The organism is Hyphomicrobium sp., from assembly GCF_009026145.1.
In the GTDB taxonomy this organism is placed as follows: Bacteria; Pseudomonadota; Alphaproteobacteria; order Rhizobiales; family Hyphomicrobiaceae; genus Hyphomicrobium_A.
In genome coordinates, this window is record NZ_WBUE01000005.1 from 57006 (window position 1) to 111786 (window position 54781).

The following is a 54781-nucleotide window of genomic DNA, read 5'->3' on the forward strand; positions in this document are numbered from 1 at the left end:
CATAGCGACCGGAACCCTCAACGCGTGTTAAATGTCCCACGCCCGCCGCGAATCGGCCTAGCCCCTGAAGGCCGTAGCAACCGCTTGAGGGGTTCGAAGATGAAATTTATCGCATCTGGTCGCGTCCACCCCGAGCGAGCTGACATTCGCTTCGACAAAGTGGGCGGATCGTTCGGCGATGGCGGCTTGTTGTCAATTGGATGTGAGTCCTCCCAACTTTCTGTTGTGCTGGACTTGCCTGACATGGGGAGCGAAGGCGCCCGCCTTGTCGCTCAGCATTATGCAACGATGTTTGTAAGCGCGCTCGGGTTCTCGAATGGCTGCGGCTACAGCGCTGAGATTGTTCAGCTCTTCGATGAGCACGGAACGGCGTACGTATTCGGTGTGCAACCGACAGACGACGAACGGAACGGTCTTGGCTTCGGGGCCCAGACAGAAGTTTTTACCCGCGCGGTTCTACTCGCCGCTGACAACATCTTCTTTCGCCTAGCGCTTAGAGATTACTCGCGCGCGCTCGCGGAAGCGGAAGATTGCGCAAGCTACTGTTACAGGGCGGTCGAGGCGATAAAGTCGGCATTCGGGAGTTGGGAAGAGATGCACACGGCCCTGCATACGGATCGCAAAGCCATTGATGAGCGCATCACAACGTATGCAGCTCCGGTCCGCCACGGAAATTGGGCAAGTACAAAGCCCGCAGAGGGACGAGTGCGGTGGGAAATGCTCAGCCTCACGCGGGGCATTCTTTCTGCCTTCTTAGAGTACGCCAAACCGAGTGTTGCGAGCGTCCGATAAAGCCCGCCCGGGGACAAACGTCGCCCGGAGGCCCGGAGGTATGGCAGGGTGGAGCTCGAAGCGATGGCTAGAGAGCTGGCGAAGTTTCCGCAGTTTCAAGTCCGCGTCCCGGTCCAGGCATAAACGGGCACATGCTGATCCTGAGTGCTCATGACTGTCTGTTGGAAGAGATGTGTTGCAGCACGGGGTGCTCCGCTTCTAAGAGGTGTCGCACTCCCAACTCCTGCACCCTGAGGCCGTCAAATGTCCCCAGACTGGCTAACTGCAATCTCTACAGGAGTGATTGCTGCGTTCACCATTGTCTTGGCCGTAGCAACGATCTCCCAGGGATGGCTTACCCGCGCGTCACTTCGATTAACCCGACAGCAGTTCATCGCAACGCACCGCCCCCGCGTCATCGTGAGGTTCGTCCAGGGGCCGTTTCTGGAAGATAAGCATCAGCACGCGTTCATCACGTTTGCTAACGTCGGCTCCAGCCCGGCGACAATAGTAGAACTCGGTGCTGATCTAGCACGCCGCCGACCAAACGGTGATTGGCTGCCCGGCATTTCCGCTGCCCCGAAACCCATCGAGCCTATAGTGCTGAAGAGCGGCGAGCGTTATGTCCACGCGGTGCGAGCACAGCTTCCATACGGTGAGGCTGAGATGTTCGCAGATGCCGCCGAAGACATTGAAACATGCGTCGTGGGGGCGATACGGTACAGGGATGACAACCACATAGTGCGCGAGACCGGATTCTGCCGTGTTCGCACCACAACCACCAAGCGGTTCACAGTGTCCAGCGATGCGGAGCAAGAGTACCAAGACTAGACGCCCGCAGTTTCACCCACGTGACCGCCGATAGAGTCGTCACATGACGATCTATCAAACGGACGCGGATTTGTTCGAACTACCCTCCGTCGACGATGAACCGACGTGGTTGGCACGAGTGGCGGTCGCGGAAGCCGATTGCGACGACGTTCCCCTAACGGAGGACGCAAAAAGGGTGATCGTCAGGCACAATCCAGCGGCGCTCGATGGGCCAATCGCCCGCCAGCTCTTCATCCAGCCTAGCGGCGGCAAGGTAGCGGGTTCGGGCGAAAAACCGCTCCGTGATCCGATGGGCATCGGCCGAGAGGCGCGCTGCCTCGGTCCCAGTCAACGGCGCTACAGAAGCATTGCCGAGGTCTGCGACTACCCTGGTTTGCAAATCGAAGAGCCATTGTTCAGGAGACGTATCAGACGCACGTCTGAGAAGCGCAAGCTCCGCGAGGATGTGCCCGAGTAGCACCTTCATCGCTAAGCTCTCTGCGGGGGACGCTGGTTCCATGGATCGGCTCCATTCTAAGCTGCATCGCCCTTCGGGCTTGTCTGTTTTGCGAGCGCCACGCGAAGCTCCCCCACTTCCTGAAGGAAGTCGGACACTGCCATCATGGGATGAGAAGGAAGCTCGTTCTTCGGCAGGATCTTTTGGGCGCTCGCTATCACCTCGGCCCACATCTGGTGGACGATGGCGGTCTGCTGGTGAATGCACTGGAGCTGCGCCTGCAATATGCGAATGTCGTCGGACATGGATGCTCCATCTGGCCTGTTGGCTAGCCACCAACGTGGTCGTGATTCGGCGGGCCGAGAAGGGCGCAATAATGACAATCCTCAGTAAGCGCGCCAACCTCACTCTGTGCTGACAAAACAAGATAGATGGCTGAGAGACGGACATGCGGACACGCGCGGCCTCCCCATGAAAGACGAAAGGCGGCCACAAGGACCGCCCTCTGTATCTCGTCTCTTGTCGAGTTGCGTTACCTCACCTCGGTCTTGGCCTTAGGTGCTGGCCCCTCGACCATCCTCTTGATTGCCATTGCCGTGAACGGCTTTCCCCCCTTGGTAACGGTGCCCTCGGCGGCGAGCTTGGCGGCAATAGAGCGATAGCTCATCCGCTCGCCCGTCTTTGGGCTTGCGCGCCTCAAGGCCTTCGCGGCGGTGACGGCTAGCGGATAGGTCTCGTGGGCCGGCTTACGGCCTTCAACGCGTTCACCGCGAGCCCGCTTCCGATCGCGCGCACCCTTTAGCTTGGCCACGAGGGCCGCCTTCTCGAATTGGGCGACCGCGCCCAGGATCTGACGCACCATCACAGCCGTTGGCGTGTCGTGGACGAAGGCGTCTGGGCTGTCCGCTGCGACAAGTTCAATGCCAAGCTTGCGCAACATCGCGTGGCCGGTCTCCTGCACCATGAGGTCGCGAGCGAAGCGATTGGCGGTCTCGACGATGATGACACGGACGCCATTAGAGGCGATCCGCTTGAGCATGGCGGCGAAGCCTTCACGGTCGTTGATGTCATCCGCGCCGCTGACCGCCGCGTCATAGAACCACTCTTCGATCGAATATCCCGCGGCCTTGGCGAAGCTCTCGATGGCCTGCCGCTGCCGCCGCTCGCTGTCCCGACCTAGCCCCGCGTTGGTCGCTGAACTGGTCCGCATGTACGCCAGTGCCTTGGTCTTCTCCCCGTGCTTTGCCATGTGTTTACGGCCCCCGCAGCAGAATAACGTATCCTATTCCTGAGAAAAAGATACACTGGATCGCCCGGCTTTGCAAGTGCGGCATCGCTTTCGGCAGTGGAGAGGGGCCTTACCGGGCGCACGCCATGCCGAATGCCGGATAGACTCGCCGGCATTCATCGAAGCGAGGTTTGAGAATGGACGCATTAGATCGGGAACTGGCGGATGCGTATTTCCGCGCCGCCGAACGGGAATTTAGGGGCACCCAATCGACCCTGGACGAGATCGGAAGGGTTCTCTCTCGTCTCCCGTACTCCAGCGCCGATGTGAGGACGGCCAGAGAGATCGTTGAGCATTGGCGGCGGCAAGGACGTAACGTCGCCATGGGGCCGCTCGATGCGCACCATGCCTCCGCCGATAGAGGCACACGCATGGCGCAGATGACAGGGCTTGTTTCGAGTGGCTTCCTGCCCGTGTGTTCAGGCGATCTCGGGGTGGAGTTGCTGATCGTGAAATCGGCCGCAGGGCGAGGGATCTTCGGCCGCAACAAGGTGCGCTACGCCTGCTACTATTCCAATGGCGACGGGATGTATTCGCCAGTCGGTACGACGACAGCCCTAACACTCGCTTGTGCGAAGCTGGGCGCCCTTTACCGCGTCTAGGAAAGCCATTCGCGTCTCCCCCTAGCGTCCCGCCCTCTGCCGCCAACGGGTTATCCGCAGCGGCCGACGCGGGGCCGCGAACGGGCACGGGGGGTTCGCGCGCGCGAGCTGCTTCATTAAAGGCGCTCGGACTTGTGACCCCAACTATCCGAACGCCCTTGTCATAGACCTGCCGAGCGGCTTTACTCCGCTATCTGCATATTGAACCCGTTGGGTCCGACAGTGTTGCGTTCGGGGGGAGCCAATGGACTTGGTCAAAGAATATTTGCTGTGGGTTCGAGTGTGGCCGTGGGCCGAGATTCGTTCCCTCTTCGAACTTCTCCTCTACTTCCTCGCGATAGTTGCCGTCCTCGGCTGCCTGATGCGGCTCGGTATGATCCGAAAGATTATTCGCGAGTTCCAAGATGCGAGAAGCCCGATATGGGATATGCGGGGCGTCGTCCGAGACCTTCGCGAGCTTGAACCTGTGATGCGGGCTCTCTCCGAGCGGGTTTCACTGATGGACGAGAAAGTTGAGGCGGTAAGGATGCAGGCCGCCGAGTTACAGGTCGAGTCCATAAGCACGAGGACCGACGGTCTGGACGGGGTGGCCGCCTTGGGCTTGACCCCGGAGATCGCACAAGGCTTCGTACCGCCTCGCCCGGCCGATGAAGACCCCAACTGGCTTGCCCTGCGCGACCTCTGGCGGCGCAACACCCAACGGCTCGAATACGTCATTGAGCACCGGATCACGGATGGCCGGACTAGGATCGCCTATGATCGCCTGCCGCGTACAAATTACGAGCGGATAATCAATAAGCTCCAGGGGCAAAAATTTGTCTCCGCTGCCTCAGCCGATGCGTCGCGCTTCCTGAACGACACTTTCAACAAGTACAGGCCCCGAAATCGGAAAGTGCCTGATGAGGTGATTGGCGGTCTGAGAACCCTCGACCAGCAACTCGATGCCGAGCTTGTGCCATTTGCGAAGCTGGAAGAAGCGGACGTTGAGGATCGCCCTCCCGAGATTGCAGTGCCGGCACAGCCGAACCAAGCGAATGGCAGTGGAGAAAAGCTCATTGTGACCCCGCAGGTGTAAGGGCTGGGCCTTTTGCCGACTCAGCAAATCAGATAGGCGCTCTTCTTATTCGGATAGGAGGCGCGCGATGGCCGCACGGACTATCTCTGATCATGCCCAAATTACTGCCGTCTGCGTGAACTTCGCCCTCGAATCAGTGGCAGCCGACATTCGTGAGGAACTGTCGCGCGCAACCGCGGATAGCGCGGAAGTTCTCCGGCGAGTGCTGTCTCGGGTTGAGCAGCGGAAGCTATGCGGCGCCGGTCTCGAAGCGCCGACCACCGCCCAATAATCTTTACGAGCGCCTCGGTCGCTCCGCCTCCCAGCGATGCGACTCGTGATGCGTTGGTTGTCGAAGGTGGAGGCGTTGCCGGATGAGACTGTGACCGGCCCAAGGCCGAGCGGCTTGCAGCTCATCACGTCAACGTTGCCGGGTATGGTCGAAAGCATTTTCCCCTGGTCCACAGAGGAGTCCTGCCAATATCGTCCGCTGTCGAAGATCGAAGCTGGGCGCCGTCCTCGTCGAAGGCGGTCAGGACCGACCTTGCACTGAGAACCTCTCAAGCACTTTCTCAATGTGATACCCAGGCTCATGAGTCCGCTCATTCGTTATCATCCGCAATATTTCGGCCTGTTTTACGCTTCGGGCTCTAGCTCCCGGCAGCCAATTGCGTTGGCGATCGAGAGAAGCGAGCGCACCGCTACCCTCTACGAAGCCACCAACGCCCTCCTGGTTGTGCTTACAGGCGACACGCATACGGAAAGCGTGACGCGGCTGCTGGATGACCTTCACTTCCTCACGCCCGGTGTATCCCTGATCGCACCTTCAGTTGCCAAGCTTCCAACGCCGCCGCGCTCGAACATCTTTCTTGACCGCATGGACGTCTCGGCATTGTCGCCGGGGCTGCTACAAGCAGTCCTGGATCAGAATGATGTATTTGCGCTGCTGGACCTCAACAGGAACTTCCTGTGGACCCTGTCGGCCAGCCCCACGGGCTTATTCCACGATCCTGCGGTCGGTGGAGCCGGCAACGCGGTCGCAAGGCTCGCCTGCACGGCATCATACGACGCGGCGCCGCCGCCGCAGCGGGTATCGCAGCCATACGACCCGATCGCAAGCCGGGTATCGGAGCTGTCCAATCAGACGGCGCCAGCGGTGGATCGAATCCTGATCGACCTTGCTTCTAAGTGGGAAGCAGTGCTCAACGAGCCTCCGCCGCAGGAGATTGCGGAAGCGCGGGTTGAACTAGCCGATAATGTCCAACGGATAAGGGAAATTACGGAGGAGGGTCTGTCGCAGGACGTTCTCCTGGCGGCATTGGCTCACGGTGAGACTGTCAGCACGCAATATGCCGAGCAAAGTGCCCAATTGCTGGTTGCGCTTGACGACTACGATCCCAGACGGGGGGATTACCGCGATCACGGATCATCGCTCATACTTAAGTGCATCAAGGCCTTCGTGGGCGAAATGGCCGGAAGAATCGGCTTATCCAACCCGCGGCTGTTCCCGTTCTTTGAAAATGGATACGCGATGTATTTGGGAGCATTTGGATGGCTCCGTCGCGATCAAACGGCCAAAGGCAGGCTGATTCCGTTGAGTATCTCTCGTGTTCACCGGATGCGACTTGGCGCCGCGCCTGTCACCGCACATCTGGTGAGCCATATCAAGAATCTCGAGATGACAGAGAAAGAGTTGATGGTTCTGATCGAGACGCCAGACACCGACTTCTTCAGGAACGCGATCAAGCGCATTGACCCTCAATGGGAAAGGCCCGACTTTGACAGTCTCGCGATGCGTAAATCGCTAGGGGTCTTTTGCCGGGCATTGTCGGTTATCCGCTCTGATCTGCTTTCGTGCGCGATTGCGGGTCCGGCTTACCTCTACGCCCTCGCGCGCTTTATGTCCCCGGGTGGATACGACGATGTGTCTGGCGGGTCCCGCGAAGGATGGCGGCGCGGGTATCCACCACTCAGCGAGCGAATGCTGTTGTCACTTAGCTTCTTGAAGTGGCGGGGGCTCCATCCACACTTCACGTCTGTCTATTTCCATGATCGTGAGACGATACAGGCGCCTGATTTTTTTCAGTGGGTACTTGGCAACGCCGCTTCGCCTTACACCGCGGAAGAGCACCAGCAGGCGCTCGGGGATCTCAAACGCTCTCTCATGCATGGCAATCCTGTTTCGTCTGCCCCTTCTCTTGTCCTGAATGCACTCTGGGATGGCGTTGTACGCAAGAGTGGCTATGTCGACGAAATGGCGGCCGTTGCTTCAATCAGCGCAGGGCTGTCTTTGGGCCAGCGGTGACTCGGGGAAGCGCGGTGCGCCGCCTGAGACACGATATGCAGCGCCCCTGGGCCAGCATGTCATGGAAGACGCCTGCGCCAGCGAACCACTTGTGTAGCTCACTGGCGCAAGCCGCTCATTCGGCCTTATCAGTTGGGGCGACTGGGAGGTCGTCGGCGAGCTTGAAGGCAAATCGCAGCAAGGCCTCGTACTCCTGCGGCGTGAGCCCGAAGTCGTCCGTCGATTTCTCGAAATTGGTCACTGCTGTTTGGACGGCCAACTCGCGGCCCTTGTGGCTCCAGTTTTGGGTTGGCCCCACGGGGGCGCCGACGAGGCGTAAGTTGGAACGTCGGAGGTCGCGATGATCGCCGACCGTCTCAACCAATTGCCCCGGCTGCGCAGCGGCAATGATGCGGCGAACCTTGATGTGGTCGCCGAATGTAAGGTCGTGAAGCTCGGGTCGCGGTGGCGTGTCAGTGCGAGAGAACAACACGTGCGCCTTAGCGAGGAGCAAGGGGCGCAACGCCGCGAAGGCCGCCAAGTCGAAGCGCCTTGGGGACCGCTCGCGCTTTGGCTCGGCCTGATCTCGAAACCAGACCAATACTGAGCCATCGTCCTGCACTTCGGCACGGAGGATGGGCTCCTGCGGAAGCCCAATGAGGAGGAGTGAAGGATCGGCTGGGCGGCCGAGATAGTGCGTCTCCAGAATCCACTGGACGATGCCGTTCCTCGCTTCTCGTGAAGCGGGGTCGTAATTGGTCATTACTGCTCCAGCGCACGCACGCGGCGCGCAATTGAGCGACGGTCATGCGAACCGCGATGCGGTGAGGCCGCAGGCAGTCGCACGCTGTCGCGTGTTGATGGAAGCGTAGTGCGCTGGGCGGAATCGGCAGCGGCCAGCGCGATCCGGTTGCGAACCCGGTACAGCAGCCCTCAACGAGAGGGCGAGTAGTCTAGGGGGCGGCAGTAGAGCCGCAGGCGCCTCTTATTGACGCCTCAGAGGCAGCCAGGATGGACGAGAAGTCGGCGGAGTTCAACTCAGGATCGAGTTAAGGCTAAGGATGGCCTAAAGCTTTCCTGTGAGTGAAGCTAGTTGAAAAGACTACTATGTGGTACACACGCGAGTGCGTCACTTAAGGGATGACTATAGGAGGGGGAGGACGTACGTACGTCCAACGTCCCTCCCCACACCTGAGCGAGGGACACTTAAGGGTCTCCCGTAAGAAGGACCCTTGAGTCTCCCTTAAGAGTCCCTCCTTCGCTTGGTGGGCTTTTTCATCGCGCGGGCTTGCGCTTTAGCGCCCCGCGTCGAGGACGCTTTTGAGGGGCGGGTGGCGGAACGGCGGCAGGCCTCCTCCTTTGCGTCATCGTCACCCAGGAGGCAGTCCACGGGATAGCTGCGCGAGACGATCAGTTCCCATCGGCCCCACGTCGCCGTCGTGTTGTGGCAGCGAAGCGGTGGGCCCCAGTACCACTGAGGGCCTAAATCCTGCGGCTCGTCTGTTTCCCACGAGAACGGCATGGGGGTGCGCCAGTGGCCGGGCCGGTGGAGTACGACATCCCATCCACCGAGCACGAAGGAGAAGCCGCTGCCGATCCCCAGCTCGAACACGGGGCGCTCGCCAAGTTCAACTTTGAGAAGCATCGAGGCACCTAACAGTTTCGCGGTGCGCCACATCAGCAGTCATTCATTAGCAAAATGCTTCCGCCGAGTGTCGCTTGACCCGCTCGCCGAGGCTGCCGCTTGAGGTTGCTTACGCTAGCGGAACGAATGCCTCACCCACGCCGCTGCAAAACTTCGAAATGCCAGAGCGTGCTTACGTTAGCGGAACGATTGGAGACGCCGGAAAATATTTTCGGTTTCATCGGGCGATCCTCCAAACAGAGCGCTTCGGCGCGGCGAGCGACACGATCTTGTCCCGGCCCGAAACCGTTCGAACGATAATCTCGTCACGTTCCCACGCGTCGCACCATCGCGAAACGGTGCTCTTCGAGACCGTCCCGAACAAATCCACAAGTTCCGACTGGAAAACCGTTTCATGCACAGCTAAGTGCTGACGCAACAGTACGAGCGCCCCGTCCATGGCCGCCGGGACGGTCGTGAGCACCCGTGGAACGGTTGCGCCGCGGGACACCACGAGCACGGGATGGTTGCGGGACGGTTCCATAGGACGGTTGCGGGACGGTTCCACGGGCGGTGCAACGGTTGCAGGTGTTTCCGATTGCGGAACTGTTCCGCGGCGATGCCCGAAAGCACCGGCCGCAAAGAGCAGCGTCGCGAACTCGCAGAAGACAGACTTGATGAACGGTACGATGTCCGCGAGCATGTCGTCCGTGACTGTCACGCCGATGTACCCCAGGACCTTCGCGGCGTACTTGAGGTCGACGTTCGTGTCCTTCTTGGTGGCCACGCTCAACCGGGCTTCCGCCATGATGGAGGCGCCCTTCTTGTCGTCGCGCGTCTGCTCCGCCTTGGCCTTGCGGCCCTCAGCGGCGTCCGCGTTGGTCCGCTCCGTCCGGCATTTCCACGACTTGGAGCCGTTCTCGCGGCACACGTCGTCCGCCTTGGTGGCGGCGGCCTTGGCCCCGTTCTCGGCGGCGGTGAGCTTGCCCTGCGCTTCCGTCAAGTCGGACTTGGCGCCTTGAGCCTTCCGCTCCAGTTCGGCGTACGGGCCGTTCGCTTCCGTGACCTTGGCGGCCTTGTTGGCGAGGGCCTCTGCGTTGCGACCGGCGGACGTGAGCACGCAATAGACGGTGCCCGCGGCGAACAGCAATGCAAGCCCGGCAGCAGTGCCGAACTCCTTGCTGGCCAGCGTGGGCCAGAACCAGTGCCCGGCGGCGAACGTGCCGACCAGGACGGCGAAGCTGAGAAGGTGGTCGGTGGTGATGACGGCCCCGTGGCGGAGCACGTCTTCGAAGATGACGTAGTTGGTGAGAGTGAAGAAGCCTGCGGCGAGGATCGCCTTCGGCCAAGAGTTGATGAAGCCAAAGAGGTGGCGAGTTGAGGCGTTGCGTGAGGATAGGAGTGCTAAGCCGTTGGTCGGACTCGCGCTGGAAAAACGGCCTTTACAACCAGCCGCAGAGAGGCCAGCGTGGGGCATGGGTTTGATCCTTCCCAGAGAAGGCTTGAACCAAGAGCCCCGTTAGGATTGCCGTCCTTTCGGGGCTCGCCTTTTTTGCGACGCGCGACGATCAGCGAAGCGCAGACTATCACGCACGTCGCAGATGGTGCGCTCACGGCTTTGATAAGCCGCTAACGATGCGCGCTGCGATGCAGATTTAGCGCTATGCCCTTTGCTGACTCACAGTGAGTCATACACGGCCGTTTCGCGTTCTGGCTATCACCCCAGCGGCGACACCTTCGATCGTCTTATATGGGCGGCCTTGAGTCAGCAGGAGCCCTTACGGCGGGTCAGCGCGCTGCGGGCTCTGCCTTGCTTTCCTCCCATCGCAAAAGAGCAGAGTACGCCCACGCCATTACCGGCACGGCAAATATTAGGAATGCGAGAGGGTATACGGCAACGACGGCCTCCCAAAATTGAGGGCTCCAACGTGTCCGGGCGGCCAGCGCCAGCGCGAGCATCGTGCCGTTTGGTGCGATGAGTGCAAAGACTCGCAATCTTTTAGACGGAAGCCAGGCCGCCATTGAGTAGACCACCAGGAGCGCAAACGCGGTCACGAAGTCTACAAAGCGATTATCAATCGTTGTCGACGCGTACCCCAATACGATGAGGCCAGCCACCACAAGAATGTTCAGCGTCAGTACAATGCTCAGGGGCTTCCCGACGGAAATACGCGGCAGCCACGTCGTAACGAAGTTCGCGACGACACTAACGATCAGCCCGGTGAAGACAGCGACAAACCAATACTCTGGTGATTGAAGGATCTTGCCGATCTCTATCATCCGCGCCCCCCGCGTTCAGGTTCCAACACTCAGAACGCAAATGTGGACCACATTGCGGTGGAAACGAAATGTAGTTGAGTGCCGTCTACTGTGCAGCTTTGATAGGGCAGTGAGGCAGCTTGCATATCTCCCGATAGAGCCCCTCAACGTCGCCATAGTCCTCCTCGTCGACGCCATCGCCCGCGTGGCCGGTAATCTTCCGACGTAGTTCAAGGTCCATGCCGTGGCGACGCGCGAGCGTGATGAACCGATGACGCCACCCGTGGAGAGCAGTGACGCGATCTTCACGGACGATGCTGCGAGCGAACTCTCCGAGCCGATTGACAATCGACTGCAGCCGCCCGGCGCAATCCGTCTTATCGCGCGCCGAAAGGAACAGGTATCCGCTCGGGATCGAGCGTACATACTCAATAAAGCCCAGTTCGATGAGTTGCGGGTGCAGAGGTATGTCGCGCTCTTCCCGGTCCTTCACACGCCCCGCCTCGGGCGTAATACGGATCGTCCATACGCCATCGACCTCCCTCACGTCACTTCGCCGAAGTTGCGCGATCTCGCCGACGCGCGCTCCTGTGAACGCGCATAGCCACAGACACCACCGCTTTGCTGCCGCTGTCTTTGGTGCCTCACGCGCCGCCTGCTTATAGGCCAGAGCGGCCTTCAGGATCTTTAGGGCTGCGCCGTCCGAGTATCCGACACGCTTGAGCTTCTTCGGCAACTTCAGGGTGACCCCAGCCGCGGGGTTTGACTTTAGCGCGTTGGGCCGATTGACGACGCCCCACCCGAACACAGTCTTGAGCGCAACCAAATCCGCGTCGCGAACGGTCTTCGGACTTCGTTTGTCCTCTATGAGGCGCTTATCCTTGTAGCGCACCACATCCTCGCGCGTGACGCGGCCGGCATCGTCGTGCCCGAGGAACGCAATGAACTGCCGTATGACGCGCCCGAAGTTATCAATAGTGCTCTTCGATTTATCCAGACGTTCGGCCTCAGCCTTCCATTGAGCGAACAGGTCGCTGATGGTCAAGATTCCGCGTTGCTCGGGCGCGCGCCACTCCGGCAGCTTCGGGCCGAGCGAATCGGCGCTGTAATCGCCTTTCGAACGTTTCGCCAAGACCGCGTAAGATTCGTGGAGCGTGTCGCGGAGAGCGATGAGCAACCGACCTCTCGTGTCTCGGTCAATAGACAAGTTGCGCTGGGTGAGCAGATCGTCAGCAAACGAGCCGAGATGGGTTTCGAGCGCTTCGCCGTCGTCGTCCAAGATACTGCCGAAACCATCGCTCAGATACTCCCAGACGCTCGCTGGTCCGGGATCATCCCCCCAACGGGTCATCGCGTAGCGGTGCCACTCGCCTGCAAGTGCCATAACTTCGCGATGAGTGAGACGCTGCGCACCTTTGGGCGCATCAGATGCGAGCCGCTCTAGTTGAGCGTTGATGGCGGCGCATCGCAACCTTGCGAGCTGAGGCTCACGCGTCCGTAGCGAGACCTTGATCACCTCGCCGACTCGCGTCGAGACAATCAGCTCGCGGCCTGCATCACCCGGCAAACGCAACGCGATGCGCTCGCCCTTCTTCGCGGAGAGAAGCGCGGTGGGTGTGCGTCGTTTGAACTGGAATGCGGAGCTATCGCTACGCCGAGTCGGGCGCGTCATGTTGAGGGCCATGTGTACCACTCCTGAGTACCGGTCGGAGCGGCCAAAAGCCCTTTAGGCTTAACAAATTAAGCCAGATCAACGCGCTGGAGAGAAGCTTGGTGCCCAGGAGAGGACTCGAACCTCCACGCCTCGCGGCGCTAGTACCTGAAACTAGTGCGTCTACCAATTCCGCCACCTGGGCACGAGGCCGATGAGTTAGAGAGCCCCGCGCCCCTTGTCAATTCTACCTCGTGCGGCCGCGCGCAACCTTCACAGGGTGGTGCCCGGTCGTATAATCCCTGATCGATCAGGGACGCGCGGCGACGACCAAGGGGAGGAGGATCCGGCCATGGCGGATCGACTCGACGACCAAGGATTGGCCACGGTTTTTGGCGGCTCCGGCTTTGTCGGCCGCTACGCCGTTGCGGCGCTGGCCAAGCAGGGCTGGCGCGTGCGCGCCGCCGTGCGCCGGCCGGATCTCGCCGGCTTCCTGCAGACCGCCGGTTTTGTCGGGCAAGTGGCCCCGGTACAGGCCAACGTCCGCTTCCCCCAGTCGGTCGAGCGCGCCCTGGCCGGTGCGAAGGTCGTCGTCAATACCGTCGGTGTGTTGACGAGCGGTGGCAAGCAGACCTTCCGCGCCATCCACGTCGATGCGCCGCGCACCATCGCCAGAGCCGCGCGCCAGGCGGGCGTGCGGCACCTCGTCCACATCTCGGCTATCGGCGCCGACGCCAAGTCGTCATCGCGCTATGCCCGCTCCAAGGCCGAGGGCGAGGCGGCGGTGCTGGAGGAGTTTCCGGGCGCCGTCATCATCCGTCCGTCCATCGTGTTTGGCCCCGAGGACGACTTCTTCAATCGGTTCGCTGCCATGGCGCGCATTTCGCCGCTGCTGCCGCTCATCGGGGGCGGGCGCACGCGCTTTCAGCCGGTGTTCGTCGGCGATCTCGCCGCCGCCATCGCCGCCTGCGCCTCAGGCGCCGGCAAGCCGGGCACCATCTACGAGGCGGGTGGCCCCGAGGTGCTGTCGTTCCGGGAGCTGCTCGACCTGACGCAGGAATGGGCGGGCCGCAAGCGCGGGTACCTGCCGCTGCCCTTCTGGCTCGCCAAGCTGCAGGCGCTCCTGACTTGGCCGCTGCCCAACGCGCTGCGGCCCATCACTTTCGATCAGGTGCGCCTGCTGCAGCACGACAACGTCGTCAGTGCCGCCGCCAAGAGCGAAGGGCGCACGCTGGCGGCGCTCGGCGTCACCGCGCCCCACGGTGTTGCCGCCATCGTGCCGACGTACCTGGAGCGCTTTCGACCGCGTGGGCAATTCGCCCACTACCGCACATAGCCGAAGAGAGAAGAGGAAACGATAAAGGCTCCGGCGTGCGTGCCGGAGCCTTCGACTGGGTTGACACTGATGGGCGCCAGAAGTGCGGCGCCATGCACTCAGTGGACGCTGGCGATCTCCAGGTCATCGTCGATCGCATGCCCGATCGCCGCCTGGCGGGTGTCAGTCAGCGCCAAGGGCGTGCCATCGGCAGCATGCAGCGAGAACAGGTTGATGCCCTTGGGCAGCCCTTCTATGGCCGGAAACATGCGGCTCGCTTCGTCTGCGGTAAGCGTCTTGATGTAGGCGACAACGCCCCCGCCGAGTGTGGCGAGCTCATGCTCGGTCATCACATGCCGCGCATGCAAGGTCTTGTCGGCTTCGGTCATGACGCAACTCCTTCTGCAAGCCGGGCCTGGCGCACCGCCAACCGAATCTGGCGATGAGCGTGTCGGCATCCCGGATCTGCGCCCACCGCAGAAACGCGCGATGTGGCTGTCTCGATGCAACGCTGACGCATGTTATTTTCTGCCGCTGATCTCGATCGTCCGCACCAGGCGCTCAGGCTCCAGACGCTTCAGGTCGATAGCGAGCAGTCCATCGGACAAGTCAGCAGACCTTACCTCGATTCCCTCCGCCAGCACGAATGTGCGGGTAAATTGTCGCGCTGCAATGCCGCGATAGAGGTAGTTGCGCGACTTCTCCTCGGTCTGCTTGCCGCGCACGATCAGCTGGCTGTCAGCAAGTGTGATCTCGAGTTGATCGCGCGTGAACCCGGCTACCGCCAGCGTGATGCGCAGCGTCTCGCCCTCGCCGTTGACCGCCTCGAGACGCTCGATGTTGTAGGGGGGATACCCGTCGCTCGAGCCCTTGTTCGCTCGCTCGATAAGGCGCTCGATCTCCTCAAATCCCAACAACAGGGGGTTCGAGAGCAGGGAAATCCGCGACATCGTCCGAAAGTCCTTCCTAAGCGACCTTCAACCAGATACGCCGTCAGAGCCTCTTAACCTTGGCCTCCGCGGTCCAGCCTCGCCAGTCGAGCGCTGGAATTTGCGCAAGAACATATGGGCGACGAATGCAACCCGTTCAAGCGCTCCTAGTCCAACCCAGAGCCGTCCGGAGCGCCCCGGAAAGGGTGTCGGCAGATGAACACGATGTCATTTGACAAGGGGGTGGCGAACCCGAAGATGACGGGAAACGCGACTGTTTCGCCGAGCCGACTGCGAGTGCGGTTCTCCTCCGTTCACGCCTCCGGGATCCAATCGGGGTTTATTCGATGCTCAAGCTCGGCGTCAGCCGTCCGGCAATCCTAGCAATGGCCTTGTTCATGCTCGCTTTCGCACAGAAGACCGCCTCCGCCGAGCCGCGCGCCACCGAGTTCAAGCTGTCGAACGGGATGGACGTCGTGGTGATCCCGGATCACCGTGCTCCCGTCGTCACGCATATGGTGTGGTACAAGGTGGGGGCGGCCGACGAGCCGAAAGGCGTCTCCGGCATCGCCCACTTCCTCGAGCACTTGATGTTCAAGTCGACGGACAAGATCGCCGTCGGCGACTTTTCCAAAATCATCTCCAAGCTCGGCGGTCAGGACAACGCGTTCACCGGACAGGACGTCACGGCCTACCATCAGCGCATCGCCAAGGACCAACTGCGCACCTTGATGGAGATGGAAGCCGACCGCATGACGCACCTGCGCCTCACCAACGAGGAGGTCGCCACGGAGCGGCAGGTCATCATCGAGGAGCGCCGCTCGCGCATCGACAACAATCCCGGCGCTCGGCTCGACGAGCAGATGAACGCTGCCCTTTATCTTTCGCACCCCTATGGCGTGCCGGTCATCGGCTGGGCGCACGAGATGGCCCGACTGTCGCGCGAGGACGCCATGCGCTTCTACAAGCGCTATTATGCGCCCAACAACGCCATCCTCGTCGTCGCCGGCGATGTGACGCCGGAAGAGGTGAAGCGGCTCGCCGAAGAGACGTACGGCAAGCTGCCGGCCAACCCGGAGGTCGACGGGCGCACGCGTCCACAGGAGCCGCCGCACATCGCCGCGCGCCGCCTGACGCTCAAGGACCCGCGCGCCGGCAATGCCTCGTTCCACCGCTACTACGTCGTGCCGAGCTACGTGTCAGCGAAGCCGGGCGAGGCCGAAGCCCTCGATCTGCTCATGAAGATTCTCGCCGACGGCTCGACCAGCCGCCTCTACCGCAAGCTGGTCGTCGAGGACAAAGTCGCGGCTACCACCGGCGGCGACTACTCGGGCTATAGCCTCGACAGCGGCGCCATCTCGCTCTACGCGGTGGCGAACAACGGCAACCTCGATGCCGTCGAAGCCGACGTCGACAAGGTGCTCGATGAGATCCGCAAGGAGGGCGTCACGCAGCTCGAGCTGGAGCGGGCCAAGAAGTCGCTGCTGGCCGACTACATCTACGACAGCGATAATCAGGCCAATCTGGCCCGCCGCTACGGCTGGGCGGTCGCCATCGGCCGCAGCATCGCGCAGGTCGAAAGCTGGCCGGCGGCCATCTCCGAGGTCACGATCGATGACATCAAGAACGCTGCCGACACCTATCTCGATGCGCGCCGCTCGGTGACGGGCTGGCTACTCCCCGAGCCAGACGACGGCAAGGGGGCCGGCGAGCGCGTCGAGCAACCCGTCACGCATACGCGCTCCTGATGTCCAGCATGCCAAGAGGCCATGATATGGTCGCAGCCCGTCCCCTGCGCTCAACGACCATCCACGCCGCATCCCGGTTCAGATTCGCTGCCTCGCTTGCCGGCCTCGTCGCCGCTTTCATCTTCACCTTCAGCTTGCCCGCAAACGCCATGAAAATCCAAACCGTGAAGAGCCCCGGCGGCATCGAGGCCTGGCTGGTCGAGGAGCACGCGGTGCCGATGATGGCCATGCGCTTCGCCTTCGAGGGCGGCAGCTCGCAGGATCCGGTCGACAAAGAGGGCCTTGCCAACTTCGTCACCGCCATGCTCGACGAGGGCGCCGGCGATCTGACTTCACGGGAGTTCCAGGAACGCATGGAGGATCTTTCCATGCGCATGAACTACGAAGAGGCGAAGGACGCCTTCTACGGCAACTTCGAGACGCTGACCGAGAACCGCGACGAGGCAGCGAAGCTCCTGAAGCTCGCGCTTACCAAGCCGCGTTTCGACGCCGATGCCGTCGAGCGTATCCGCCAGCAGCTTCTCGCCTCGCTCGCCTACGCCGCGCGCGATCCCGACAAGGTGGCGCAAAAAGAATGGTATGCCGTCGCCTTCGCCGGCCATCCCTATGCGCGCCCCGCCAACGGCACCGAGGCGACGGTGGGCAAGGTTACGGGCGCCGACCTCGAGAGCTACCGCAAGCGCGTGTTCGCCAAGGACACGCTCAAGGTCGTGGCGGTTGGCGACATCACGCCGGAGCAGCTCGGCAAGCTACTCGACGAGGTATTCGGCGATCTGCCGGCCAAGGCCGAGCTGATGCCTGTTGCGAAGACCAATCCCGTCGCTGGCGGGCGCCAGACAGTCGTCGACATGAACGTGCCGCAATCGGTCGCGGTGTTTGGGCTCGGTGCCATGCCGCGCAAGGACCCCGACTTCATGGCCGCGTTCGTGCTCAACCAGATTCTCGGCGGCGGCGGCTTCGCCTCCAAGTTGATGGAGGAGGTACGCGAAAAGCGCGGCCTCGCCTACTCGGTCTATACCTACGTCTACCCGTATCAGCACGCCTCGATCTTCTCGGGCGGCGTTGCCACGCGCAACGACATGATGGGCCAGTCGCTGGACATCATCCGCCAAGAGCTGAAGAAGATGGCCGACGGCGTAGTCAGCCAGGCCGATCTCGACAATGCCAAGAGCTACCTGATCGGCTCCTATCCGTTGCGCTTCGATACCAACGCCAAGATCGCCTCGCAGCTTCTGGGGCTGCGCATGGACGGCTTCGGGCCCGAGTACGTCGACAACCGCAATGCGATGATCGCAGCGGTGACGCTCGATGATCTGAAGCGCGTCGCCAGACGGCTGCTCGATACGCAGAACCTTATCGTCACCATCGTCGGCAAGCCGACGCTGCAGCAGGCGAAGAAGGGCTAGGATTGCTCCCTGCGCGACACGAGGGGAGGGAAGCTTTGCATGCGGCCCTTGCCCCACGAGCTGACGGCCGCGCCTAGGGCGCGGGGCCCCTTGGGCCTCTGCCGCTCCGCGGCCAAGAGCGCTTCGCCGCGCCTTACCGGTTTGACTTCTTGGCCCGTTCGATGGCCTCGGTGATGAGCCGCCGCGCCTCGCCCGAGTCGCCCCAGTGGTCGATCTTCGCCCATTTGCCGGGCTCGAGATCCTTGTAGTGCCCGAAGAAGTGCTCGATTTGCTGCACGGTGATCTGCGGCAGATCGGAGTAGTTCGCCACCTTGTCGTAGCGCATCGTTATCTTGCTGCTCGGCACGGCGATGATCTTCTCGTCGCCGCCTCCCTCGTCTTGCATGGCGAGCACGCCGACCGGGCGGCAGTTGATGATCGCTCCGGGGACGATGGCGCGCGTGTTGCAGACGAGGACGTCGATCGGGTCGCCGTCGGGCGACAGCGTGTGTGGGACGAAGCCGTAGTTGCCCGGGTAGCGCATCGGCGTATACAGGAAGCGGTCGACGACCAGCGTGCCCGAGGCCTTGTCCAATTCGTACTTGATGGGCTCGCCGCCCACGGGGACCTCGATCACCACATTGATGTCGAGGGGAGGGTTGACGCCGATCGCAATAGCATCGAGCCGCATACGTTCTCCACGATGTTTCTGGACTGCCGGGGGCAGCCCGCGCCCAGAGATGGACGAACTTGGCGCCGTTGGATAGCGGCGCGTGCGTCGCATGGCGGGCGAAGCCCGCGGCTTTGGCGCCGCTCGACGCAGTCTTTCGTCCAAGATAGCGCGAAAAGGCGGGGATCGCGGCCGGCGGCGGCTCAACCGAGGCGAATCGCAGGCTACGCTAGCCTGCTGTGCCCGCAGGGGGGACGAGAATGGCGATCCGCCAGCTTTCGCCGGAGACCATTAACCGCATCGCGGCCGGCGAGGTGGTCGAGCGACCGGCCAGCGTCGTCAAGGAGCTGGTCGAGAACGCCCTCGATGCCGGCGCCAATGAGATCGAAGTGGTCACCGCCTCCGGCGGCCTTTCCCTCATTCGCGTCACCGACGACGGCTGCGGTATGCCGCCCGAGGATCTCGTGCTGGCGGTCGAGCGCCACGCGACCTCGAAGCTTTCCGAGGAGGACTTGTTCTGCATCCGCACTCTCGGCTTTCGCGGCGAGGCGCTGCCTTCCATAGGCTCGATCGCGCGGCTCACCATCCTGTCGCGCGCGAAGGGGGCCGCCGAAGCCTTCGCGCTCGGCATGGATCGCGGGACCAAGAGCGCGCTGAAGCCCGCGGCGGGCAATGAAGGCACCTGCGTCGAGGTGCGCGATCTCTTCTCCAGCGTGCCGGCACGCCTGAAGTTCCTCAAGTCGGAGCGGGCCGAGAACCAGGCCGTATCCGAGGTCGTGAAGCGCCTTGCCATGGCACACCCCGAGGTCGGCTTCACGCTGACGACGGGGGAGCGAACCGGGCTGCGCTATCCGCGCGAGACCACCGGCTCCGAAGGCCTGCTGCAGCGCTTGGGGCGCATCATGGGCCGCGAGTTCATGGATGACGCGGTTCCCATATCGGGCGTGCGCGAGAACGCTTCGGTTGCTGGCTTCGCGGGTCTGCCTACGCTGCATCGGCCCGACGCGGCGCAGCAGTTCCTGTTCGTCAACGGGCGCCCGGTGAAGGACAAGCTGCTCATCGGAGCCGTGCGCGGCGCCTATGGCGACCTCATGCCGCGCGGGCGCCATCCGCTGCTGGCGCTGTTCCTGTCGCTGCCGCCTGAGGAGGTCGACGTCAACGTGCACCCGGCGAAGGTGGAGGTGCGCTTCCGCGATGCGGGCGGCGTGCGCTCGCTGATCGTCAATGCACTGCGGGCCGCATTGCTCGCGGAGGGGCACCGCGCGACGGCTGCCAACGGTACGTCGGCGCTGCAGGAACTGCGGCCCAACGTCATCCCGTTCGGCCGCCCGCGCAACGAGATCTACGCCCCGCCGCGTAGCTCCACTGCCTCCGGCCTCGCCGAGGCGATGCAGGCCCCGCTCGCCGTCTTGGATGCACCGAGTGCGGACGCGCGCGCCTTCATCGCGCCGGTGGCTGATGAGTTTCAGGACCGCCCGCTCGGCGCCGCGCGCGCCCAGCTGCACGAGAACTACATCGTGGCGCAGACGCGCGACGGCGTGGTCATCGTCGATCAGCACGCCGCGCACGAGCGCCTCGTCTACGAGCGCCTTAAAGCGATGCTGAGCGATGGCGGCATTTCCAGGCAGGGTCTGCTCGTGCCGGTGGTCGTCAACCTCGATGACGACGAGGTAACGGCGCTTACCGAGAAGGCGGAAGAGCTGATGCAGCTCGGTCTGGCGCTCGAGCGGTTCGGCGCCGGCGCCGTCATCGTGCGGCAGGTGCCGGCGCTGCTGGGCGACGGAGACGTGGTTGGCCTCGTCAAGGATCTCGCCGCCGACATTGTGCGCGAAGGGGTCAGCAGCGCCCTGAAGGACCGGCTGTTGTCGGTGTGTGCGACGATCGCCTGTCATGGCAGCGTGCGCTCGGGACGCCGTCTGACGCCGGAGGAGATGAATGCCCTGTTGCGCGACATGGAGGCGACGCCCTACTCGGGCCAGTGCAACCACGGCCGCCCGACGTACGTCGAGTTGAAGCTTGCCGACATCGAGAAGCTGTTCGGCCGCCGCTGACTGCGGGCGGCCGGAGTCGAGAGAATATCCTCAGCCCTTCTGGAGGATGAGCGTCAGGCCGCGCAGCGAGCTGTTGAAGAACTGGATCTCGACGATCTGCCGGTCGTTCATGACGATGACGTCCATGTTGGCCGTCAGGTCGCCGCCGCGCACGACGATGCGGAAGCCGCGCTGCGTTACCTCGCCGGTCATGTCGCCGCCGAGATTGTAGACCAGCTCGTTCCAGGTGCCGCTGAGCCTGCCTTCCTTGGCGAGGACGTTGCTCTTCACCTCGACCTTCCCGCCGGCCGAGGCGCAGCGGATGTTCTGCTTCAGCTCATCGCCGGTGCCGTTGACGAAGTAGGTGGCACGGCACTTCACCGCTTCCGTCTTCCCTTCGGTCATGCCGATGCGGCCTTCGCCCACCCAGCGACCGGGCAGCTCCTTGAATGGCGCCTCTTTCTGTACGGGCGCCGGGCGCGGAGCCTCGCTCGTGCTGTCCTCGGTGCCCGCGTCGGCGCCAGCGTCGATTTCAACCGCCTCGTCCTCGACGGGAGCACCGGGCTCCTCCTGGGCGAAGGCCGGGCCGGCGGCGAATAGGCAGAGCAGGAGGGCTAAGGCGAGGTGCGCTGGCTTCATATCGGACCGTGCGTGGATGCAACGCGGCCCCGGTGCCGGTGCCGACTGATTCGAGCGGAATGTCGTTGTGATTGCGCAGGTTTCCTAGTGCGGCGCGGCCACAGGCAGCAATTGAAGCGTGTCAAGATTGCTATCGTGATGTCGCACGGTGGAGACTTGCCACGCCCTTCGCCGGGTCCTCGCCGGTTCAGGGCCCCCCGGCCGCGATCATCGCCTCCGGCCCGCGCGGCGGGGGCCCCAAGCGATCCAATTCGTCGAACTCGGCGTCGGTGAACACGCGCGAGCGGGTCAGGAAGCGCAGCCCCTCCGGCGCCTCTAGCGAGAAGCCGGCGCCGCGCCCCGGCACCGCGTCGATGATGAGGTGGGTGTGCTGCCAGTACTCGAATTGCGGGCCCGAGATATAGACCGGGCAGCCGGCGATGTCGCCGAGATACACATCCCGCTCGCCAATGCGGAATTCGCCGCGCGGGTAGCACATCGGCGCGCTGCCATCGCAGCAGCCGCCCGATTGATGGAACAACAAGGGCCCGTGCTGAGCGACGAGCTTCTCGATCAGTGCCGTGGCTGCCGGCGTCACCGTGACCCGCTCGACCATCATCACCTCCTGCTTCTGCCTAGGTCGGGATCTTCTCGGCGGATGGTACCACGATGGCGAATATATCCGACAAGGCGGTCAGCGCGCCGTCATGCAGCGTCTGGGCGGTAATGACGCCGCCCGCCGGGTTCTCCAGCGCACGCGTCGCCGTGGCGTTGCCGACGACGGTCGCCCGGTAGCCGCGGTTGAACGCCGCCCGGGCCGTCGAGTTCACGCACACGTGCGTCATGAAGCCGGCGAGCACCAGATCGGTGAGGCCGAGCTTCTTCAGCTCGACATCGAGGTTCGTCTGCTCGAATGAGCTGGGATAAGCCTTGGTGATGACCGTCTCGCCCGGCGCCGGCGTGACGACGTCGGCAATCGCACCGATGGGCACGCGCACGTCGTAGGGCGTGCCCGGGCCCGCATCGTGCTGGATGTGGATCACCGTCGCGCCAGCATCGCGCGCGCGCTGCAACAGCTTGGCGCATTCATCGAGCGCCGGCTCGATACCTTCGAGCTGCATGATGCCCTCGCGGTAGGTGTTCTGGCAGTCGATGAGCACCAAAGCCGACCTCGACAGCGGTGCCGGCGTATCGGGTAGGGCGAGGAGCGAGCGGAGCGTGGGCCGTGCGTCGGTCATGCCATGGTCCTAATGTTAGAACAGCGCGGCCTTGGGCGGGCCGCGCTGCTTGAAGAGTCCGGTTCGGCCTTGCGGCTTGGGCTCAGAAGAAGCCGAGCGCCTTCGGGCTGTAGCTCTGGAGAATGTTCTTCGTCTGCTGATAGTGGTCGAGCATCATCTTGTGCGTCTCGCGCCCGATGCCCGACTGCTTGTAGCCACCGAACGCCGCGTGGGCAGGGTAGAGGTGGTAGCAGTTGGTCCACACGCGACCCGCCTTGATGCCGCGACCCATGCGATAGGCCGTGTTGACATCGCGCGACCACACGCCGGCGCCGAGGCCGTAGAGCGTGTCGTTGGCGATGGCGAGCGCTTCCGCCTCGGTCTTGAACTTCGTCACGGCGAGCACCGGGCCGAAGATCTCCTCCTGGAAGATGCGCATCTTGTTGTGGCCCTCGAACACCGTCGGCTCGACGTAGTAGCCGTTCTCGAAGCCGGAGCCGAGCTGGGCCCGCTTGCCGCCGGTCAGCACCCGTGCGCCCTCGCCCTGGCCGATGTTGATGTAGGCGAGGATCTTCTCCAGCTGGTCGGAGGAGGCCTGCGCGCCGATCATCGTGTTGGGATCGAGCGGGCTGCCCTGCACGATCTTCTTCACGCGCTCGATGGCGCGCTCGATGAAGGCATCGTAGATGCTCTCCTGCACCAGGGCGCGCGAGGGGCAGGTGCACACCTCGCCCTGGTTGAGGGCGAACATGGTGAAGCCCTCGAGCGCCTTGTTGAAGAAGTCGTCGTCCTCGTTGAACACGTCGGCGAAGAAGACGTTCGGCGACTTGCCGCCGAGCTCCAGCGTCACCGGGATGAGGTTCTCGGAGGCGTACTGCATGATGAGACGGCCCGTGGTCGTCTCGCCGGTGAAAGCGATCTTGGCGATGCGCGGGCTGGAGGCGAGCGGCTTGCCGGCCTCGACGCCAAAGCCGTTGACGATGTTGAGGACACCCGGGGGCAGCAAGTCGCCCACGAGCTCGGCCAGCACCATGACGGAGAACGGCGTCTGCTCGGCCGGCTTCAGGACGACGCAGTTGCCGGCGGCGAGGGCGGGAGCGAGCTTCCACACCGCCATGAGGATGGGGAAGTTCCAGGGGATGATCTGGCCGACGACGCCGAGCGGCTCATGGAAGTGGTAGGCGATCGTCGTCTCGTCGATCTCCGATAGCGCGCCTTCCTGAGCGCGGATGCAGCTGGCGAAGTAACGGAAGTGGTCGACGGCGAGAGGAAGGTCGGCCGCCATCGTCTCGCGGATGGGCTTGCCGTTGTCGATGGTCTCGACGGTGGCGAGCGCAGGAAGGTTCGCTTCCATGCGGTCGGCGATCTTGTTGAGGATCGCGGCGCGGGCCGCAGGGGCCGTCTTGCCCCAGGCATCGGCCGCGGCGTGTGCCGCATCCAGCGCCTTGTCGATGTCTTCGGCGCTAGAGCGGGCGATCTCGCAGACGACCTCGCCGCTGATGGGGGTGCGGTTCTCGAAGTAGCGCCCTTGCGTCGGCGGCACCCATTGGCCACCGATGAAATTATCGTAGCGGTTGCGGATTTTGATGGTCGCCCCGACGCGCGCCAGCGCGGCTGCAGGCGTTTCAGGCTTCACGATGAGCTGCATGTCGTCCTCCCAGGAGATCGAGGGGTAGAACCCTTCTTGTGCATGGGGGCAAATTACCCCACTAGCAAGGCAAACCAAAGGTACCGGCGCATTGGAAATTAGTGCATAAGCGGCGCACGCTGTATTTGATTTGCATCATAAGGATGGCTCTCCATCCATCGGCAAATCATCGTAAATCTTGGATGTTGGACTTGTACTCAGCAGGATGACACGCAAAGTCTCCGGACCTGAAATCGAGCGCATTGTGCAGCTGCTCGGCCGGCTGCCTGGACTTGGCCCTCGGTCAGCCCGCAAGGCGGCCCTCGCGCTCATCAAGCGGCGCAACGATCTGCTCGTGCCGCTCGCCGCCGCGCTGGCCGACGCGGTCGAGAAGATCGTCGAGTGTCGGATTTGCGGCAACCTCGATACGACCTCGCCTTGCAGCATCTGTCAGGATGCGCGCCGTGACCGGTCGCTGATCGTCGTCGTGGAGGAGATCGGCGATCTGTGGGCGCTGGAGCGCGCCGGCGTCGTCAACGGTCTCTATCATGTGCTGGGGGGACATCTGTCTCCGCTCGACGGCATCGGTCCCGACCGTCTCAATATTGCCCGTCTCATAGAGCGTGCCGCCGCGGGGGAGGCGCAGGAGATCGTCCTGGCGCTCAATGCCACCGTCGAGGGGCAGTCGACCGCTCATTATATCACCGAGCAGTTGGCGCCGACCGGGGTCATCGTTTCGCGGCTGGCGCAAGGTGTGCCCATCGGCGGCGAGCTCGACTACCTCGACGAGGGCACGCTGGCGGCGGCGATCAAATCCCGCCGCCGCGTGTAGGCGCCCTATGCTCCACGGGGTGAAAAAGGCGGTGATATCTTCACAATGACCGCCAACCGGCCCGATACAACCATTTTCCTTCTGCTATCTTCGCGGCGGGGGGCTACCCAGCCCAGATCAGGCGAAGCGCGCATTTAGGGGCACGATGAGCGAGGATCGTCCGCAGCATCCGGTTTCGGCCGAATGGCGATCACGGCTGCTCGAGCTGCCGCGCCTCAACAAGCGCATCATTCTCGTCGCCCTCGACTTCATGCTGCTCAGTCTGGCGCTGTGGATCTCCATCTCCATTCGCCACAACACGGCATACGTCCCGCCCGACTGGTTCATGGCCCTGGTCCTCATCAGCGGTCCGATCATCACCGTCGCGACGTTCTCGGTATCGGGGCTGTATCGCTTCGTCACACGCTATCTCGGCTATCGTGGGCATACGCGCATCATCGGCTGCATCTGGCTGTCGGTGCTGATCTGGTCTCTCGTGGTGCTCATGTCGGGGCAGCTCGGCATCCCGCGCTCGGTCATTCTCGGCTATGGGGTGCTGGCGACGCTGCTCATTGCCGGAAGCCGCGAAGTCGCCGCCATGATCCTGGAGAGCGCCGGCATCCGCATCGCCGAGCTGCCGGCCAGCGTCGAGCGCACTCCGGTCATCATCTTCGGCGCCGGCCAGCTCGGCGTGCAGCTGCTCGAGGCTCTGCGCCGGAGCGCTTCGCGGCATGCGGTCGCGTTCATCGATAGCGAGCCGTCGCTGTGGCGGCAGTATATCTCCGGCATCAAGGTGCATCATCCCGACAAGCTCCCGACGCTTATCGAGCGCCATCAAGTAAAGGAGGTCCTCGTCGCGCTCTCCGAGGACCGGCGGCGGGAGCGCCGCCGCATCCTCAAGGATCTACAGAACCAGCCGGTCGACGTGATGATCCTGCCGGCGGTTGAGGACATCACATCCGGCCGCGTCAGCGTCACCGACCTGCGCCCGCTCGAGGTCAACGATCTGCTCGGCCGCGACAAGGTACCGCCCAACGCCGAGCTGCTGACCCGCAAGACGCTGGGCAAGTCGATCCTTGTCACTGGCGCCGGCGGTTCGATTGGCTCCGAGCTGGTGCGCCAGCTGCTGAAGATCGGGCCGCGCCGCATCGTGCTGTTCGACGTCTCCGAGGCCGCGCTCTATCAGATCGAGGACGAGATCTCGGAGACCGTCAAAGCGATGCGCCCCGAGCTGCCACACCCGGAAATCGTCGGGGTGCTCGGCTCGGTGCTCGACGCCGCGCAGGTGCGCGAGGCGGTCGTCGCCAACGACGTTGAGGTCATCTATCACGCCGCCGCCTATAAGCATGTCCCCATCGTCGAGCAGAATCCCGTGTGCGGGCTGCGCAACAACACGTTCGGGACCGCCGTTCTGGTCGATTGCGCCAAGGCTGCCGGCGTCGAGCTGGTCGTGCTCATTTCGACCGACAAGGCCGTGCGCCCCACCAACATCATGGGGGCCAGCAAACGTCTCGCCGAGCTGGTGCTGCAGGCCGCTGCCGCCAACGGCGGGCCGACGATCTTCACCATGGTCCGCTTCGGCAATGTGCTCGATAGCTCCGGCTCGGTGGTCAAGAAGTTCCACCGCCAGATCCGCGCCGGTGGCCCGGTGACGGTTACCCATCCCGACATCATCCGCTATTTCATGTCGATCCCCGAAGCCGCGGAGCTCGTCATCCAGGCGGGCGCCATGGCCCAGGGCGGAGATGTGTTCGTGCTCGACATGGGCGAGCCGGTGCGCATCGACGATCTGGCGCGGCTGATGGTGCGGTTGTCTGGGTTCGAGGTGAGGAGCGCCGACAATCCGGAGGGCGACATTGCCATCGCCTATACCGGGCTGCGCTCAGGGGAGAAGCTCTATGAGGAGCTGCTCATTGGCGCCAACACCAAAGCCACCGAGCACCCGCGCATCTGGCGCTCGGATGAGCCGTTCCTTCCCTCCGACGAGCTTGCACGCGAGCTCGAGATCCTCAAATCGGCGATGAACGCGCGCGATTTCGATACGATGCACGCCGTGCTCCTACGCAACGTCGAAGGCTACAGTGCCAGGCTGGCGATTCCGCCGAGCGAGGAAGGGCCGCCCGCTACCTGGACTGCGCCGTCACGGACGCTGCACTGAGATGGCAATGCCAGCCACCGCGCCGGCCCCGGCGGTGCAACGGATGGCCTTTGTATGCCCGCCCGGCACGCCAATGCGGCAGCTGCGTGAGCTGCTGATCGGCGAGATGATCTCCCGCGGCCATCGCGTTCTCGTGGTGGCACCTGAATTCAGCGGTGCGGATGTGCGCGCATTGACCCAGCTTGGAGTCGAGCACGCTGCCATTGCGCCCGAGGCGAGCGGGCTGAAGCTGTTTGCCGACTGGAAGTCCATCGGCGCGCTGAAGCAGCTGCTTGCCGACTGGTCGCCGCACGTCGTCGTCGCCGCCGGTGGGCAGACGATGGTTTACGGCGCGCTGGCGGCGAAGAGCGTGGGCATCGGACGCATCGTCCTCATCGTCGACGGTCTGCCGGAGCATCGTTTCACCGGCGCCCTCGCCGCCGACGAGATGCCCGCTTGGCGCTACGGTCAAGCGCTGCGAGCGGCCGATGCGGCGGTATTTCACAATCGCGACGATCTCGCGCTGCTGAAGAAGCTCGGCCTCGTCTCCGGTGCCCTGTCGGTCGCTGTCGTTCCCGGATCCGGCGTCGACCTCGAGCGTCATGCGTTGTTGCCACTGCCGCCGCTCGGCCAGGGGCTTGTCTTTCTGATGATCGCCAACCTCGATTGGCGGCGCGGCGTCGAAGAGTACTGCGAGGCGGCGGCCGCGCTGCGCCAGCGCGCACCATCCTCGCGTTGCCTGCTTGCCGTCCTTCCCGATGAGGGCGCCAAGGCGATCGACATGGCCGATCTCGAGAGGCGCGCCGACGTCGAGTATGTCGGCCTTGCCGAGGGGCATACTGAGCTCCTGAAGGAGGCTCACGTGTTCGTCTATCCCGGGTGCGCGGAGGGAATGCCGCAGCCGTTGCTGCAGGCACTGGCCGTTGGCCGCCCTATCCTGACCACCAACGTCGCCGGCTGCCGCGAAACCGTCGATGAGCGCGTCAACGGCTGCCTCGTCCCGCCGCGCGACGCCGAGGCGCTTGCCGAGGCTATGGAGAGCTTTTTGCGGCGCCCCGACCTGATCCCGGCCATGGCGCGCGCCAGCCGCGCGAAGGCCGAGCGTTTCGCTACCGTCGCGGCGGTCAGGCGCTCGATGATGGACGTGCTGCAGCTCGGGTAGGCCGGCGGCCGCTCTCGTAGAGCCCGTAGCTGAGCTGCGGCTGGCGGAACGAGGTGGCACAATCGACGAGCATGTCGGAGCGGATGGCCTGCCGGCCGATGAGCATGCGGTAGGTCATGTGCTCGCGGTTGGTCAGCGTGACCTCGATCGGCCACTGCCGGCCGCCGATGCTCAGTGGGGTCCTGATCACGTAGCGCAGCTCGCGCACGCCGTTCGAGCTGATCACGTCGCGCCGATCGATGACGGCGGCCGTTGCCACCACCTCCAGGTCGCCTATCTCGGGGCTCGGATGCACCGCGAAGCGAACCCTCGGCCGCTTAACCGTGCCGTAGGCCTCGATGTAATGGGTATGCAGGGCGGAGGTCTTGGCGCCGGTGTCGATCTTCGCTTTGAGCGCCGGCAAGCCCAGGTCGGGCAGTGCGATCCACTCCTGCCAACCGATAATCAGGCGCGATGCATTCGGGTGCACGTCGGTCGCCTTCCTGGCAAAGCTGCAACCCGCCGCAAATGTTAGCGCTTCCCGCGGAATGACGCATCAGTTCCCTTGACGCGGCTGCCCCGGCGCGCACGTTTGGCCTCAAATCCGCTCATTTCGGTGCCGTTGATCGGGCCCGGCACCGATTCCTGCGGCAACCCTCGGGGGGCGGCCGCAGCGCCAGAGGAGAGGAAACATGCGCAAGAAACTGCTGCTGATCCCGGCGTTGATCAGCCTGCTGCCGTACGCCGCCGCACCCAGCTATGCCGCCGACCCGCCGCCGGCCGACTCAGGCATGGCCGCGGAGCCGGAAGACCCTGACGCCGCACCCTATCCGCCGGACGGGGTCACCGACCCGAACGCCGAATATCCAACTGATGGCAGCGATGGCACCGACCAGGGCGAAGCGGCCGTCGATGCACCCGCCCCGGGTGCCGGCGGCAACGGCGCAGTGGATTGACGAATAGCGTTCGAGGGGAATTGCTCCGCCATTCTGGGGGGTGCGGCTGCGGCGACGCAATTGACCGCGCTGCCTTACTTTCCTATTTCAGGCTCATGGCCAAGCTGCCCATCGTCACCCTCCCGGATCCGATCCTGCGCAAGCTGTCGACCCCCGTCGAGCGCATCGACGATGAGTTGCGCCAGCTGGCCGACGACATGCTGGAGACGATGTATGCGGCACCGGGCGTCGGGCTCGCCGCCATCCAGGTCGGTGTGCCACGGCGGCTTGTCGTGCTCGACGTCGCCGACGAGGACGAGCCGCGCCAGCCCCTTGTCATGTTCAACCCCGAAATCGTTGCGCTCGGGTCGCAGACGCGGCTGCACGAGGAGGGGTGCCTGTCGATCCCGGATTTCCGCATCGAGATCGAGCGCCCCTCGAGCCTCATGTTGCGCTACATAGATCGCGAGGGCGAGCCGCGCGAGATGGATGCCGAGGGCCTCTTGGCGACCGCTGTCCAGCATGAGATCAACCATCTCGACGGCAAGCTCATCATCGACTTCCTTTCTCCTCTGAAGCGCGACATGGTGGTGCGCAAATTCAGGAAGCAGGCGCGGGCAACCACCTGATGCCGCGCGCGGCGCCCCCTAAACAACGCGGCTCAAAATCCATGTCCCTGCGCATCGTCTTCATGGGAACGCCGGATTTTGCCGTTTCGACGCTGGCCGAGATCGTCGGCGCCGGGCATCAGGTGGTTGCCGCCTATTCGCAGCCGCCGCGCGCCGCCGGCCGCGGCATGGCGGAGCGCAAGTCCCCGGTGCAAATCTTCGCCGAGGCGGCCGGCATCCCAGTTCTGACGCCGCAGAGCCTCAAGGGCGTGGACGAGCAGGCGGCATTCGCCGCGCACGCGGCCGATGCGGCCGTGGTCGTCGCCTACGGACTATTGCTGCCTGCCTCTGTGCTCGCCGCCCCGCGCCACGGCTGCTTCAACCTGCACGGCTCGGCGCTACCGCGCTGGCGCGGCGCCGCCCCCATCCAGCGTGCCGTCATGGCCGGCGATACCGAGACCGCCGTGATGGTCATGCGCGTGGAGCAGGGGCTCGATACAGGTCCCGTGTGCCTCGCCGAGCGTGTTGCCATTGGCCCCGAGCAGACGGCGGGCGAGCTGCACGATGTGCTGGCGCAGCGCGGCGCTTCGCTCATGGTGCGCGCGCTGTCGGCGCTGGAGCGCGGCACGCTCAGTTGCCAGCCGCAGGCGGCGGAGGGGGTCAGCTATGCGAAGAAGATCGACAAGGCGGAGGCGCGCATCGACTTTGCCCAGGACGCGCAGCACGTGCACAACCTGATCCGCGGGCTGTCACCCTTTCCCGGCGCCTGGTTCGAAACGGGTGTGGACGGCAAGCGCGAGCGCATCAAGGTGCTGCGGGCCGCACTTGTTGCGGGAAGTGGCACGCCTGGATTGGTGCTGGACGATAAGCTGACGGTAGCTTGCGGGTCGGGCGCGGTACGGCTCATCGAGCTGCAGCGCGCGGGCAAGAAGCCGATGCCCGCGGCCGAAGTTCTGCGCGGCTTCCCCATTCCTCCGGGCACGCACCTTTGACGCAAGTTCAGACGGTGACGAGGTCGTTGTGGCCAAAGCCCTTCGTGTAGTCGAGTACGGAGATTACGATCGGTGTCACGCGATAGATGGCCGTCGCCGCGCGGTCATCCGTTGAGAACGCTGCCGCCTGCGGAAACTTGGCAAGGAAGATCTCGTCGACCTTGGCCAGCTCGCCGGGGTCGGTGACGCGCGCTGCGGTTCCGGCCAAAGACAAGCCCTCGATCTCCGCCCAGTTGGCGTGATCTGCATCGATGGCGGCGGAGACGCGCGGGTCGCGTGCCAGGTTCTGCGCCTTTTGCGACCGTACCCCGCAGCCGAAATAGATCTTCATCCCATCATTGGTGTAGCCGACCGTCGTCGCCTGCGGAAAGCCATCCGGCCGCAGCGTCGCGATGGTCATGTTGTTGTGACGCGCGAGGATGTCGAGGATCTTTCTGTGCAGTTCGGGCGACAACGCCTGCCTCCATCGAGTCCGTGCAAGACATAGGTGCTCCAGGAGCGGCCCGTTAGCGTTGACGAGCATCAATGGGCGGCGCGCCACCATCCGCGGTTGACGCGGGACCTCCAAGTATCGTTAATATTTCGCTAGCATTTCAGCGCGTTGCAGGGAGATGTTCGATGCGTTTCGTAGGGCTTCTTCTGCTCCTGGCGGCCGGCGCCGCACCGGCAGCGCTGGCTCAGCAGCCGCACACCACACGCATCGAGACGCGCCCCTATTACGGGGCCGTCGTCACCATCGAGCAAGGCGTGCGCGTCTATCGCCCGGTGCCGCCGACGACGCATCTGATCGTCAACCCCGACGCCGCCACGCCGCTCGAGATCGATATCGGCGGTGGCGCATCCTTGCGTCGCGGCTCCTACGGTGCGGCGACTGCCGGCCGCTGAGGACTTGGCTCGAACGCTGCTTGAGGCCACCGCGCGGCGCGGCTAGGGATGGACGGCGCGCAATGCGGCGCGCGGCCACTCGCACCCTCCATGCCCCGCTATCGCATCACCATCGAGTACGACGGAACGCCATTCCTGGGCTGGCAGCGACAGGCGCAAGGGCCGTCGGTGCAGGGTGCGCTCGAGGAAGCGCTGTTTCGCTTCTCCAGTGAGGCGGCGGCCGTGCGCGGCGCCGGCCGCACCGATTCGGGTGTTCATGCACTCGGGCAGGTGGCGCATTTCAATCTTGAGAGGGCCTGGGAGCCCTTCAAGATCCGCGAGGCGATGAACTTTCATCTGCGCCCGGCGCCCGTGGTGGTGGTCGACTGCGAGAACGCGGCCGATGACTTCGACGCGCGCTACAGCGCCACGGCGCGGCACTATCGCTACCGCATCCTGTCGCGGCGCGCGCCGCCGGCGCTCGAGCGCAACCGCGTGTGGTGGCTGCCCATCACGCTCGATGCCGCTGCCATGCATGAGGCTGCGCAGGCTTTGCTCGGCCGGCACGATTTCACCACCTTTCGCGCCGCGCAGTGCCAGGCCAACTCGCCGCTCAGGACGCTCGATCGGCTGGATGTGTCGCGCTATGCCGACGAGATCGTCGTCGAGGCCTCGGCGCGCTCGTTCCTGCACAACCAGGTACGCTCCATGGTCGGCAGCCTGAAGCTGGTCGGCGAGGGCAAATGGCGCCCGCGCGACCTAAAGGCGGCGCTCGAAGCACGCGACCGCACGGCCTGCGGGCCGGTGGCCGCCGCGTGCGGGCTTTACCTCGTGCGCGTCGACTATGGCCGCGCCGCCGATACGGGCACCGAGGTCGCCCCCGACGACGACTAGCTCAGTCGATGATCGACATGAACTCCTGACGCGTCACGGCGCTGTCGCGGAAGCACCCCAGCATGCGGCTGGTGACGAGGTCGGTGCCCGGTTTCATGATGCCCCGCGCGGTCATGCAGAAGTGCTCGGCTTTCAATACGACGCCCACGCCCTGCGGCTGCAGCACATGATCGATGGCATTGGCGATCTGCGCCGTCATCTTCTCTTGGATCTGCAGACGCTTCGCGTATACCTCGACGATCCGCGCCAGTTTGGAGATGCCGACGACGCGGCCGCTCGGAATGTAGGCGACCCAAGCGCGCCCGATAATGGGGGCCATGTGGTGCTCGCAGTGGCTCTCGAAGCGGATGCCGCGCAGCACGATCATCTCGTCGTAGCCCTCGGTCTCCTCGAAGGTCTTCGACAGGATCGCCTCGGGATCCTCGTTGTAGCCGCGGAAATACTCCTCGTAGGCGCGTGCCATGCGTCTTGGAGTCTCATGCAGACCATCGCGATCGGGATCATCGCCGGTCCAGCGGATGATGGTGCGGAACGCCGCCTCGACTTCCGAGCGGCTGGGGCGGACGGACTGATCCATGGACGGCTCTCTACGCTTCTTCTGCACGGGTACGGCTCGTGTCGCTGCGGCTCTTATGCTGTTGCGGAGCACCCGGCAAGGTGACCCGCCGCGGCAGCATAGCGCAATCTGCTGCCGTTTCGCTCAATTGGCCGCGCAAGTCGATTTCATATGGGTGCCGATCGGCGCCACCCAAAGGCGTGGAGGTCAAATTTGGGCGGCGTTTCGCTCAGGCGCCGTCCGACAGGCGATGCAACTCCGGGAGCGAGGTCCGCAAACGTCGTCCGGGTTCAGGCCCGCGCGAGCCTCGCCACTCGCTGGAGGGCAAGCACCACCGCTTGCTGGGCGTAAATCGAATCAGTCACCTTCCGCCCCGGGGCGCCGTGAAACCGGGGGGAATCATGCTGCACCGCGTGCCGACGCTGTCTGTTTTCGTGCTGGCCATGCATTGCGCGGGCACGTCTGCCGGAGCGCAGACGTCATCGCCGAAGGCCACTAGGCAATACAACAACGTCGCCCTCGAGGCCTCGATCGGGCTCATGCAGGGCGAGGCCAACGAGTACGTCTATCGTGCCGACAACAGCAAGGTCAGCCAGCTCGTCTGGGCGTTCGACAACGTCGCCGTGTTCAACGGCGGCATAGCGATCACGCCGCTCAATTGGCTCGCACTGGGGGCACGCTTCCGCACCAAGATCTCCGATAGCTCGACCATGGACGACTACGATTGGACGCGTCCCGGCGATACCGACAGGTGCCTTGCGACGGACGACTTCTGTCACTCGCATCACAACGATACGACGCTCACGAACTACCTATCCGTCGACGCTTATATGGCCGCGATCTTCTACGAGACGGACACGATCGCCCTGACGGCGCTCGTCGGCTACAAGCGCGACAGCCAAGCCTGGCAGGCGCGCGGCGGCTGGGCCAACTACACCACGTTTGCGCCGGGCCAGCTCGTGATCAGCTACGAACAGAACTGGCAGGCGCCGTATCTCGGGCTGCAGTTCAACGGCGAATGGCACCGCTGGACGGTGCAGGGCCGTGTCATCGGCTCGTGGTGGGTGGGCGGCAAAGACGAGGACAACCATCACTTGCGCACGCTGTTGTTCACCGAGCACTTCGGCGAAAGCAACATGGTCGGCGCCAACGCCCACGTCGGCTATCGCCTGACGCCGAATCTCATGCTCAAGGGCGAGTACGATCTGCAGCAGTGGGACCTCGCCAAGGGTCTATCCTCCGAGCTCAACTACACGTCGGGCGTGGTCGAGAGCAGTGGGTGGAACGCAGCGGGTGCCCAGAGCATCACGCAGACCGTCTCCTTCGGCGCCATACTCGAATATTGAGTATGTCCCGCAAAGTTGCGAATGCCATTCAAAAGTGCCCAAGACGTCGATTACATTCGCTTCAATTGTCGGCATCCAGCGAGCGGAGTTTTAGGGGTTTTGCGCCTATGTTTTGCGCATCGGACGGTGGCACGTTCGGGGCGCTTGGAAGACAGGCGTTCGAAAGTCACAGGTGCAATCCTTTTGTGGAGTTGAAACGTCATGTCGACCACTAAGATTATCGCAGCTCTCGCCGCTACGGCCATGGTTGGCCTGTTCACGGCCTCGGCCTATGCCGCCGAGTCCATCCCGCAGCAGGAGATCGACCAGTTCAGCGGCTCGGACAAGCCGGACGTCGATGCCAGCGCCTCCAAGGGCTCGGATGAGTCGATCGTCAAGCAGGAGCAGAACCAGTTCGGCAACGAGCCGGCCGATCTCGAAGAGGGCCGCCAGATGAAGGGCGGCAAGACCCTCCCCGAGCTGGAGCAGGAAGGCGTCCCCGGCGGCGACCGCTAAGCTTCGGCTCGCTTAACACTTTGCGGCCGCGCGGCTCACGCCCACGGCCGCTTTGTGTTTCTCAGCCACGCTTGCGATTCTGGGCGAGAACTTGGGGGTGGCGGCGGGAAGCTGGATTCCGGCTGGGTGGCTGCATCCCCGGGCCATGTCCGGGACTTAACCGCCGAGGCGCCAGCTGCCTGGAACCGGCGCGGCGCGCCTGAGTTGCCCCGTCATGCCGGCTCCAGATGACATGCCCTATTGGATGCGAAGTATTGGCCGGCATCTGCGTGCGCAATGCGGGGTACGCCGGCAGCTGCCGTTCGCCGTGAAGCTGCGCCTCTTGCACCTCATCCGCATCGAGGGGGAGATGCGACTGCTGCAGACGTACCCCGGCCTGTTTTGAGGCCATGCGCCCCGCGGGGCCCGAGCCGATGGGGCACGCTGGCTGCGTTTTGCGCCTTGCCATCGGGCCCTGCGCCGATTACACCGACAGCGCTCTGCGCTTTCCGCTACGGCGGGCCAGGGTCATCCAATCGCTGCGGTAGCTCAGTGGTAGAGCACTCCCTTGGTAAGGGAGAGGTCGAGAGTTCAATCCTCTCTCGCAGCACCAGATACCGCCAGATACCCCGACAAGAATACTTGCCGCCGCGCGGCGGGTGCGAATGGGGGCTCGAAGCGGGCCCCTGCGTATTGCCCCATACCGGGGCTGTACTATTCTCGATGCATGGCTCGCATCGGGACAACCATCCTTGGCGCCGCGCTTCTGCTCCTCATCCCCGGAGCGGCCCTCGCCGATTGGTCGACGTACAAGTCGGCGCGCGTCGATAGCCTCGTCCAGCAGTTTCTGAAGCCACGCGCCGGCAATGCCGGCGTGCCAGCTTTGTCGGTCGCGGTGGGCATCGATGGCGAGCTGGTGCTGGCCAAGGGGTTCGGGCAGGCGCGCCAGGATAGCCTCGCCAGCGCGCGCACCGTGTACCACATCGGCTCGCTTACCAAGCAGTTCACGGCCGCTGCGGTGCTGCGATTGATCGAGAGCGGAGCACGCGCGCCGCTCTCACAAGACCGGCTGACGCTCGACACGCCGATGCGCGACATCTTCGAGGACGTCGAGAAGTGGACGGCGCCGGAGGAGCCGCCGATCACCGTGCGCAGCCTGCTCACCATGACGTCAAACCTGCCCAACTTCACGAAGCACCCGCCGCGCGAGGCGGACCCGTGGGGTTCGGTCGCCATGCCGAAGCTGCTCGCCGCCCTGAAGCAGCTGCCCCCGCACGGCTGGCCGAACACATTCGAGTACAGCAACACGGGCTACTTCCTGCTGGCGCGGATTATCGAGGCGGCGGTGTTGGCCGGCGAGAGCCGGCACACGACAGCACGTGACTACGTGCGTGCGATGATCCTACCGCGTGCTGGTCTCACGCAGACCGGCTTCGTCGGCGATTATGCGCCCGGCTCCGACGTGGCGCAGCCACACTACCGGCGACGCCCGGCTTTCGCACAGCCGCACTGGCTCGATGGGTGCGGTGATATGGCCAGCAACGTCCTCGACCTGTTCCAATGGAACAAGGCGATGATGGAGGGACGCGTAGCGAGCGCTGCAAGCACGCGGTTGATGCTTTCGGACGCGGCGCGGGTCGATCCGCTCACTTATTATGGCATGGGCTGGTTCGTCGGCCACGACGGGGAGTGGGACAGCTACCACCACTCTGGGTCCGTACCGGGGTACACGTCCTACAACGCCATTCTGCGCCACCAGAGAACGGGGAGTTGGCTGTCGGTGACGCTATTGACGAACAGCGATGGCGTCGAAGACCTCGATAAGCTGGCCGACGACATCTTCTATGTCGCGCGCAGCGAGTAGCCGCGCAGCGAGCTCGATGACGCGAACGTGATGCGCAATGCAGCGTGTCACTTATGACCGTTCCGCCGCAGCAATCGCACCGCTCGGGAATGAAGGGCAACGCGCCGGGGCGAAGATTGCTATCGCTCGCGGGAATGCCGCCACTGGCAGCGTCTCGCGGTCATTCGTACCGTCGCGCTGCCACGCTTTGCGGCCCGGGCGCCGAGAAGACCGTTCCCTTCGTTTGGGTCCTCCCGGCGCCTGGCCGCGCTTTTTTCCCTTTCGCGAGGCTGGGCGTGCGGCGTCGAAAGCAATTGCCAGCGTCGCCCTTCAAGACATCGTGATGGGGAAAAGTTCGCCGACTGTGGCGGGAACTCATCCCCTATCTCCGGGCAAATCCGGCACCTAATGTTATAACGCCGCGCTACCTGAGCGGAGCAGATTTGAGCAGGCCACTTTGCTGCTTGCGAAGATCTGTCCGCATTTTTCAAGCCGCAGCCCACGGGCATGCGGCTGGGGGTGGAGCCGCTGAACAGAGCCGATCGCAACGACGGGGATCTCGCGATCCCCGAACGGCTGAACTCGTGCTCGCATGCGGCTCATCGGGAGGCGTGAAGAAGCGTGGATACGGAGGAAGCGCAATGCACATTACGAGGAAAGGGGCCATCCGCTTTGCCGGCGGATTGACGGCCGCCTTGATCGGCCTTGCCGGACCAGGCATGGCGAACGAGGAGATCGAGAAGCGGGCGCAAGACCCGAATACCTGGCCGGCACCGGGGCGCGACAACAAGCTGACGCGTCACAGCCCGCTGAAGGACATCACCACCGACAACGTCGGTAAGCTGCAGATGATCTGGTCGCAGTCGACCGGCGCGCTGCGCGGTCACGAAGGCCAGCCCCTCTTCATCGAGGACGTTGGTGGCAAGCCGATGATGTTCTTCATCTCGGGCTGCCCCAACATGGCCCAGTGCAACATCGCCCAGGGCCTCGATCTGTCCGACCCGGACAATCCGAAGCAGATCTGGAACTACGTCAAAAAGGATGACCGCGACGAGTCCGCCGTGCCGCGCGCTTGCTGCGACACGGTCAACCGCGGCGCATCCTACGCCGACGGCAAGCTCGTGTACGGCACGCTCGACGGCTACGTGATCGCCCTCGATGCGCAGACCGGCAAGGAAGCCTGGGTCGTCAAGCACGCCTGGCCGGAGAAGGGCGAGACGATCACGTCGGCTCCGCTCATCGCCGAGAATCTCGTCATCATCGGCTTCGGTGGCGACGAGTTTGCCGCGCGCGGTCGCGTGACGGCCTACAGCCTCGCCGACGGTAAAATGGTATGGAACTGCCATTCGACCGGTGCCGACGCCGACGTCTGCCTGACACCCGAGACCAACAAGGCCAACCCGCACTACGGCACGGCCGGCCAGGACCTCGGCATCAAGACGTTCCCCGGCGAGGACTGGAAGATCGGCGGTGGCGCGGCTTGGGGCTGGTACAGCTACGATCCGGAGCTGAAGCTCGTCTACTACTCGACCGGCAACCCTGGTCTGTGGAGCCCGGCCTATCGGTGCCCGGACAAGAGCCACGAGGAGTGCAACACCGGCGCCTTCGACAACAAGTGGTCGATGACCATCTTCGCCCGCAAGGTCGATACCGGCGAGGCCGTCTGGGCCTACCAGATGACGCCCTTCGATCAGTGGGACTACGACGGCGTCAACGAGAACATCCTCGTCGACATGAAGGTTGACGGTAAGGACCGCAAGGCCCTCGTCCACTTCGACCGCAACGGCTTTGCCTACGTTCTCGATCGCGCCGACGGCACGCTGCTGCGCGCCAACAAGTACGTGACGACGGACTGGGCGGAGAAGGTCGACCTGAAGACCGGCCGTCCGATCAAGGTGCGCGAGCACTCGCCGCTCGAGCGCGGCCGCAACGTGTCGGCGTGCCCGTCGGCGATGGGCGGCAAGGATCAGCAGCCTTGCGCCGTCGATCCGAAGGAGCCGAACAAGTTCTACTGCCCCACCAACAACTGGTGCATGGAACTGGAGCCGCAGGAGCGCACGCACACGCAGCAGGGCACGGTTTACGTGTTCGCCAACGTGTACATGTTCCCTGAGAAGCCCGGCACCACCGGCAAGATCAAGAAGTTCGACGTCCTGACCGGCAAGGCGGATTGGGAGATTCCGGATCCCTATCCGAATTGGGGCGGCACCATGGTCACCGACGGCGGCCTGATGTTCTACGGCTCGCTCGGCGGCGACTTCCGCGCCGTCGACCGCAAGTCGGGCAAGGTGCTTTGGCACCGCAAGCTCGCCTCGGGCATGATCGGCAACCCGATCACCTACAAGGTGAAGGACAAGCAGTACGTGTCGATCCTGGTCGGCATCGGCGGCTGGATCGGCGTGCCGGTGACGGCCGGTCTCGACCTGAACGACAAGTTCGGTGCGATCGGTGCGACGGCAATGACCAAGGCGGCCAACCTCGACAAGATCCCGCAGGCCGGCACCTTGTTCACCTTCCGCGTCATGGAATGACGTAACCGAGACGTGATGGCGCTCCTGCCTGCAAGGCAGGGGCGCCATTGCTGCGTTCGCGGCGTCTCGCTGCTCTCGGCGAGGCCGGCCGCTCCAATCCGAGGAACAAAGTGAAAGACAGCGTTGTGAAGAGTGCTGGCGCCTCGCTGCTTGCCGCCCTCGTCATGTCGTGCGCGCTGCTGGGCACGGCCGAGGCGGCGCGGGACTCGCAAAAGGAATACGACGAGCTGACGGCGGCCGAAAAGACGGCGGCGCGCCGAGCGGGCAAGGAAGCCTTCGAGAAGAAGACGCTCGGCAAGCTGAATGTGTGCGCCGATCCGGGCAACATGCCCCTCTCCGACATCAATGGCGCCGGCTATCAGAACAAGATCGCCGAGGTGATCGCGAGAGCGCTCGGCGCCGATCTCATCTACTTCTGGCGTCCGTACCTCGAGCGTGGGCTGACGCGCGAGACGTTCGAAACCAATATGTGCGACGTGCTGCTCGACCTGCCGTCCGACTACGGCCTCGCGCTGACGACGTTCCCGATCTATCGCACCACGTACGTATTTGCGTATCGCAACGACCGCGGCTTCGATTTCAAAGGCTTCGACGACCCGGCGTTGAAGAAGCTCAGGATCGGCGTGTTCCAAACCTCCGGTGTGCGCGAGGTTTTGACCAAGCGCGGTCTGGCTCCGAACCTCAAGCTGCACACGCTGAGCCACAACGCCGACTTGAAGCCGGAGAACCAGCCCTGGCGGCAGGTGCAGGAGGTCATCGACGGTAAGCTCGACGTCGCCGCCATCTGGGGGCCGTTCGCCGGCTGGGTGGAAAAGATGAAGGGCGAGCCGATAATGGTGCAGCCCGTCAACCTGTGGGAGGACTACATCCCGCTCGAGTTCGAGCTGTCGGTCGGCGTGCGCAAGCGCGACGCCAAGCTCAAATATGCGCTCGAGTATGCGCTTGAAGCGTCGAAGGACGAAATCGAGAAGATCCTCAACGACTATGGTGTGCCGCTCGTGCAGTGCAGCCGCTGCCTCATTCAGGGCACACTGCCCGCGCACGGCGCTTACACGGTGCTCCCCTCGACGGTCTTCGCCCCGAAGCCGGAAGCGGCGACGCCGGATCAGGTCGTCACGCCGCAGCGGCTCGAATCTTGGCTGGCGGAAGGCGCCGACCTCACGCAGGAGCTCTCCAACGCGGTGCTGGCCGCCGACATCGAGCGCATCAAGCTGCTGGTCAAGAAGGGCGCCGACATCAATGCCCGCGACGCGCAGGGCTACGCGCCAACGCACACGGCAGCGCGCAACCGTCATCCCGATCTCATCGGAAGGCTCGCCGATCTCGGCGCCGACATCAACGCCGCCGACGGTGACGGTATGACGCCGCTCATTCACGCCGCGATGCGCAATCACGTGCCGTCGGTAAAGATGCTGCTGACGCGCGGCGCCGATATCGAGGGGGGGGGCGCTCAGGGCTATCCACCGCTCGCGCTGGCCATTGCCGAGAACAAGTTCGAGGTGGCGAGAGCGCTTATGGAAGCAGGCGCCGCCATCGACAATCCGGCCGGCCCGGACGGACTGACCCCGCTGATGGTCGCCGCCAGCCAGGTTTCTCCTGGGGAAGGCGGCATCTTCCTGCCGGGCAGCACGCGACCGCTCGACGTCGCGCGCGAGCTGATCAAGCGGGGCGCCAACGTCAACGCGCAGTCGAAGCACGGCGTCACGCCATTGATGATCGCGGCGGCACGCAACATCACGCCGATGATCGGGCTCTTGGTGCAGGCGGGGGCGTCGGCCGACCTGAAATCGTCGGAGGGCAAGACCGCGCTGCAGATCGCCGAGCAGAACGGTTCCGAGCAAGCAGCCAAGGCGCTGAAGGTCATCGGCAAGGCCGCAGACGGGAGCAGCAATTAAGCATTGGCGATGATGAGAGCAATCTGCTTCCTATGCATCGCGGCCATTGTGTCCGGTGCGGCAACGGATAGCGCAGCGCGCAGGGAACTCACCGACGAGGACGTTACGGCGGCCATCAAGGCGGTGATCGCCGAGCGCACGCGCGGCGGCGTCTTCTCCTTCACAGACGCGCGCACCGGCGATCAGCTTTCGCTGGTGTTGGATGACGTGCGCATCGTGCGCGGGCTGCCGGGCTATGGCTGGTTCCCCAACGTGAATTTTCACGACGAGCAAGTCTCCGGCAAGCGATATGCCCTCGACTTTTGGCTCAAGCCCGACGGCTATCGCCTGAAGTTGATGGACATCCGCATCCACAAGGCGCCGCAGCCGGACGGCGGCGTGTGGATGAGCATTACGCGCGCGCCGCTTCCCTGGTGGTGGCTGCCGACCATCGAGCGCGCCAGCTCTGTCGTCGGCATGCAGGCTTGGCAGGTGATGGGCGACATCCATACGCACATCGCCGAGTCAAAGAACGGCGAGGCAATCAAGCTTCGCGACGCAGGCGGCGCGTCGCTGTCGCTGCAGCTCGTCGATTTCAATCCGCCGGTGGGAAGGTCGAGGGCGGACGGCAGGTACTTTGCCTGTGCCCTACTTCGCAAGTTTGGAAATCCGCCCGCCTTTTATTCGACCGCGTATTGGCTCGATGCGAAGACGAAACTAGTTACCGCCGGCAGCGTCACGGAGGTGGACGCTGCACGCGAGGGCGAAAGCAAAGCGGCAGCAGAACCGCGCTGCGATGTCGGGGGAATTGCCTTCGACATCGTCGACTGAAACTTGGGGAAACAGAACAGGGAACGTCAATGCAAAGGGTACTTCGCAAGGCAGCTGCCGCACTCGCACTCGGCGCCGTCGTTGCATACGTCAATCCGATTTCGGCCGCCGATACTTCTGCACCGCCGGTACCTCCGGCGCAGGCCGAGGGCGCGGCTCCTGCTCCGCTCTCGATGGACGAACTCAAGAAGCCGATGAAACCGCTCGAGCGCGTCGCGGCCTCGCCCAAGGGTACGCTCAAGAACCCCTACACCGACAATCCAGAAGCGATCGCGGAGGGCCAGAAGCTGTACTTCGGCAAGAGCTGCAATGGCTGTCATGGCGGTGGTGGCGGCGGCGGCATGTGCCCTCCGCTGACCAACACGGTGTGGGTCTATGGGGACACCGACGACACACTATTCCGTCTCATCTCGCTTGGCTCCGACGAGCTCAAGAAGGCCGGTTACGCGCGCAAGGGCACCGAGGGCGTCGTCGGGCCGATGCCGCCCTTCGGCGAGCTGATCGATACCGACCAGGACGTGTGGAAGATCATCGCCTGGATCCGCACCAAGTTCGCTGGCGGACCTGAACGGCGCCATTGGTGATCTGCAGCGCGCGGGGTCCGCAAGACGGCATCACCTGCCTCTGCGGACCCGCCCGCGAACCTGTGATTTGACCCGGTCGGCGCGGGCTGGCTTACAGGATCGATGCGAGGTTATAACGTATCGTGAAAATGGCCATGACAGCCCAGGTATCCGTTGCGGTGCGTTGGCTCCTATACACCGGCGCGATCATCGGCGCCGGTGTCGCGCTGCATACCGGCTCGCGCGCCGAGCCGAAGGTGCCCTCGCCCGAGGCCGTACCCTCGCTCACGACGACGATCGTCTACCTCACCAAGGACTACGACGAGCCGCCGCCGCTTTCCCTCGTCGACAAAGAGGTGAAGGACAAGGGCATCCAGGGCGCCCGTATCGCGCTGGAGGAGGACAACCGCACGGGGCGTCTGCTCGGTCAGCACTACGATCTACTGGAGGCGCTCCTCGGCGAGAAGGATAACCCGGTCGACAAGGCGAAGGAGCTTCTGGGACAAGGCCACGGCATCATCGTCGCTGACTTGGAGCGCGCCGATCTCCTGGCCGTCGCCGATCTTCCCGAAGCAAAGGATGCGCTCATCTTCGACGTGCGCACCAGCGACGATGCGCTGCGCCAGGAGCAGTGCCGGCTGAACGTGTTCCACATCCCGCCGAACTGGGCGATGCGCGCCGACGCACTCGCCCAGTACCTGTTGTGGAAGAAGTGGCGGCACTGGGTGCTCATCGTCGGCAAGTCGCCGGCCGACCAGGGCTACGCCGCAGCCATACGGCGCGCGGCGGCACGCTTCGGCGCCAAGATCGTCGCCGAGCGCCCCTACGTGTTCGAAGCCGGATCGCGGCGCACCGACACCGGACATCAGCAGATCCAGTCGCAGATGCCGATGCTCACGCAGGGGGTGCCCGATCACGACGTGGTCGTGGTGGCCGACGAGTCCGACGTCTTCGGCGACTATCTCCTGTTCCGCACCGCCGAGCCACGCCCGGTCGTCGGCACGCACGGTCTCGTCGCCGTCGCCTGGCATCGCGCCTTCGAGGAGTACGCCGGCACGCAGATGCAGAATCGCTTCGAACGCAAGGCCGGGCGCATCATGACGGAGCGCGACTACGCGGCTTGGCTCGCCGTACGCATCGTGGGTGAGGCGGTTACGCGCACCGGCAAGAACAGCCCTGAGGCACTGCGCCATTACATCCTATCGGACAAATTCGAGGTCGCCGGCTTCAAAGGTCAGGGCATGAACTTCCGTCACTGGGATCTGCAGCTGCGCCAGCCCATTCTTATCGCCGGCCCTCGGGCGCTCGTCTCCATCTCGCCGCAGGAGGGCTTCCTGCACCCGAAATATCTCACCGACACGCTCGGCTTCGACCTGCCCGAAACAAAGTGCCGGCTATCGGCCACAGCATCCAAGGGGAGCGAGTGATGCGACGGCTTCTCGCCACGCTTATTCTGCCGTGTCTTGCGTGCGCGCCGGCGGCGGCCGACACGATCTTCGTCTCCAACGAGAAAGACAATACCGTCACGGTGCTCGATTCCGCGACGTTGAAGGTCATCAAAACCATCCCCGTCGGCAAGCGCCCGCGCGGTATCGCCATCACGCCCGACTACAAGGAGGTGCTCGTCTGCGTCGGCGACGACGATCAGCTCGACGTAATCGATACGGGTACGCTCGAGGTGGTGCGCCGTATGGACACCGGGCCCGACCCGGAGCTCCTGGATGTCGATCACAAGGGCGATCGTGTCTACGTCGCCAACGAGGACGACGGCTACGTCACGGTGCTGGAGCGCGCCAGCGGTAAGGTGCTGGCCGAGATCGAGGTCGGCGTCGAGCCGGAGGGCATGTCGGTCAGTCCCGACGACAAGCTCGTCACGGCCACCTCGGAAGCCACCAGCATGGCGCACATCATCGACACTAGTACCTTCGAGGTGCTCGCCAACATCCTCGTCGACACGCGCCCGCGCGTCGCCACCTTCACCCACGACGGCAAGCACGTGTGGGTTTCCGCCGAGGTGGGCGGCACCGTCGCCGTGATCGATGCGGCTACCTACAAGACGGTCAAGAAGCTGCACTTCGAGATCGCCGGCGTGCGTCCCGAGCTCATTCAGCCGATGGGCATCGTCTTTTCCAAGGACGGCAAGCAGGCATTCGTCGCCATCGGCCGCGCCAACCGCATCGCCGTCGTCGATACCGCGACCTATGAGGTGACCGACTACATCCTTACCGGTCAGCGGCCATGGCATATGGCGATCTCGCCCGATGGCAAGAAGCTCTATTCGGCCAATGGCCTCACCAACGACATGACGGTGATCGACGTGGCGACTCTGAAGGCTGAGAAGTCCGTGCCCGTGGGGCGCCTGCCCTGGGGTCTGGTGATCAAGCCGGATTGACGTGGGGGTCGCGGCGGTGCGCCTGCGCGCACCGCCGGTTCCCTTACTGCACGAAGACCTTCTTGCCGTCGGTGCCCATGGCCTCGCCGGCCTGCAGGTCGCCGCATGATTCGCCCAGGTACTTCCCCTGCTGCTCGATCACGCGCTTGACCGAGATGGACTGCGAATCCTGGATGCCCGAGGTCGTGGAGTCGATTTTGACCGTGAACGCGGCCTGAAAGTCACCGCTCATCTCGGTGCGGCTTTCCACGTCACGCCCGTTCATCTTGCACGTGGCGGTGACGATCACCGCTGCGCCATCCTTCTTCACCTCGTACTTCGAGCAGCTCTTCTTGTGCTCGGCGTCGCTGGCAAGGGCAGTGCTGCGCTCCATGTCGGCATCGATGCAGATGGTGAGCGTCTGCTCGTGCTTCTTGCCGCCCTCGTCCATGACGGTCTTTTGTTCCCACTTGCCCGCCTTGCGTAACGGCAATGCCGTGTCGCTCGCCAATACGGCCGATGGCAGAGTGAAGCACGCGGCCGCCAGAAGAACCTTCGCCGTCCAGTTCATCGTCTCGTCCCTGTGTTATTGTGTAACGGCATATTCTTCGCCGCGGAAACAATGGCAAGCGCGTCATGGCGCGATGCGCGCCGCACGCGAGCGTTCTCACGCGATGTTGAAGTGCGACCACGCGCGATGGCTGCAAGCGGGCGCCGGGGTGGGAATGATTCTGCGGCGACCCGGGAAAGGCGCCCGACCGCCGTTGCCTAGCCGGTGCGTCACGAATATGTTGCGGCCGGCATTACCCAGCAGCCTTCAGGCTGCACGCGGAGCCGACGATGGCCGACAACGAGCGCAATAAGCGCGGCGCCAACGACCGCGCAGCGCGGCTCGAGGCAGAGCTGCGCGCCAACCTGAAAAAACGCAAGGAACAGGCGAAGGCCCGCACCCGAGCGGCCCTGGCACACGAGGTTTCCGCGGAAAGTAAGTCGCGCAAGGAGCCCGGTGAGTAATCGGGCTACTCGGCTGGACGGATGGCAGCCATGACTCCGGCCCTTGAGACCCCGGGCGGCTCTTGCCCCGAGAGCGGTCAAATCGTCGTCGGGGTGCTGCGCTACTATATTGGGCGGCGGCGGTAGAGAGGTGAGCGGTTGGGCGCGCGCGTGAAGAAAGCGAAGCGAGCGAGCGCGGCAGCAGCCAAGCCGGCTGCGAAAGCGAAGCGCAAGACCGAGCGCGCGTTTCCACGCCTGCGCATCCTCATCGGCGACGGGATGGTGCTCGGGCCCGGCAAAGTGGATCTGTTGGAGGCGATCGGGCGCACCGGGTCGATCTCCGCTGCCGGCCGCGAGCTCGGCATGTCCTACCGGCGCGCATGGCTGCTGGTCGATGCCCTCAACCACATGTTCCCCGATGTGCTGGTCACCGCGGCGCCGGGTGGATCGCACGGCGGGGGCGCCAAGCTCACCGACTATGGGCGCGGGGTGGCGGCCGCCTATCGGCGCGTCGAGGCGCGGGCGCGGGCGGCGATGCGGGAGGAGCTAGCGCCGTTCAACGTGCGTGTCGACCAGGATTAGGTTGCCGAGCCGACGCGCGTCAGCCCGGGACATCAAATCGCCTTGCGGTGCCTACAGGCTAGGGACATCCCGCGGGCGGCATTAACCGCACGGAGAGCCGCGCAAGGCTATTCTCCGCGCCGATACAAGCCGCGGACAGGGCGAGCTTTTCCGTCACACTTGCTGGCAAACCCGCGAAGCGCTTAATCATTCCTTTGGCGTTGCCGGTACGACCGCCGGCGCATGAGGGGCAATCGAATGGATCGCATCAGAATCGTCGGCGGCCAGAGGCTCAACGGCAGCATCCCGATTTCCGGCGCCAAGAACGCCGCTCTGCCGCTGATGATCGCCAGCTTGCTGACGCCTGACCGGCTGACATTGAAGAATGTCCCCAACCTCGCCGACGTCAACCTGCTGGCCCGCATCCTGCGCAACCACGGCGTCGATCTTGCGGTGGACGGCAAGCGCGCCGGCCCCGCCCATCATATCGGCGAGACCTTCCATCTCTGCGCGCGCGATATCGTCGATACGGTGGCGCCCTACGAGATGGTCAGCCGCATGCGCGCCAGCTTCTGGGTGCTGGGGCCGCTTCTCGCCCGCTGCGGCCAGGCGAAGGTGTCGCTGCCCGGCGGCTGCGCCATCGGCACGCGCCCTGTCGACCTGCACCTGATGGGGCTCAAGGAGCTCGGTGCCGAGATCGATATCGAGGCCGGCTATGTGATCGCCAAGGCCAGGGGCGGCCTGCACGGTGGCCGCGTCGTGTTCCCGAAGGTGTCGGTCGGCGCCACGCACAATGTGCTGCTCGCCTCCTCGTTGGCGCGCGGCGAGACGGTGATCGAGAACGCGGCGCGTGAGCCGGAAATCGGCGACGTCGCCGAATGCCTCGTCAAGATGGGGGCCAAGATCGAGGGCATCGGCACGTCCACCCTGCGCATCCAGGGTGCCGACCGTCTGGAAGGTGCGGTGCATTCTGTGCTCGCCGATCGCATCGAGACGGGTACGTTCGCCATTGCGGTGGCGGCAACGGGCGGCGACGTCACGCTCGAGGGCGCGCGACCGGAGCTCCTCAAGACGGCGCTCGACGCGCTCACCAAGACCGGCGTCGAGGTGCAGACGACCAACAGCGGCATCCGCATCGCCCGCAATGGGCACGGCATCGAGCCGGTGACGGTCGAGACGCAGCCGTTCCCTGGGTTTCCCACCGATCTGCAGGCGCAACTCATGGCGCTGATGACCACGGCGAAGGGCACCAGCGTCATCCGCGAGACGATTTTCGAGAACCGGTTCATGCACGTGCAGGAGCTGGCGCGGCTCGGCGCCGACATCCAGCTGCATGGCGACACTGCGACGATCAAAGGCGTCAAGGGGCTCACCGGTGCACCCGTCATGGCGACGGATCTGCGCGCCTCGGTATCCTTGGTCATCGCCGCGTTGATGGCCGAGGGCGAGACGATGATCAACCGCGTCTACCACCTCGACCGCGGCTTCGAGCAGCTCGAGCAGAAGCTGTCGCGCTGCGGCGCGCAGATCGAGCGCTTGACCGGCTGATCCCGGGGGCCGGCAAGACCAAAATCATCTAGCTGCGTTCTTTAGCGCCTGTTCCACGCGGAACAGTTCGGCGCTGGGCACCCTCGTACATTCCGATCGAATTCAACGTGGCCGACAGCCGTGCCGCCATAAACGACGGAGTGAACGACGATGCAGACGATGCTCAAGACCGCACTTCTCGGTGCTTTCCTCGTTTCGGCCATCGCCCCGGCGGCGTTCGCGCGCGGCGGCAAGGAGTACTTCGTCCAGGACTACCAGTTCGACCAGCCGATGAGCGGCTACGAGGGCAAGGCCGGCAACTATTACTGCTCGTATCAGCGCCTGCCGAACCGCGTCTGCACCACCGACTCCAATGGCAACGAGAAGTGCCAGGTGAAGGGCTGGACGCTGCGCCAGCACTGCTACTGATTTGATCGAGGGCTGCGTCGGGGCTTCCGCTCCGTCGCCCCGCTGAAGCGCCCTTGATCGGCGGGCCCCGGGGTATCGGCCGGGGCCCGCTTCTTTGAGCGCAACCGAGCGATGCAAATGTCCAAGCACTTGCTGCCCGCTGCCATAGCCGCCTCGTTGCTCCTGTGCGCAGTCGGCGCCGCTTCACTCGTGCGGGGCGCGCGAGACTTCCATGCTCAGGGGTACAGCCGCGAGCGTCCGCCGCACGACTTCTGCCGGGTCGATTGCGACCTCGAGCGTAAAGAGGACGCACGCTGACGACCAAATGCGGATTATCCCAGGTCGATCTCGCCGTCGACTTGATGTCGCAGGTCGGTCCCCTCCGCGGTCAGCACCATCTTGACCCTCAGCTTGCCTTTCCCCGCGAGATCAGCCTCCCGTACGACGCGCTCGATCTCCTGCTGGGACGAAATGCCGACCTCCTTGAGGAAACGGCGCAAGGAAAGATTGAAGCGTTCGTTTTCCATGGCACACCCAGTTGCTGCGGCCAGCGAGCCCAAGGCTGCAAGTCTAGGCTGCGACTCCTCCCGATCACAAGCATCCCCTGCTGTCCGTTTGCCCATAACAGGGGAGGTCCGATACGTCAGTTGCACCGCTGCGGCGGCGCCGCTATCAACATTTTTGAAGCTTGCGGCCGCCCGCCCCAAGCGCTTGGGACGTCACCGTATGCAAGACTTGAAGCTGATCGCTCTCGATCCGGAGGATCTGCGGGTTATCTCGTGCCACCTTCAGGACGCGGTGATCCGCGTCGGCGACATGGCATACTTGAAGCAGGACATGCGATTTGCCGCGATTGCCAATCGATTCGACTGGGAGCGCGCGGTGAAGAATGACAGCGGCGGCTACCAGCGCCGGCGTACCGGAGTTCGCTTCGAGCGCGTCAAAGCGGCGCGCGTGCAGGGCTTCGACCCGCAACAGAAAGATACGGTCCTGGCGCTGCTGGCCGTGACTTTCGAAGCCGGCGAGGAGCCCTCGGGGGCGGTGACGCTACAATTTGCCGGCGGGGGCGCCGTGCGGCTCGAGGTCGAGTGCATCGAAGCGGAGCTGCGCGATCTCGGAGCAGCCTGGCGTACGCCCTCCAAACCGGCGCATGCGGGCGACGATTGACCGATAAAGACCTCAAGGAGACGGCCGTTTGGCCGATGACGATATGCCCAAGCGGCTGCATACGCGCGATCACGGCTTCGAAGCGGCGTTCGCCACCTTCCTCGGCGAAAAGCGCGAGGCTTCGGCCGACGTCGGCGCCGCCGTTGCGGCAATACTCGCCGACGTGCGCACGCGCGGCGATGCGGCATTGATTGAGCTGTCGAAGAAGTTCGACCGGGTCGATCTCGACAAGCTCGGCCTGCGCGTGACGGAAGCCGAGATGCACAACGCGCGCGACGCGTGCAGCGCCGAGACGTTGGACGCCCTGCAGCTTGCCGCCGACCGCATCGCCGAGCATCACGAGCGCCAGCTCCCCGTCAACGAGCGCTATACCGACGAGCTCGGCGTTGAGCTGGGCTGGCGGTGGACGGCGGTCGAATCCGTCGGGCTGTACGTGCCGGGTGGCCTCGCCTCGTACCCGAGCTCGGTGCTGATGAACGCCATCCCGGCGAAGGTAGCGGGTGTGCCGCGCATCGTCATGGTCGTGCCCTCGCCCAACGGCGAGCTTAACCCGCTGGTGTTGGCCGCCGCGCAGCTCGCCGGCGTCGAGGAGGTCTACCGCATCGGCGGTGCGCAGGCGGTCGCCGCACTCGCCTACGGCACCGAAACCGTCGCACCCGTCGCCAAGATCGTCGGTCCCGGCAACGCGTACGTCGCCGCGGCGAAGCGGCTCGTGTTCGGTACCGTCGGCATCGACAGTATCGCCGGGCCGTCCGAGGTCCTCATCATCGCCGACAAGCACAATGATCCGGAATGGATCGCCGCCGATCTGCTGGCACAGGCCGAGCACGACACGGCCGCGCAGTCGATCCTCATGACCGACGATGCCGAGTTCGGCCGCGCCGTCGAAGCCGCTGTTCTGCGCCAGTTGCAGAAGCTGCCGCGCGGCAACATCGCCGGTGAGAGCTGGAACGTGTTCGGCGCCATCATCGAGCTTTCCTCGCTCCGCGAAGCGCCGGCCCTCGCCGACCGCATCGCCGCCGAGCACCTGGAGATCGCTACGGTCAACGCCGAGGCGCTGAGCGAGCGCATTCGCAACGCCGGCGCCATCTTCATCGGCTCGCAGACGCCGGAGATGATCGGCGACTACATCGCCGGCTCCAATCACGTGCTGCCGACCTCACGCACGGCGCGCTTCTCCTCCGGCCTCGGTGTACTCGACTTCATGAAGCGGACCTCGCTGCTGAAGCTCGACAGCAAGGCGCTCGCCGCCCTTGCCCCGGCAGCCATGGCGCTCGCCCGCGCCGAGGGGCTGGAAGCGCACCGCCTCTCGGCGGAGATACGCCTGCGAGCCGCGAACGAGCCTGCATCATGAGCGACGCCCAAGCGCCGGCCGATTTGCCGAAGTCGCGGCTCATAGCCATCACGCTCGACGAGAAATCGACGGCCACGACGAACTCGAATATCGAGCACGAGCGCGAGGTCGCGATCTTCGACATTTTGGAGGGTAACTCGTTCGCCCTCGATGGTCGCGACGATGGCCCCTACAAGCTGAACCTGGCGCTGGTCGAGGATCGTCTGGTGCTCACGGTCACCAACGAGGCCGACGAGGCCATCGTCACCCACATGCTGTCGCTGACGCCGCTCAAGCGCATCATGAAGGACTACTTCCTCATCTGCGAGAGCTACTACGAAGCGATCCGCACCGCTCCGCCTTCGCGCATTCAAGCCATCGACATGGGGCGCCGCGGTCTGCACGACGAAGGCAGCCGCACGCTGCTCGAGCGTCTCGCCGGCAAGATCACCGTCGACCTCGACACCGCTCGCCGGCTGTTCACGCTCATCTGCGCGCTGCACTGGAAGGGATAGCGGCCATGTCTCGCGACTTCGCGAGCGGCGGCACAGCCGAAACCTCGGCTTCTCAATCCGCGGTCGCGGAGCCGTCCGTTCGCGAGTTGCCAGGCGCCGTGCTCTTCGCCTGCACAACCAATGCGGTGCGCTCAGTGATGGCGGCGGCGATCCTGCGGCACCTCGCTGGCAAGCGCGCCTACGTCGCCTCGGCGGGCGTGCGTGCCGGCGCCGCCGACCCGTTCGTGACGGCGGTAATGGACGAAATCGGCATCGACGTTTCGCAGCACACGCCGAACACGCTGCGCGACCTGCACGACACCTCCTTCGACCTCATCATCACGCTGTCGCCGGAGGCGCACCATCAGGCACTCGAGTTGACACGCACAATGGCCGTCGACGTCGAGTACTGGCCGACCATCGATGCAACGGCCATGATCGGGCACGGTACCCGCGAGCAGACGCTAATGCACTACCGCGGGGTGCGTGACCAGCTCTTCGAGCGCATCAAGAAGCGGTTCGCGTTCGAGGGAGGTCCGACGGTGTAAGCGGGGCGTCCGCGCCGGTCACAGGCGGCCCACTCTCGCCGATCAGGTACCAGGTCTCCTGCGCCCCCATGCCCTTGATGTCGATCGGCCCGCGGGCTTCATAGACAAAGCTATCGCCCAGCTTGGCCCGGCAGCCCGGACAGATGAGGATGCGTCCGGGTATGGATTGCCCCTCGAGCCGGCTGGCGAGGTTCACCGGATCGCCCCACACGTCGTAGCTGAACTTGCGCGTGCCGATGACGCCGGCCATCACCGGCCCCGATGCCATCCCGATGCGAAGGTGGAGGTTGAGCCCGCTCTCGGCGCGCAGTCGTGCGACGGTCTCGAGCATATCGAGCCCCATTCGCGCCAGCCGCGCCGTGTGGTCCGGCACCGGCTCCGGCAGCCCCGCAACGACCATGTAGGCATCGCCGATGGTCTTTATCTTTTCCACGCCATGGCGAACGGCCAGCTTGTCGAACTCCGACACGATGCGGCTCAGCATGTCGACGGTGGCGTTCGCTCCCAGCCGTCGTGCCAGCGCCACGAAGCCGGAGATGTCGGCGAACATCACCGAGGCATCCTCGATGCTGTCGGCGATCAGGCCGCCGGGGTTGGCTTTCAGCCGCTCGACGATCGGATCGGGTAGCACGTTGCGGAGCACCGCGTCGGTCTCCGCCTTGGCCTGCTCGGCGAGGCTGAATGCGTAGTACACCGAGGCCGCGATGAGCGCGAACGTGGTGATTGCGCCCTGCGTGTAGAGTGAATCGATGACCGCCTGCTCATCGGGCGTGACGGGACCCGAAACGGGGAACGAGTACCAGACATAAAGATGCAGGGCGAGGGCGAGCACGATTACCCCGGCCACCAGCCATATGCGCTCCAATCCAAAGATGACGAAGGCAGCGGCTGCCGCGATGAGATACTGCAGGTGCCCGCCGCCCTCGCGGCTGAAGAAGCTCGCAAAGCCCACGAGCGCAGCGTACTCGACGGCAACGAGCAGCAGACCTCCGGCGATGTCGTTGATGCGATGCGCGAACGGCACCAACAGCACCGCTGCCACCAGCGCCAAATTCAGGTGCACCATCGGCGCGTAGGTCTGATAGTCGGTGGCGGCCTGCTGGATGGCATAGAGAAGGGTCGTCGTCGCGATCAGGTAGCACATCACGTTGAGAATTTTCAGCCGCCGGCGCACGTCGGGTGGATACGACGCCGTTCCCGCTGCGGCCAGCCGCCGTCCAACGCTGCGCACTCCCCTTATGATGCTGCTGTTGAGGAGCGGGCGCAGTGGAACGGCCAGTCGCGACTTGAGTGCTTTGATGGGTGAGGACGAGCGCGCCCGGATCGCGCGCATATGCTCCTGCAGGCGCAGCGCACCTGAGGTTCTACCGGACAATGGGTGGCCTGAAGGCTCCAGCATCCTCACTCGGCGCCGGCGATGGCTTGCAGCTCCTCGATGTCGCAGACGATGCGCGAGCCGTTGCGCTCGAGCGCTCCGCTCGTCTCCAACATCGACAACGCCGTGTTGACCTTCGGCCGGCTGGCTCCGATGAGCAGGGCAAGTTCGCTCTGCGAGATTGGCAATTCGATCGTCACGCGGCCTTCCTCGCTGTCGGGTGCCTTGGCGCGTGCGGCAGCCAGGAAGAAGCGGGCGAGACGTCCTTCGATCGGGTACAGGGCGATAGCTTCGAGCTGCTGGTCGGCCTCGCGGATGCGCGAGCACAGGAAGCGCACGGCGGCCTCCGCCACGTGCGGCTGTGTCTCCATCAACCGCTTGAATGCTGGCTTCGACAGGCTGAGCGCGCTGACCTTGCCCACCGCCGTGGCGTCGGCGGAGCGCGGGCCGCCGTCGAGCATGGCGATCTCGCCGAAGATGGCGCCGGGCTCCGCGTGTGCGAACGACAACTCGCGGCCCTCGGCGGTGAGCACCGATAGGCGCACGCGGCCGGCGACGACGAGATAGATCTCACGCCCGGCATCGCCGCGTGCGAAGATGACCTGACTCGGCTCGAAGTTGACCTCGCGCATCTCGTCGGCGACGGCGCGGCGCACGGCTTCGTCCAGCGACCCGAAAAGAGGTGTGCGTCCGAGGAGATCGACAATCGCGGTCTTGGCAATCATGATAAAAGCCCTTTCGGCCCGGTCGCCGGGTGATTTAGCCTGAAAAGGGCCCGCTCTGGCAACGGCGGATTGGCCCCTTGCTTTTCGAATGGCGGCTTTGCAATGTCCAGTGCCCCGTAGCAGTGCGTCAGCAACTGTAAAATGCCGAGGGTTGGCTTTGCTCGTGGCACGGGGACTATCCCCAACATCCGTCACAACAGGCTTCTATTCCTCGCCCGAACCTCCTCCAAGGTGATGTCTCGATGACCGCCAAGGCTGCCTTCCTTACCGCGCTGAGCCGCACCGATCACCCGCGCCGCGACACGCTGCGCCGCGAGCTGGCCAGGGAAACCGCCGGGCAGCCAGGGCATGCCGCGCGTCCGACACTGGTGCTGGCCAGCGCCAGCCCGCGCCGCCTGATGCTGCTGTCGCAGGTGGGCATCGAGCCGGATGCACTGCGCCCCTCCTCGATCGACGAATCGGCAAGGCGTGGGGAGATGCCGCGTGCTTACGCGGCGCGCATCGCGCGGATGAAGGCGGAAGCCGCCCGCGACCAGATCG

The 54781-nt window shown here is 64.2% G+C and carries 58 protein-coding genes and 2 tRNA genes (1 of these 60 running past the window's edge); 38 read left to right on the forward strand and 22 right to left on the reverse strand.

Annotated features, from left to right (window positions below; translation table 11 throughout):
• Positions 1 to 99: 99 nt before the first annotated feature.
• The 3 genes from F9K20_RS06085 to F9K20_RS06095 all read left to right on the forward strand — a co-directional run bounded on the left by F9K20_RS06085 (position 100) and on the right by F9K20_RS06095 (position 2059).
• The gene (locus F9K20_RS06085; protein ID WP_290998620.1) at positions 100 to 792 is read left to right on the forward strand and encodes a hypothetical protein; all 693 of its coding nucleotides are present in this window, start codon (positions 100 to 102) and stop codon (positions 790 to 792) included.
• A gap of 243 nt (positions 793 to 1035) precedes the next feature.
• Positions 1036 to 1602, forward strand: a complete 567-nt coding sequence (locus F9K20_RS06090) for a hypothetical protein (protein WP_290998623.1) — start codon at positions 1036 to 1038, stop codon at positions 1600 to 1602.
• A gap of 43 nt (positions 1603 to 1645) precedes the next feature.
• The gene (locus F9K20_RS06095) at positions 1646 to 2059 is read left to right on the forward strand and encodes a hypothetical protein (RefSeq protein ID WP_290998625.1); all 414 of its coding nucleotides are present in this window, start codon (positions 1646 to 1648) and stop codon (positions 2057 to 2059) included.
• Positions 2060 to 2115: 56 nt separating this feature from the next.
• Here the strand turns inward: F9K20_RS06095 and F9K20_RS06100 are convergent, their stop codons facing one another.
• Together F9K20_RS06100 and F9K20_RS06105 are read right to left on the reverse strand one after the other, a co-directional pair.
• Positions 2116 to 2343 carry a hypothetical protein gene (locus tag F9K20_RS06100; protein ID WP_290998628.1) on the reverse strand — a complete coding sequence of 76 codons (228 nt, stop codon included), beginning with the start codon at positions 2341 to 2343 and terminating at the stop codon, positions 2116 to 2118.
• A gap of 227 nt (positions 2344 to 2570) precedes the next feature.
• Positions 2571 to 3287: a recombinase family protein gene (locus F9K20_RS06105; RefSeq protein ID WP_290998630.1), complete on the reverse strand. Its 717-nt coding sequence runs from the start codon at positions 3285 to 3287 to the stop codon at positions 2571 to 2573.
• A 176-nt stretch (positions 3288 to 3463) separates the two neighbouring features.
• On the opposite strand from F9K20_RS06105, the gene F9K20_RS06110 reads away from it, so the two are divergent.
• From F9K20_RS06110 to F9K20_RS06120, 3 genes are all read left to right on the forward strand, one after another.
• On the forward strand, positions 3464 to 3928 hold the full coding sequence (locus F9K20_RS06110; protein WP_290998633.1) for a hypothetical protein: 465 nt from the start codon (positions 3464 to 3466) through the stop codon (positions 3926 to 3928).
• 244 nt (positions 3929 to 4172) lie between these two features.
• Complete coding sequence (locus F9K20_RS06115; RefSeq protein WP_290998636.1) at positions 4173 to 5003, forward strand: hypothetical protein; 831 nt, start codon at positions 4173 to 4175, stop codon at positions 5001 to 5003.
• A 571-nt stretch (positions 5004 to 5574) separates the two neighbouring features.
• On the forward strand, positions 5575 to 7287 hold the full coding sequence (locus F9K20_RS06120; RefSeq protein WP_290998639.1) for a hypothetical protein: 1713 nt from the start codon (positions 5575 to 5577) through the stop codon (positions 7285 to 7287).
• A 115-nt stretch (positions 7288 to 7402) separates the two neighbouring features.
• Here F9K20_RS06120 and F9K20_RS06125 read toward each other — a convergent pair whose 3' ends face one another.
• From F9K20_RS06125 to F9K20_RS06150, 6 genes are all read right to left on the reverse strand, one after another.
• Complete coding sequence (locus F9K20_RS06125) at positions 7403 to 8029, reverse strand: hypothetical protein (RefSeq protein ID WP_290998641.1); 627 nt, start codon at positions 8027 to 8029, stop codon at positions 7403 to 7405.
• Positions 8030 to 8509: 480 nt separating this feature from the next.
• Positions 8510 to 8911 carry a hypothetical protein gene (locus F9K20_RS06130; protein ID WP_290998644.1) on the reverse strand — a complete coding sequence of 134 codons (402 nt, stop codon included), beginning with the start codon at positions 8909 to 8911 and terminating at the stop codon, positions 8510 to 8512.
• Positions 8912 to 9128: 217 nt separating this feature from the next.
• Positions 9129 to 10367, reverse strand: coding sequence for a helix-turn-helix domain-containing protein (locus F9K20_RS06135; RefSeq protein WP_290998647.1), 1239 nt, complete (start codon positions 10365 to 10367; stop codon positions 9129 to 9131).
• 311 nt (positions 10368 to 10678) lie between these two features.
• Positions 10679 to 11170: a hypothetical protein gene (locus F9K20_RS06140; protein ID WP_290998649.1), complete on the reverse strand. Its 492-nt coding sequence runs from the start codon at positions 11168 to 11170 to the stop codon at positions 10679 to 10681.
• 85 nt (positions 11171 to 11255) lie between these two features.
• Positions 11256 to 12833, reverse strand: a complete 1578-nt coding sequence (locus F9K20_RS06145) for a site-specific integrase (RefSeq protein WP_290998652.1) — start codon at positions 12831 to 12833, stop codon at positions 11256 to 11258.
• 87 nt (positions 12834 to 12920) lie between these two features.
• Positions 12921 to 13005, reverse strand: a tRNA-Leu gene (locus F9K20_RS06150).
• A gap of 147 nt (positions 13006 to 13152) precedes the next feature.
• Here F9K20_RS06150 and F9K20_RS06155 point away from each other — a divergent pair.
• Complete coding sequence (locus F9K20_RS06155; protein ID WP_290998655.1) at positions 13153 to 14136, forward strand: complex I NDUFA9 subunit family protein; 984 nt, start codon at positions 13153 to 13155, stop codon at positions 14134 to 14136.
• A gap of 98 nt (positions 14137 to 14234) precedes the next feature.
• Here F9K20_RS06155 and F9K20_RS06160 read toward each other — a convergent pair whose 3' ends face one another.
• Together F9K20_RS06160 and F9K20_RS06165 are read right to left on the reverse strand one after the other, a co-directional pair.
• Positions 14235 to 14504, reverse strand: coding sequence for a DUF1150 domain-containing protein (locus F9K20_RS06160; protein ID WP_290998658.1), 270 nt, complete (start codon positions 14502 to 14504; stop codon positions 14235 to 14237).
• A 132-nt stretch (positions 14505 to 14636) separates the two neighbouring features.
• The gene (locus F9K20_RS06165) at positions 14637 to 15065 is read right to left on the reverse strand and encodes an Hsp20 family protein (protein WP_290998660.1); all 429 of its coding nucleotides are present in this window, start codon (positions 15063 to 15065) and stop codon (positions 14637 to 14639) included.
• A 326-nt stretch (positions 15066 to 15391) separates the two neighbouring features.
• Here F9K20_RS06165 and F9K20_RS06170 point away from each other — a divergent pair, with 326 nt between their 5' ends.
• Together F9K20_RS06170 and F9K20_RS06175 are read left to right on the forward strand one after the other, a co-directional pair.
• Entirely contained in the window at positions 15392 to 16792 is a 1401-nt protein-coding gene (locus F9K20_RS06170; protein ID WP_290998663.1) for a pitrilysin family protein, read from the forward strand.
• Between the two features lie 26 nt (positions 16793 to 16818).
• On the forward strand, positions 16819 to 18198 hold the full coding sequence (locus tag F9K20_RS06175) for a pitrilysin family protein (RefSeq protein ID WP_290998666.1): 1380 nt from the start codon (positions 16819 to 16821) through the stop codon (positions 18196 to 18198).
• A 133-nt stretch (positions 18199 to 18331) separates the two neighbouring features.
• Here F9K20_RS06175 and ppa read toward each other — a convergent pair whose 3' ends face one another.
• Positions 18332 to 18868 (reverse strand): inorganic diphosphatase, encoded by a 537-nt coding sequence (gene ppa, locus F9K20_RS06180; protein ID WP_290998669.1) that lies wholly within the window; start codon positions 18866 to 18868, stop codon positions 18332 to 18334.
• A 239-nt stretch (positions 18869 to 19107) separates the two neighbouring features.
• Between ppa and mutL the strand changes: the two genes are divergently transcribed.
• Positions 19108 to 20898: a DNA mismatch repair endonuclease MutL gene (mutL, locus tag F9K20_RS06185; protein ID WP_290998672.1), complete on the forward strand. Its 1791-nt coding sequence runs from the start codon at positions 19108 to 19110 to the stop codon at positions 20896 to 20898.
• A gap of 30 nt (positions 20899 to 20928) precedes the next feature.
• Here the strand turns inward: mutL and F9K20_RS06190 are convergent, their stop codons facing one another.
• The 4 genes from F9K20_RS06190 to adh form a co-directional block, all read right to left on the reverse strand.
• Complete coding sequence (locus F9K20_RS06190; protein WP_290998675.1) at positions 20929 to 21516, reverse strand: hypothetical protein; 588 nt, start codon at positions 21514 to 21516, stop codon at positions 20929 to 20931.
• A gap of 187 nt (positions 21517 to 21703) precedes the next feature.
• Positions 21704 to 22111, reverse strand: a complete 408-nt coding sequence (locus F9K20_RS06195; protein WP_290998968.1) for a DUF779 domain-containing protein — start codon at positions 22109 to 22111, stop codon at positions 21704 to 21706.
• Positions 22112 to 22130: 19 nt separating this feature from the next.
• Positions 22131 to 22733 (reverse strand): cysteine hydrolase family protein, encoded by a 603-nt coding sequence (locus F9K20_RS06200; protein WP_290998678.1) that lies wholly within the window; start codon positions 22731 to 22733, stop codon positions 22131 to 22133.
• Between the two features lie 82 nt (positions 22734 to 22815).
• Positions 22816 to 24360, reverse strand: a complete 1545-nt coding sequence (gene adh, locus F9K20_RS06205; RefSeq protein ID WP_290998681.1) for an aldehyde dehydrogenase — start codon at positions 24358 to 24360, stop codon at positions 22816 to 22818.
• Between the two features lie 205 nt (positions 24361 to 24565).
• Here adh and recR point away from each other — a divergent pair, with 205 nt between their 5' ends.
• The 3 genes from recR (at position 24566) to F9K20_RS06220 (ending at position 28449) form a co-directional block, all read left to right on the forward strand.
• Positions 24566 to 25171: a recombination mediator RecR gene (gene recR / locus F9K20_RS06210; protein WP_290998684.1), complete on the forward strand. Its 606-nt coding sequence runs from the start codon at positions 24566 to 24568 to the stop codon at positions 25169 to 25171.
• A 145-nt stretch (positions 25172 to 25316) separates the two neighbouring features.
• On the forward strand, positions 25317 to 27308 hold the full coding sequence (locus F9K20_RS06215; RefSeq protein ID WP_290998686.1) for a nucleoside-diphosphate sugar epimerase/dehydratase: 1992 nt from the start codon (positions 25317 to 25319) through the stop codon (positions 27306 to 27308).
• Between the two features lie 73 nt (positions 27309 to 27381).
• Positions 27382 to 28449: a glycosyltransferase gene (locus F9K20_RS06220; RefSeq protein ID WP_290998689.1), complete on the forward strand. Its 1068-nt coding sequence runs from the start codon at positions 27382 to 27384 to the stop codon at positions 28447 to 28449.
• Here F9K20_RS06220 and F9K20_RS06225 read toward each other — a convergent pair.
• Positions 28412 to 28918 carry a RimK/LysX family protein gene (locus F9K20_RS06225; RefSeq protein WP_290998692.1) on the reverse strand — a complete coding sequence of 169 codons (507 nt, stop codon included), beginning with the start codon at positions 28916 to 28918 and terminating at the stop codon, positions 28412 to 28414. The two genes, F9K20_RS06220 and F9K20_RS06225, sit on opposite strands and share 38 nt — an antisense overlap.
• A 202-nt stretch (positions 28919 to 29120) precedes the next feature.
• Here F9K20_RS06225 and F9K20_RS06230 point away from each other — a divergent pair, with 202 nt between their 5' ends.
• The 3 genes from F9K20_RS06230 to fmt all read left to right on the forward strand — a co-directional run bounded on the left by F9K20_RS06230 (position 29121) and on the right by fmt (position 30963).
• Positions 29121 to 29384: a hypothetical protein gene (locus tag F9K20_RS06230; RefSeq protein ID WP_290998694.1), complete on the forward strand. Its 264-nt coding sequence runs from the start codon at positions 29121 to 29123 to the stop codon at positions 29382 to 29384.
• A 95-nt stretch (positions 29385 to 29479) separates the two neighbouring features.
• Complete coding sequence (gene def, locus F9K20_RS06235) at positions 29480 to 29992, forward strand: peptide deformylase (RefSeq protein ID WP_290998696.1); 513 nt, start codon at positions 29480 to 29482, stop codon at positions 29990 to 29992.
• 47 nt (positions 29993 to 30039) lie between these two features.
• Complete coding sequence (fmt, locus tag F9K20_RS06240) at positions 30040 to 30963, forward strand: methionyl-tRNA formyltransferase (RefSeq protein WP_290998970.1); 924 nt, start codon at positions 30040 to 30042, stop codon at positions 30961 to 30963.
• A gap of 7 nt (positions 30964 to 30970) precedes the next feature.
• On the opposite strand, the gene F9K20_RS06245 is transcribed toward fmt, so the two are convergent.
• On the reverse strand, positions 30971 to 31417 hold the full coding sequence (locus F9K20_RS06245; protein ID WP_290998698.1) for a pyridoxamine 5'-phosphate oxidase family protein: 447 nt from the start codon (positions 31415 to 31417) through the stop codon (positions 30971 to 30973).
• A 164-nt stretch (positions 31418 to 31581) separates the two neighbouring features.
• Between F9K20_RS06245 and F9K20_RS06250 the strand changes: the two genes are divergently transcribed.
• Both F9K20_RS06250 and truA read left to right on the forward strand, forming a co-directional pair.
• Positions 31582 to 31848, forward strand: a complete 267-nt coding sequence (locus tag F9K20_RS06250; protein ID WP_290998701.1) for a hypothetical protein — start codon at positions 31582 to 31584, stop codon at positions 31846 to 31848.
• A 90-nt stretch (positions 31849 to 31938) separates the two neighbouring features.
• Complete coding sequence (truA, locus tag F9K20_RS06255; protein ID WP_290998704.1) at positions 31939 to 32721, forward strand: tRNA pseudouridine(38-40) synthase TruA; 783 nt, start codon at positions 31939 to 31941, stop codon at positions 32719 to 32721.
• Between the two features lies 1 nt (position 32722).
• Here the strand turns inward: truA and folE are convergent, their stop codons facing one another.
• Complete coding sequence (gene folE, locus F9K20_RS06260) at positions 32723 to 33298, reverse strand: GTP cyclohydrolase I FolE (protein WP_290998706.1); 576 nt, start codon at positions 33296 to 33298, stop codon at positions 32723 to 32725.
• A 380-nt stretch (positions 33299 to 33678) separates the two neighbouring features.
• Between folE and F9K20_RS06265 the strand changes: the two genes are divergently transcribed.
• From F9K20_RS06265 to F9K20_RS06315, 11 genes are all read left to right on the forward strand, one after another.
• Positions 33679 to 34623: an omptin family outer membrane protease gene (locus tag F9K20_RS06265; RefSeq protein WP_290998709.1), complete on the forward strand. Its 945-nt coding sequence runs from the start codon at positions 33679 to 33681 to the stop codon at positions 34621 to 34623.
• A 201-nt stretch (positions 34624 to 34824) separates the two neighbouring features.
• Positions 34825 to 35118 carry a hypothetical protein gene (locus tag F9K20_RS06270; protein WP_290998710.1) on the forward strand — a complete coding sequence of 98 codons (294 nt, stop codon included), beginning with the start codon at positions 34825 to 34827 and terminating at the stop codon, positions 35116 to 35118.
• Between the two features lie 214 nt (positions 35119 to 35332).
• Positions 35333 to 35503 carry a hypothetical protein gene (locus tag F9K20_RS06275; RefSeq protein WP_290998712.1) on the forward strand — a complete coding sequence of 57 codons (171 nt, stop codon included), beginning with the start codon at positions 35333 to 35335 and terminating at the stop codon, positions 35501 to 35503.
• A gap of 132 nt (positions 35504 to 35635) precedes the next feature.
• Positions 35636 to 35710: transfer RNA gene (locus tag F9K20_RS06280), tRNA-Thr, on the forward strand.
• A 114-nt stretch (positions 35711 to 35824) separates the two neighbouring features.
• Complete coding sequence (locus F9K20_RS06285; RefSeq protein ID WP_290998714.1) at positions 35825 to 36961, forward strand: serine hydrolase; 1137 nt, start codon at positions 35825 to 35827, stop codon at positions 36959 to 36961.
• A 620-nt stretch (positions 36962 to 37581) separates the two neighbouring features.
• The gene (locus tag F9K20_RS06290; RefSeq protein WP_290998715.1) at positions 37582 to 39471 is read left to right on the forward strand and encodes a PQQ-dependent dehydrogenase, methanol/ethanol family; all 1890 of its coding nucleotides are present in this window, start codon (positions 37582 to 37584) and stop codon (positions 39469 to 39471) included.
• Positions 39472 to 39581: 110 nt separating this feature from the next.
• Positions 39582 to 41366: a quinoprotein dehydrogenase-associated putative ABC transporter substrate-binding protein gene (locus tag F9K20_RS06295; RefSeq protein ID WP_290998718.1), complete on the forward strand. Its 1785-nt coding sequence runs from the start codon at positions 39582 to 39584 to the stop codon at positions 41364 to 41366.
• A gap of 9 nt (positions 41367 to 41375) precedes the next feature.
• The gene (locus F9K20_RS06300) at positions 41376 to 42176 is read left to right on the forward strand and encodes a hypothetical protein (RefSeq protein ID WP_290998721.1); all 801 of its coding nucleotides are present in this window, start codon (positions 41376 to 41378) and stop codon (positions 42174 to 42176) included.
• A gap of 29 nt (positions 42177 to 42205) precedes the next feature.
• The gene (locus tag F9K20_RS06305; RefSeq protein WP_290998724.1) at positions 42206 to 42760 is read left to right on the forward strand and encodes a c-type cytochrome; all 555 of its coding nucleotides are present in this window, start codon (positions 42206 to 42208) and stop codon (positions 42758 to 42760) included.
• Positions 42761 to 42894: 134 nt separating this feature from the next.
• Complete coding sequence (locus F9K20_RS06310; protein ID WP_290998727.1) at positions 42895 to 44166, forward strand: ABC transporter substrate-binding protein; 1272 nt, start codon at positions 42895 to 42897, stop codon at positions 44164 to 44166.
• Positions 44166 to 45131, forward strand: coding sequence for a PQQ-dependent catabolism-associated beta-propeller protein (locus F9K20_RS06315; protein WP_290998729.1), 966 nt, complete (start codon positions 44166 to 44168; stop codon positions 45129 to 45131). The genes F9K20_RS06310 and F9K20_RS06315 overlap by 1 nt, the downstream gene beginning before the upstream one ends.
• A 43-nt stretch (positions 45132 to 45174) precedes the next feature.
• On the opposite strand, the gene F9K20_RS06320 is transcribed toward F9K20_RS06315, so the two are convergent.
• Complete coding sequence (locus tag F9K20_RS06320) at positions 45175 to 45681, reverse strand: DUF3617 family protein (RefSeq protein ID WP_290998732.1); 507 nt, start codon at positions 45679 to 45681, stop codon at positions 45175 to 45177.
• A 269-nt stretch (positions 45682 to 45950) separates the two neighbouring features.
• Here F9K20_RS06320 and F9K20_RS06325 point away from each other — a divergent pair, with 269 nt between their 5' ends.
• From F9K20_RS06325 to F9K20_RS06340, 4 genes are all read left to right on the forward strand, one after another.
• Entirely contained in the window at positions 45951 to 46124 is a 174-nt protein-coding gene (locus tag F9K20_RS06325) for a hypothetical protein (protein WP_290998735.1), read from the forward strand.
• 150 nt (positions 46125 to 46274) lie between these two features.
• Positions 46275 to 46685: a winged helix-turn-helix domain-containing protein gene (locus tag F9K20_RS06330; protein ID WP_290998738.1), complete on the forward strand. Its 411-nt coding sequence runs from the start codon at positions 46275 to 46277 to the stop codon at positions 46683 to 46685.
• Between the two features lie 237 nt (positions 46686 to 46922).
• Entirely contained in the window at positions 46923 to 48212 is a 1290-nt protein-coding gene (murA, locus tag F9K20_RS06335; protein ID WP_290998741.1) for a UDP-N-acetylglucosamine 1-carboxyvinyltransferase, read from the forward strand.
• Between the two features lie 150 nt (positions 48213 to 48362).
• Positions 48363 to 48620 carry a hypothetical protein gene (locus F9K20_RS06340; RefSeq protein ID WP_290998744.1) on the forward strand — a complete coding sequence of 86 codons (258 nt, stop codon included), beginning with the start codon at positions 48363 to 48365 and terminating at the stop codon, positions 48618 to 48620.
• A gap of 311 nt (positions 48621 to 48931) precedes the next feature.
• Here F9K20_RS06340 and F9K20_RS06345 read toward each other — a convergent pair whose 3' ends face one another.
• The gene (locus F9K20_RS06345; protein ID WP_290998747.1) at positions 48932 to 49126 is read right to left on the reverse strand and encodes a DUF6494 family protein; all 195 of its coding nucleotides are present in this window, start codon (positions 49124 to 49126) and stop codon (positions 48932 to 48934) included.
• 199 nt (positions 49127 to 49325) lie between these two features.
• On the opposite strand from F9K20_RS06345, the gene F9K20_RS06350 reads away from it, so the two are divergent.
• Genes F9K20_RS06350 through F9K20_RS06365 form a run of 4 tightly spaced genes read left to right on the forward strand, consistent with a single transcriptional unit; the run spans position 49326 to position 52141 of the window.
• Complete coding sequence (locus F9K20_RS06350) at positions 49326 to 49766, forward strand: DUF2948 family protein (RefSeq protein WP_290998750.1); 441 nt, start codon at positions 49326 to 49328, stop codon at positions 49764 to 49766.
• Between the two features lie 43 nt (positions 49767 to 49809).
• A complete protein-coding gene (gene hisD / locus F9K20_RS06355; protein WP_290998973.1) occupies positions 49810 to 51120 on the forward strand; it encodes a histidinol dehydrogenase in 1311 nt (436 codons plus the stop codon).
• Entirely contained in the window at positions 51117 to 51614 is a 498-nt protein-coding gene (locus F9K20_RS06360; RefSeq protein ID WP_290998753.1) for a UPF0262 family protein, read from the forward strand. Before hisD ends, F9K20_RS06360 begins: the two co-directional genes overlap by 4 nt.
• Before the next feature lie 5 nt (positions 51615 to 51619).
• Positions 51620 to 52141, forward strand: coding sequence for a low molecular weight phosphatase family protein (locus tag F9K20_RS06365; protein ID WP_290998756.1), 522 nt, complete (start codon positions 51620 to 51622; stop codon positions 52139 to 52141).
• Here F9K20_RS06365 and F9K20_RS06370 read toward each other — a convergent pair.
• Both F9K20_RS06370 and F9K20_RS06375 read right to left on the reverse strand, forming a co-directional pair.
• A complete protein-coding gene (locus F9K20_RS06370) occupies positions 52101 to 53474 on the reverse strand; it encodes an adenylate/guanylate cyclase domain-containing protein (protein ID WP_290998758.1) in 1374 nt (457 codons plus the stop codon). The two genes, F9K20_RS06365 and F9K20_RS06370, sit on opposite strands and share 41 nt — an antisense overlap.
• Before the next feature lie 68 nt (positions 53475 to 53542).
• Positions 53543 to 54241 carry a Crp/Fnr family transcriptional regulator gene (locus F9K20_RS06375; protein ID WP_290998761.1) on the reverse strand — a complete coding sequence of 233 codons (699 nt, stop codon included), beginning with the start codon at positions 54239 to 54241 and terminating at the stop codon, positions 53543 to 53545.
• A 242-nt stretch (positions 54242 to 54483) separates the two neighbouring features.
• Between F9K20_RS06375 and F9K20_RS06380 the strand changes: the two genes are divergently transcribed.
• Positions 54484 to 54781 carry the 5' portion of a Maf-like protein gene (locus F9K20_RS06380; RefSeq protein ID WP_290998763.1) on the forward strand. 446 nt of this gene lie beyond the right edge of the window, so 298 of the gene's 744 nt are visible here — the first part of the coding sequence; it begins with the start codon at positions 54484 to 54486; the stop codon falls past the right edge of the window.

Bases quoted from the DNA above. Each gene is read 5' to 3' on its own strand.
- F9K20_RS06085 (WP_290998620.1), top strand. From the start codon at position 100: ATGAAATTTATCGCATCTGGTCGCGTCCACCCCGAGCGAGCTGACATT.
- F9K20_RS06090 (WP_290998623.1), top strand. From the start codon at position 1,036: ATGTCCCCAGACTGGCTAACTGCAATCTCTACAGGAGTGATTGCTGCG.
- F9K20_RS06095 (WP_290998625.1), top strand. From the start codon at position 1,646: ATGACGATCTATCAAACGGACGCGGATTTGTTCGAACTACCCTCCGTC.
- F9K20_RS06100 (WP_290998628.1), bottom strand. From the start codon at position 2,343: ATGTCCGACGACATTCGCATATTGCAGGCGCAGCTCCAGTGCATTCAC.
- F9K20_RS06105 (WP_290998630.1), bottom strand. From the start codon at position 3,287: ATGGCAAAGCACGGGGAGAAGACCAAGGCACTGGCGTACATGCGGACC.
- F9K20_RS06110 (WP_290998633.1), top strand. From the start codon at position 3,464: ATGGACGCATTAGATCGGGAACTGGCGGATGCGTATTTCCGCGCCGCC.
- F9K20_RS06115 (WP_290998636.1), top strand. From the start codon at position 4,173: ATGGACTTGGTCAAAGAATATTTGCTGTGGGTTCGAGTGTGGCCGTGG.
- F9K20_RS06120 (WP_290998639.1), top strand. From the start codon at position 5,575: ATGAGTCCGCTCATTCGTTATCATCCGCAATATTTCGGCCTGTTTTAC.
- F9K20_RS06125 (WP_290998641.1), bottom strand. From the start codon at position 8,029: ATGACCAATTACGACCCCGCTTCACGAGAAGCGAGGAACGGCATCGTC.
- F9K20_RS06130 (WP_290998644.1), bottom strand. From the start codon at position 8,911: ATGCTTCTCAAAGTTGAACTTGGCGAGCGCCCCGTGTTCGAGCTGGGG.
- F9K20_RS06135 (WP_290998647.1), bottom strand. From the start codon at position 10,367: ATGCCCCACGCTGGCCTCTCTGCGGCTGGTTGTAAAGGCCGTTTTTCC.
- F9K20_RS06140 (WP_290998649.1), bottom strand. From the start codon at position 11,170: ATGATAGAGATCGGCAAGATCCTTCAATCACCAGAGTATTGGTTTGTC.
- F9K20_RS06145 (WP_290998652.1), bottom strand. From the start codon at position 12,833: ATGGCCCTCAACATGACGCGCCCGACTCGGCGTAGCGATAGCTCCGCA.
- F9K20_RS06155 (WP_290998655.1), top strand. From the start codon at position 13,153: ATGGCGGATCGACTCGACGACCAAGGATTGGCCACGGTTTTTGGCGGC.
- F9K20_RS06160 (WP_290998658.1), bottom strand. From the start codon at position 14,504: ATGACCGAAGCCGACAAGACCTTGCATGCGCGGCATGTGATGACCGAG.
- F9K20_RS06165 (WP_290998660.1), bottom strand. From the start codon at position 15,065: ATGTCGCGGATTTCCCTGCTCTCGAACCCCCTGTTGTTGGGATTTGAG.
- F9K20_RS06170 (WP_290998663.1), top strand. From the start codon at position 15,392: ATGCTCAAGCTCGGCGTCAGCCGTCCGGCAATCCTAGCAATGGCCTTG.
- F9K20_RS06175 (WP_290998666.1), top strand. From the start codon at position 16,819: ATGGTCGCAGCCCGTCCCCTGCGCTCAACGACCATCCACGCCGCATCC.
- ppa (WP_290998669.1), bottom strand. From the start codon at position 18,868: ATGCGGCTCGATGCTATTGCGATCGGCGTCAACCCTCCCCTCGACATC.
- mutL (WP_290998672.1), top strand. From the start codon at position 19,108: ATGGCGATCCGCCAGCTTTCGCCGGAGACCATTAACCGCATCGCGGCC.
- F9K20_RS06190 (WP_290998675.1), bottom strand. From the start codon at position 21,516: ATGAAGCCAGCGCACCTCGCCTTAGCCCTCCTGCTCTGCCTATTCGCC.
- F9K20_RS06195 (WP_290998968.1), bottom strand. From the start codon at position 22,111: ATGGTCGAGCGGGTCACGGTGACGCCGGCAGCCACGGCACTGATCGAG.
- F9K20_RS06200 (WP_290998678.1), bottom strand. From the start codon at position 22,733: ATGACCGACGCACGGCCCACGCTCCGCTCGCTCCTCGCCCTACCCGAT.
- adh (WP_290998681.1), bottom strand. From the start codon at position 24,360: ATGCAGCTCATCGTGAAGCCTGAAACGCCTGCAGCCGCGCTGGCGCGC.
- recR (WP_290998684.1), top strand. From the start codon at position 24,566: ATGACACGCAAAGTCTCCGGACCTGAAATCGAGCGCATTGTGCAGCTG.
- F9K20_RS06215 (WP_290998686.1), top strand. From the start codon at position 25,317: ATGAGCGAGGATCGTCCGCAGCATCCGGTTTCGGCCGAATGGCGATCA.
- F9K20_RS06220 (WP_290998689.1), top strand. From the start codon at position 27,382: ATGCGGCAGCTGCGTGAGCTGCTGATCGGCGAGATGATCTCCCGCGGC.
- F9K20_RS06230 (WP_290998694.1), top strand. From the start codon at position 29,121: ATGCGCAAGAAACTGCTGCTGATCCCGGCGTTGATCAGCCTGCTGCCG.
- def (WP_290998696.1), top strand. From the start codon at position 29,480: ATGGCCAAGCTGCCCATCGTCACCCTCCCGGATCCGATCCTGCGCAAG.
- F9K20_RS06250 (WP_290998701.1), top strand. From the start codon at position 31,582: ATGCGTTTCGTAGGGCTTCTTCTGCTCCTGGCGGCCGGCGCCGCACCG.
- truA (WP_290998704.1), top strand. From the start codon at position 31,939: ATGCCCCGCTATCGCATCACCATCGAGTACGACGGAACGCCATTCCTG.
- folE (WP_290998706.1), bottom strand. From the start codon at position 33,298: ATGGATCAGTCCGTCCGCCCCAGCCGCTCGGAAGTCGAGGCGGCGTTC.
- F9K20_RS06265 (WP_290998709.1), top strand. From the start codon at position 33,679: ATGCTGCACCGCGTGCCGACGCTGTCTGTTTTCGTGCTGGCCATGCAT.
- F9K20_RS06270 (WP_290998710.1), top strand. From the start codon at position 34,825: ATGTCGACCACTAAGATTATCGCAGCTCTCGCCGCTACGGCCATGGTT.
- F9K20_RS06275 (WP_290998712.1), top strand. From the start codon at position 35,333: ATGCCGGCTCCAGATGACATGCCCTATTGGATGCGAAGTATTGGCCGG.
- F9K20_RS06285 (WP_290998714.1), top strand. From the start codon at position 35,825: ATGGCTCGCATCGGGACAACCATCCTTGGCGCCGCGCTTCTGCTCCTC.
- F9K20_RS06290 (WP_290998715.1), top strand. From the start codon at position 37,582: ATGCACATTACGAGGAAAGGGGCCATCCGCTTTGCCGGCGGATTGACG.
- F9K20_RS06300 (WP_290998721.1), top strand. From the start codon at position 41,376: ATGATGAGAGCAATCTGCTTCCTATGCATCGCGGCCATTGTGTCCGGT.
- F9K20_RS06305 (WP_290998724.1), top strand. From the start codon at position 42,206: ATGCAAAGGGTACTTCGCAAGGCAGCTGCCGCACTCGCACTCGGCGCC.
- F9K20_RS06310 (WP_290998727.1), top strand. From the start codon at position 42,895: ATGACAGCCCAGGTATCCGTTGCGGTGCGTTGGCTCCTATACACCGGC.
- F9K20_RS06315 (WP_290998729.1), top strand. From the start codon at position 44,166: ATGCGACGGCTTCTCGCCACGCTTATTCTGCCGTGTCTTGCGTGCGCG.
- F9K20_RS06320 (WP_290998732.1), bottom strand. From the start codon at position 45,681: ATGAACTGGACGGCGAAGGTTCTTCTGGCGGCCGCGTGCTTCACTCTG.
- F9K20_RS06325 (WP_290998735.1), top strand. From the start codon at position 45,951: ATGGCCGACAACGAGCGCAATAAGCGCGGCGCCAACGACCGCGCAGCG.
- murA (WP_290998741.1), top strand. From the start codon at position 46,923: ATGGATCGCATCAGAATCGTCGGCGGCCAGAGGCTCAACGGCAGCATC.
- F9K20_RS06340 (WP_290998744.1), top strand. From the start codon at position 48,363: ATGCAGACGATGCTCAAGACCGCACTTCTCGGTGCTTTCCTCGTTTCG.
- F9K20_RS06345 (WP_290998747.1), bottom strand. From the start codon at position 49,126: ATGGAAAACGAACGCTTCAATCTTTCCTTGCGCCGTTTCCTCAAGGAG.
- F9K20_RS06350 (WP_290998750.1), top strand. From the start codon at position 49,326: ATGCAAGACTTGAAGCTGATCGCTCTCGATCCGGAGGATCTGCGGGTT.
- hisD (WP_290998973.1), top strand. From the start codon at position 49,810: ATGCCCAAGCGGCTGCATACGCGCGATCACGGCTTCGAAGCGGCGTTC.
- F9K20_RS06360 (WP_290998753.1), top strand. From the start codon at position 51,117: ATGAGCGACGCCCAAGCGCCGGCCGATTTGCCGAAGTCGCGGCTCATA.
- F9K20_RS06365 (WP_290998756.1), top strand. From the start codon at position 51,620: ATGTCTCGCGACTTCGCGAGCGGCGGCACAGCCGAAACCTCGGCTTCT.
- F9K20_RS06370 (WP_290998758.1), bottom strand. From the start codon at position 53,474: ATGCGCGCGATCCGGGCGCGCTCGTCCTCACCCATCAAAGCACTCAAG.
- F9K20_RS06375 (WP_290998761.1), bottom strand. From the start codon at position 54,241: ATGATTGCCAAGACCGCGATTGTCGATCTCCTCGGACGCACACCTCTT.